A 57,671-nucleotide genomic window follows, 5' to 3' on the forward strand; every position below is an offset into this window, starting at 1 on the left:
TGCTTTTCAGGCTCCGGGCTATCGCCTCATCACCAAAATCTTCCGCCAGGAAAGCCTCCAGCTCATCAGCATTTTGCCATAAACTACCAAAATAATGGCGATAGGTCTCGCGCCCCAGACGCTGCAACAGGCTTAAATCGCCGAACACAGCTTCACGAATTTCCATGGTGACTCTCTCCTGTGAAATCACTCGTTACAGTATCCAGACGCTGCCTGTCGTCCAGCGACAGGGCATGACCGCCTGCTTAAGGCTTCCTTAAGTTCTTCTCTTTACACTCTATTTCGCCGCGAAACTATACCGTTATTCAATGAAGGGGGATATTCAGACGATGCCCCTTTACCTGCCGGGCGGCACAAATTAACGTATCTGAAATTTTCTCGTCCTGTCAGCAGGTTACTGAATTCTTTTGATGGCTATTTTGGCCTGTATACATGAGGGTAGTATTATGGAGCAATTGAATCATTTGGTTTTTCAATGGATTAACGCCACACCGGATTCCCCGAAGGCGCTCATTCAACTCGCCACTTTTCTGGCTAATGATCTGATTATGATTGTCCCTCTGCTGATTATCGGGCTGTGGCTGTGGGGCCGCCAGGAACGTATCGGTCAGCAACGCGAAATGATCAGCAAGACAGCGATTGCGCTTCTTTTTGCGATGACAACGGCTAAAACGTTTTCCATGTTGTTCCCCCATGCCCGTCCTTTTGTGGAAGGTTTTGGTTATAACTTCCTTCATCATTCACCAGACGATTCCTTTCCGAGTGATCACGGTACTGTCAGTTTCACCTTCGCGCTGGCCTTCCTGTTCTGGCACCGTGTCTGGTCAGGCGCGTTACTGATGGTGACCGCCTTGTCGATCGCCTGGTCACGTGTTTACCTTGGTGTGCACTGGCCGCTGGATATGCTGGGCGGGTTCCTGGTAGGGATGCTGGGTTGCCTGTTCGCGCAGCTGGTGTGGAACTTGTTCGGCGAACCGATTAATGCGCTGATGTGCAAGGTTTACCGTTTCGGTTTTGCTTTCCCGATTAAGAAAGGTTGGGTTCAGCACTGATCCCCTCCGCGTTCAAAGCAAAAAAAACGAGGCCATCTGAGCCTCGTTTTTTATGTCAGCAGATAATCATTTGCCGAAGATACTGCCCCACAATCCACTGATCTTCATCATCACAAAGTCCCAGAGTCGGCCAATAAAGCCGGTTTCTTTCACTTCCTGCAACGCCACCAGAGGACGTTGTTCGATGACCTTGCCGTCCAGACTGAAATCTACCGTGCCCACTACCTGATTTTTCGCCAGCGGCGCTTCAAGCTGCGGACTGGTCAGATTAAAGCTGGCTTTGAGATTCTTCAGCTGGCCTTTAGGCATAGTCAGCGAGGCATTTTCAGCCACGCCGAGTGGCACCATTTTCTCCTCACCAAACCAGACGCGCTGGCTGGTAAAGGCGTCACCGGCTTTAATCGGCGTGAGTGTTTCGTAGAAACGGAACCCCCAGGTCAGCAGGCTTTCGCTTTCGTTAAAACGGATCCGGTCACTTGGCGCCCCCATCACCACGGCGATTAAACGCATGCCGGTGGAATCGCTGGCTGAAGAAACCAGATTGTAACCCGCGCCCGATGTGTAGCCGGTTTTGATGCCATCAACGTTCAGGCTGGAACTCCACAACAGGCGGTTGCGGTTAATCTGCTTGATGTGATTGAAGGTGAATTCTTTTTCTTTGTGCAGGGCATATTCATCCGGCGTATCGCGGATCAGCGCCTGCGACAGCAGAGCCATGTCGGTGGCGGAAGTATATTGCCCGTCAGCATCCAGCCCGTGAACGGTTTTAAAATGAGTATTTTGCAGCTTCAGCTGTTCGGCATAGCGATTCATCAGGTTGACGAATGAATCCTGGCTGCCCGCCACAAAATCCGCCAGCGCAATACTGGCGTCGTTACCTGACTGGATCACGATACCTTTATTAAGCTCTGAAACCGGCACGCGGTCACCCGGTTTGAGGAACATCAGGGAGGAGCCACGCAGCACCGGATTGCCGGTTGCCCAGGCATCATTACCGACGGAAACCAGATCATCGGATTTGATTTTGCCGGATTTAATCGCCTGCCCGACCACATAGCTGACCATGATTTTGCTCAGGCTGGCCGGGTCAAGACGCGCATCGGGATTAGATTCCGTCAGGATCTTCCCGCTGTTGTAATCCATAAGCACCCAGGATTTCGCGTTAATCTGAGGGGCGACCGGGGCGTTATCCGCCTGAGCGGCAGGAAGCGCCAGCAGCAATACTCCACCGCCCAGCGCGTAAATGAAAGTCCGTTTGAATTGGGAAGAAATTGTCATAGGTATCAGCGCTTTTGTCCGGGTAATTGAAATTTATCTTATCTTTCAATCAGATTGTGCAACTCTGTCAGGTGTAAAACCTACTGCTTTCCGGGCCGGGAATAAACCTAAATAGTGTAAAGATCTTAAGAATAGTAGAATTTTCCGCTGCTTGCGCAACGCCGTCTGTCGATAAAAACAGCAGGCCGCACTTGACCATTCCATTCGGCTGGGGCAGTTTATCTGTTAATCACATATAAAATATCTATAACAATAAAGGGCTTATTCACCCCGATACGTTAATGCGGGTGAACGGACGCAGGGGCATCAATGACAGGTCTGTTGGTAAAAGCGCTGACTGGCGCACTGGTCGTGATTCTGATCGGCGTGTTGTCTAAAACCCGCAACTATTACATTGCCGGTCTGGTTCCGCTGTTCCCCACTTTTGCCCTGATTGCCCATTATATTGTCGGCACCGAACGCAGCATTGAAGCGCTGCGCACCACTATCATTTTCGGGCTGTGGGCAGTCATCCCTTACATGGTTTATCTGATTTCTCTGTATTTTTTCATCGGCTCGATGAAACTGCCCTACGCCCTGTTTGCTGCCGTGGTCTGCTGGTCACTGGCGGCATGGTTGCTGATAAGCCTGTGGACTCGCTTTCACGCATGATGAAGACCGCATGCTGATGACTACAGGCGGAAATCACGGATGAAATTCTCGTTTTCACGCGTCAGTTCATCGCGGATAAAATCGATGAACTGGCGCAGTGCCGCCGGGCGTCGTTTGCCAGCCGGCGACTGTAACTGTAACGTGCGCTGACTCAGTTGCTCAATGTTTACCGGTTTAACCCGCAGATTGTCGCGGCGTGCTTTGTACATAATGGAAAAATGGCTGCATGCCGCAATCGCCCCCGGCGTCTGCACCATAAAATCGTACAGTGTCGAAAAACGGTTACAGCTCACCGCAGGTTCAAGAAAAATACCGCTCATCCGGCAGGACAAATCAAACAACTGGCGGATGGTGCTGCCCTGCTCGTTCATCGCCAGCGGGTACGGGTGCAAATCCGTCAGTTGCACGTCTGATTCTGCCAGCGGATGATCCGGTCGCATTACCATGCGCACCGGCGCCGGGAAAGACGCCAGAATATCCACGCCGCGCTCCGCCGCCAGACTGAACTGCAATGCCAGTTCCACCTCGCCGTTGTGGATCATCTCAGACACTTCCACTGCCGTGCCGACGTTGAGATAAAACATCACGCCCGGATTGTTCAGCCGGAACTGTGAAAACAATTGCGGCAGCAAATCAAACGCCAGCCCGTCGGTGCAGGCCATACGGATCACCGTGCGGCGCACCGCGTTCAGCCCCTGAATTTCTGCGATGGCGTGTTCCATGTCCATCATGCTTTTGCGCACATGGTTTTCCAGAATTTGTCCGGCATCATTCAGCACCATGCCGCGGGCATGACGCTCAAACAGCGGCGCGCCGATACGTTCTTCCAGACGCTGGATCTGGCGACTGATGGCAGACACTGCCACAAATAGTTGCTTACTCGCCGCACTCAGCGAACCGGTGTTCGCCACCACCAGGAAATAGCGAATTTCCGTACTTTGCATGGCCGTATTGCCTCATAACTGTGCAAACCAGCATTACAATAAAAGCAACGCTAAGTTGCAATTATTATTATTGTGGCAACGCTTACGCAGCGCTTAGAGTGAAACTGCTAAAAAAACCAACAATAAATCCTCAAAACATTTAAAAGCAGGTTCCTCATGACAGCGGAAAATATCGTAGAACAGGCATTAGCCTGGTTCGATCAGGGTGAATACCAACGAACTCTGGCACGCAGGGTGGCGATCGCCACCGAAAGCCAGAGCAATCAGCGCGATGTCGAACTGGCGCGTTATCTTGATGAAGAGATCAAACCAGCACTTTCGGCGATGGGTTTCAGCCTGCTCAGCGTGGAAAATCCTCATGCCGCTAACCGTCCTTTCCTCATTGCCACGCGCATTGAAGACAGCGCATTGCCCACCGTGCTGAGCTATGGCCACGGTGACGTGGTGTTCGGTGACGATGAAAACTGGCGCAGTGATTTGTCTCCCTGGGTGCTGAAAGAAGAAGGCGACCGCTGGTACGGACGCGGCAGCGCCGACAACAAGGGCCAGCACAGCGTCAATATTGCGGCGCTGGAGCAAATCTTCAAAGCACGCGGGGGCCGTCTGGGCTTTAACTGCAAACTGCTGTTTGAGATGGGCGAGGAAATCAGTTCTCCGGGGCTGGCCGAACTGTGCCGCGATTACCGCGACCAGCTCAGCGCCGATATTTTCCTCGCCTCCGACGGCCCGCGCCTGAGCGCAGAACGCCCGACGCTGTTCCTTGGTTCACGCGGTGCAGTCAATTTCCGCCTGACGATTAACGCGCGCGACAACGCCTACCACTCCGGTAACTGGGGCGGTCTGCTGACCAATCCGGGCACCCAGCTTGCCAATGCGCTGGCCTGTCTGGTGGATCAGCACGGTCAGTTGCAGGTGGCGGCGCTGAAACCGCCTGCGGTCAGTGATGCGGTTCGTGAAATTCTCAGTGATATTGACGTCGGTGGCGGCGAAAGTGACCCGCAGATCGACCCGGACTGGGGCGAAGCCGGTCTGACGCCAGCCGAGCGTTTGTATGCCTGGAACACGCTGGAAGTGCTGTCATTCCTGACCGGGAACCCGCAGCGCCCGATGAATGCTATTCCCGGCAGTGCCACGGCGGTATGTCAGCTGCGTTTTGTGGTCGGCACTGACTGGCAGCATCTGGCAGAACATGTGCGTGACCATCTTGATGCGCAGGGTTTCCCGCAGGTAGAGGTGGAATTTATGCGCGGCTCACCGGCCACCCGTTTTGATCCGACCGACCCGCTGGTCGGCTGGGCGCTGGACATCATGCAGCAAGCCACCGGCAAAAAACCGGCGCTGTTACCGAACCTCGGCGGTTCACTGCCCAATGACGTCTTTGCCGATATTCTCGGCCTGCCGACGCTGTGGGTGCCGCATTCCTATCCGGCCTGCGGTCAGCATGGCGTCAACGAACATATGCTGATATCTGTCGCCCGCGAAGGGCTGGCGATCATGACCCGTCTGTTATGGGATCTCGGCGAGCGCGGTGCCACCCTGCTCACGCAACATGCCGCACACGCCGGAGGTGCCAAATGAGCCAGTTAACGGCGTCATCCCATACAACCGGCAACGCGACAGAAAAGCCAAGCCTGATGAAAACCCTCTTTGCGACCTGTATCGGTAACGCGCTGGAGTGGTTTGATATCGCGATTTACGGTTTTTTCGCCAGCTACATTGCCCACGCCTATTTCCCGACATCTGACCCGACCGTTTCCCTGTTACTGACGTTTGGCAGTTTCGGCGTCTCATTCCTGATCCGTCCGCTCGGCGCCATTGTGCTGGGGGCGTATGCGGACAAACACGGGCGCAAAGCCTCATTGCTGCTCTCCATCAGTCTGATGATGATCGGCGGCCTGATCATCGTGATCACGCCGTCCTACGGCACCATCGGCATGGCGGCTCCGCTGCTGATCCTCGCCGCACGCCTGATCCAGGGCTTTTCAGCTGGCGGTGAATTCGGCAGCTCGACGGCCTTTCTGGTGGAACACTTCCCGGAGCGCAAGGCGTTTATCGCCAGCTGGCAGTTCGCGACGCAGGGCGCAAGCACATTGCTGGCGTCGGCATTCGGTCTGGGATTATCGGCGGTACTGAGTGAAACACAACTGCAGGACTGGGGATGGCGTATTCCGTTTATTTTCGGGCTGCTGATTGGTCCTGTCGGTTTGTATATCCGCCGCCATATCAAAGAATCGGAAAGTTTCAGCAAGGCCGGGAAAACCGCCTCACCGCTGAAGGAAATCGTGCGGGCGCAAAAAGGCCTGTTCTTTACCGCGATTGGTCTGATGGTGGTGTCTACCGCCATCAACTATATGCTGAACTACGTGCCGACATATGCTACCAAAACACTGCATCTCCCTGCTTCGGCTGGGTTTAGTGCCACACTGGCAGCCGGAATTATCCTGACCGTAGTGACGCCGATCATGGGGCTGTGGGCAGAGAAAATTGGCCGCCTGCCGCTGATGTGGGGGTCACTGATCCTGCTGTTGCTGACGGTGTATCCGGCCTTCTGGCTGATGCTGCAACACACGTCGGCGATGTCGTTGCTGTTGCTGATCAGCTGGCTGGCCCTGCTGAAATCGGTGTATTTCTCCACCGTGCCGTCGATGATGGCGGACCTGTTCCCGATCACCACCCGCGCCAGCGGGATGGCGATCAGCTACAACGTCGCCGTTACCGTGTTTGGTGGCTTCGCGCCATTCATCTGTACCTTGCTGATTTCCGCCACCGGCAGCAGTCTGGCACCGGGCTACTACCTGATGATGGTCGGATTGCTCAGCGTCTGGGCACTGTTCAAGGCGCAACGAACGCAGCGCTGAGGTTCTCTCTGAGGCGGGCGATGGCAGCCCGCCTTTTTCAAGATTAATGCTTTGGTGCCACTTTCAGCAGTTTGCCGTCACTTTCATCCGTCAGCACATACACAAAGCCGTCAGCGCCCACCTGCACCTCGCGGATACGCTCGTTCCGTTCACTGAGCAGCCGTTCCTCATGAGTGACTTTTTCGCCGTCCAGTGTCAGGCGGATAAGCGATTTCCCCGCCAGCGCACCGACAAACAGCGAGTTTTTCCATTGCGGGAATTTTTGCGCGTTATAGAACGCCATGCCGCTCAGCGCGGGCGATACTTCCCAGTAATAAATCGGGTCTTCCGCGCCCGCTAACGTGGTGCCTTTGGCCTCGGGGATCGGCTGCCCGGAATAGTTAATCCCGAAGGTTGCCAGCGGCCAGCCGTAGTTTTTACCCGCTTTCGGCAGATTCACTTCATCGCCACCGCGCGGACCGTGTTCGGTTTCCCACAACGCGCCGCTCCATGGGTTGACTGCCACTCCCTGCGGATTACGGTTGCCATAGGTCCAGATTTCCGGTTTCGCACTTTTGTCATGAACAAACGGGTTATCCTGCGGCACGCCGCCTTCCGGCGTCAGACGTAAGATCTTCCCCTGCAACTGATTCAGGTGCTGTGCCCTGATGCGCTGGTTATTATCACCGGTTGTCAGGAATATATTTCCCTTGTCATCAAAGGTCATACGCCCGCCAAGATTAATGCCGCTCTGCAACGCCGGTTGCTGCACGAAAATAGCGTTAAAACCGGTCAGGGATTTATTGTCGGCAGACAATGTGCCATAGCCAAGCGCCGCGTGGGGTTCCCCTTTTCCCCCCGGCTGTGCAAACGTCAGATACACCCGGCGGTTAGTGGCAAAATCAGGCGATAAACGCACATCCCATAAACCCGCCTGCCCGGCGACCCACACCCGTGGCACCCCTTTCAGCGGTGCGGATAATCCGTTGTCCTGCGTCCACAACCGTAACTGCCCGCTGCGCTCGGTGATCAGCACGCCCTGATTGTCAGGCAGAAAAGCCAGTGACCACGGATGCGCCAGCCCTTTCGCCAGTTCGGTGACGTCGGTGGCGGCAGAAGGAGGCGACTCAGGGGCTTTCGGGGCGGCTGCGGTGACATGACCGGTAAACAATGCCAGCGCAAACACCGGCAACAGGGGGACGCGGAAAGGAAATGGCATAGGGCTTCTCCCGGAGGTGCATTGAGAAAAGAAGGATCACGGTGAAGTTAAAGTTTAGGCCATGCCCCTGATTTTGCTCGGCCCCTGCGCGTTCACTATAACTAACAGGAATAACAGCGCGGCGAAATATAATAACAACAAGCCATTCCCTCTTTCTTAACATACCGGTAAACTGCCCCGACAGAATAGACGTCTGGACAGACAGACTTCTGTACATCCTCAATCGGGTAAGGCGTATTGCTTCACCCGATTTACAAAAAACACCAGAAAAAACATCGCGTCCGACGGAGCAGTTTCATAATGAAAAAAATATCCGCCTCCCTGCTGGCTTTAAGCCTGTTCTCTGCCGCACCGGCATTCGCTGCCGGTGAAACGCCAGCGCCTGTTCCTGCGGCGATCGCCGGGCATAACGGCCCCGTACGCGTCGCGGTTATCCGTAATCTTGGCTCCGACGACAACACCACCCAGTTTCTGGCCGGTGCTATCAAACAAGGCCGCGCGCTTGGCTTTAAAGTGGATACCTTCCTGAGTAATGGCGATGACGCTAAGTTTCAGGATTTCGTCAATCAGGCCATCAGCCAGAAATACGACGGCATTATCCTGTCTCAGGGGCGCGGTCCGTATTCCGAAGCGCTGGTAAAACGCATCGCGGCAGCGGGTATTGCCGTTTCCGCATTTGATACTGAAGTGCCGGAAAATCTTCCGGGCGTGACCGTCACCCGTCAGGACGATGCCTCACTGGCGAAAGCCTCTGTCGGTCAGCTGGTGAAAGATTTCAACGGCAAAGCCAATATCGTCAAACTGTGGGTGGCCGGTTTTCCGCCAATGGAACGCCGCCAGAAAACCTACGAAGCGATCCTGAAAGAAAACCCGGGCATTCATCAGCTGGAATCTATCGGTGCCGTGTCGTCGGACGTGCAGGGCGATACGGCTAACAAAGTCGGTGCAATCCTGGCGAAATACCCGAAAGGTCAGATTGATGCCATCTGGGGCGCATGGGATGCGTTCAGTCAGGGCGCGTACAAGGCGCTGAAAGAAAATGGCCGTACCGAGATCAAACTCTACAGCATTGATGTGTCGAATCAGGATTTACAACTGATGCGCGAAAAAGGCAGCCCGTGGCAGATGACCGCTGCGGTGGACACCCAGCTGATTGGCGCGGTTAACCTGCGCATTGTGGCGCTTAAAATTGCCGGTGAGAAAACCCCTGCAACTTATGAATTCCCGGCGCAGACCATTGCGCAATCTCTGCTGCTCAGCCAGCCGGACGGCATCAACGTGACCGGTCTGAGCAAAATCATTCCTGGCTGGGGGAAATCTGAAGATTTCACTGCGCCGTGGTTTGCGACGCTGGAAGCCAAATACAAAAAATAAACACCTGAGCCTCCCGGAAACGGGAGGTTTTTTCAGCATTTTTAAGCGCAGCACCTTGTCTTCTCCGCTCAACTTCCCCCCGTTTGCCCCGTGCGATCACAGAAATAAAGAAACATAATTTCAGAAGTAAAAATCTCAATAGCCGCAGGCCCCGCCAGACGTTAAAAACGTATTCTCCCTTTTCATATGGACATTGAAGCAATGAGTACAGAAATCCTTTCGGTCAAGGAAAAGATTGGATACGGATTAGGCGACGCCGCCAGCCATATCATTTTCGATAACGTCATGCTCTACATGATGTTTTTCTATACCGATATTTTCGGCATTCCTGCGGGTTACGTCGGTACGATGTTCCTGCTGGCCCGCGCACTGGACGCGATTTCGGACCCCTGCATGGGATTACTGGCAGACCGTACCCGGACACGCTGGGGGAAATTCCGTCCTTATGTGCTGTTTGGCGCCATTCCTTTCGGCATCGTCTGCGTCTTCACTTACACCACGCCAGAGCTGAGCATGAGCGGCAAAATGATTTATGCCGCCATCACTTATACGCTGCTGACGCTGATGTACACCGTGGTTAACATTCCTTATTGCGCTCTCGGCGGCGTGATCACCTCGAACCCGACGCAACGTATTTCACTGCAATCCTACCGCTTCGTGCTGGCCACGGCGGGCGGCATGTTGAGTACCGTGCTGATGATGCCGCTGGTTAAACTGATCGGCGGAGAAAATCAGGCGCTCGGTTATCAGGGTGGGATTGCGGTGCTGGCGATTGTCGCCGCCGTGATGCTGGCGATTTGCTTTGCCACCACCAAAGAACGTATTGATCCGGGTAAACCGACCGGCACCATGCGTGAAGATTTACGTGATATCTGGCACAACGACCAGTGGCGTATTGTCGGCCTGCTGACCATCCTCAACATCATTGCGGTCGCGGTACGTGGCGGTGCCATGATGTATTACGTAACGTATATTCTCGGCAATCCGGTGCTGTTCGCCTGGTTCCTTGGCGTGTATTCCGTCGGCAACCTGTTAGGCAGTGCGCTGGCAAAACCGCTGACCGACTGGAAATGTAAGGTCAGCGTGTTCTGGTGGACTAACGCCATTCTGGCGGTGCTCAGCATCGGCATGTTCTTCCTGCCGGTGAACGGCAGTGTCCTGATGTTTATCTTCATCTTCGTTATCGGCGTCCTCCATCAACTCGTGACCCCAATTCAGTGGGTGATGATGTCCGACACCGTCGATTACGGTGAATGGAACGACGGCAAACGTCTGACAGGTATCAGTTTTGCAGGCACCCTGTTTGTTCTGAAACTGGGCCTGGCACTCGCGGGGGCCATGATCGGCTGGATGCTGGCCGGTGCCGGTTATCAGTCCGGTGCCGCTACCCAAAACAGCGCCACCATGACCAGCATTGTCGCGCTGTTCACCCTGGTTCCGGCGGTCTGCTACCTGCTGAGCGCCATCATCTGCAAACGTTATTACATTCTGCGCACCCCGCTGCTGCGCCGCATTCTTGACGAAGTCGCACAAGGCATCCGCCGCAATCAGCAAGAATTTATGAAATGAATCTGCTGTTGAAGAATTGAAACTGATTTAACTGAACATGCCCAAAATCATTCGTGCTGAATCAAGGCGGCAACTGAGTGAATCCCCGGGAGCATACATAAGTATGTGACCGGGGTTCGCGAAGGCAGCCAACGCAGAGTCAGTATGAAGGATGAAGGGCAAGAGGAGAAAAAATTAATGAAAATCAGTGACGGTAACTGGTTGATCCAGGAAGGATTGTCACTCACACACCCGCTTCAGGTGTTTGAAGTACAACGCTCAGGTAATGAGATGGTGATTTACGCTGCGCCGAAAGATGCGTCGGAACGCGCCAGTCAGCTCGATTCGCCGCTGTTTACACTGCGTTTTTTCTCGCCGCAGACCGGCGTAATTGGCGTGCGTATTACCCATTTTGATGGCGAAATAGATAAAGGCCCGCATTACCCGTTAATGCAAACCGATACGCCGGAACTGCGCTTTGAGGACAACGATGAATTCGCCGCATTGTACAGCGGTGATCTGAGTGTTCGCGTCACCAAAGGCAATAACTGGACGCTGGATTTTCTGCGCAATGGCCGCCGGATCACCGGCAGTGTCGCGAAATCTAACGGCTATGTTCAGGATGCGAAAACACAAAAAACCTACATGATGGAACGTCTGGATCTGGGCGTCGGCGAAACGGTTTACGGTCTGGGCGAGCGTTTCACCGCGCTGGTCAAAAACGGCCAGACCGTGGAGACATGGAACCGCGATGGCGGCACCAGCACCGAGCAGTCTTACAAAAACATTCCGTTCTACCTGACGAACCGCGGCTACGGCGTGCTGGTGAATCATCCGGAATGTGTGTCATTTGAAGTTGGCTCCGAGAAAGTCTCTAAAGTGCAGTTCAGCGTGGAAGGCGAATATCTCGAATATTTTGTAATCGATGGTCCGACGCCAAAAAAAGTACTCGACCGTTATACCCGTCTGACCGGCCGCCCTGCGCTGCCACCCGCCTGGTCATTTGGCCTGTGGCTGACCACCTCGTTTACCACCAACTATGATGAAGCGACGGTCAACAGCTTTATTGATGGCATGGCGGAACGTGAGCTGCCGTTGCATGTTTTCCATTTCGACTGCTTCTGGATGAAGGCTTTCCAGTGGTGTGATTTTGAATGGGATCCGCAAACCTTCCCTGATCCTCAAGGCATGTTGCAACGCCTGAAAGCGCGCGGCCTGAAAATCTGCGTGTGGATCAACCCGTACATCGGCCAGAAATCGCCGCTGTTCCGCGAAGGCAAAGAAAAAGGCTATCTGCTCAAACGCCCTGACGGTCATGTCTGGCAGTGGGATAAATGGCAGGCCGGCATGGGGATTGTCGACTTCACCAATCCGCAGGCCTGCGAATGGTATGCAGGGCACCTGAAACGTCTGGTGGATATGGGCGTGGATTGCTTCAAAACTGACTTCGGCGAACGCATTCCAACCGACGTTATCTGGCACGACGGCAGTGATCCGCAGAAAATGCACAACCATTACGCGTTTGTGTATAACAAACTGGTGTACGAAACCTTGCAGGATAAACTGGGCGCAGATGAAGCGGTGCTGTTCGCCCGCTCCGCCTCGGTGGGCGCGCAGCAATTCCCGGTTCACTGGGGGGGTGACTGCTACGCCACTTACGAATCCATGGCCGAAAGCCTGCGCGGCGGATTATCCATTGGCTTGTCCGGTTTTGGTTTCTGGAGCCACGACATCGGCGGATTCGAAAATACCGCACCGGCGCATATCTACAAACGCTGGTGCGCATTCGGCCTGCTCTCAAGCCACAGCCGTCTGCATGGCAGCAAATCCTATCGTGTGCCGTGGGTGTATGACGATGAAGCCTGCGATGTGGTACGTCAGTTCACGCAGCTTAAATGCCGCCTGATGCCGTATCTCTATCCGGCTTCTGCACAGGCCGCCAGCCACGGAACGCCGGTGATGCGCGCCATGATGCTGGAGTTTCCTGACGATCCGGCATGCGATTATCTCGATCGCCAGTATATGCTTGGCGACGATTTGCTGGTGGCGCCGGTCTTCAGCGAAGAAGGCGACGTCGATTTCTATCTGCCACAAGGTCGCTGGACGCATCTTCTCAGTAACGATGTGGCCGAAGGTTCACGCTGGCATCGTCAGCAACATGGCTTCGACAGCCTGCCGCTGTATGTCCGTCCGAACACCTTGCTGGCGCTGGGCAGCAATAATCAGAAGCCGGATTACGATTACAGCCAGCAGCCTGAATTCCATCTGTTCGAACTGGAAGACGGCGCGGTGGCAGAAAGTGTGATTACTGATCTGAGCGGGAAGATTGTATTCACCCTGAAAGCCCAACGGCGGGATGGAGTAATTACAGTAACCCAGGAAGGCCAGGCATCAGGCTGGACACTTTGCCTGCGTAATCAGAAATCGGTCAGGGAAGTGAGCGGTGCTGCGCAGAAAGAAGGGGCGCTGGGGATATTGCTGACCCCGGCTGCCGGTGCAGGTCCGGTGGTGATAACACTGTAATTTACTCTCTGGTATCAATGTATTCATGCCCCGTTCGTCACTGAACGGGGCATTTTTTTATGCGGCTTTCAGACATCCTGATAAACACTTTCGCCATGAATGCTGCGATATTCTTTAGGCGTCATTTCATAGCCTTTTTTGAATACCGAATAGAAATATTGCAGCGACGGATAGCCGCACATCTGTGAGATTTCATTGATGGAAATCGAAGTGGCGGCCAGCAGGTTACGGGCGCGGTCAAGTTTTTCTTCGTGGATCACGCCATGAATCGTCTGTCCGGTTTCATCCTTAAAACGCTTTTCGAGATTAGAACGCGACATGCCGATGGCATCGAGAACTTGTTCAACCTTAATACCTTTGCAGGCATGGTAACGGATGTAATGCATCGCCTGAATGACGGCCGGATCACGCAGTGATCGGAAATCCGTTGAGCGGCGTTCTACCACTTTCACCGGTGGTACCAGAATGCGCTGTAACGGCAAATCGCGCTGATCCAGTAACTGATGCAGAAGCTTCGCGGCGCGATAGCCCATCTGACGCGTGCCCTGTACCACGGATGATAAGGCGACACGCGACAGGTAGCGCGTCAGTTCCTCATTATCGATACCAATGACGCTGAGTTTTTCTGGCACAGGAATATTCAGATGTTCACACACCTGTAACAAATGGCGCGCGCGGGCGTCAGTGACCGCAATAATGCCGGTTTGCTGCGGCAGTGTCTGGATCCAGTCCGCCAGCCGGTTCTGGGCGTGCTGCCAGTTTTCCGGTGCTGTTTCCATGCCCTGATAGACCACGCCCTGATACTGCTCGGCAGACACCAGTTTCCTGAATGCATGCTCGCGTTCCTGTGCCCAGCGTTTTCCGCCCGCGTCGGGCAAACCGTAAAACGCAAAACGGTTAATCCCTTTCTCTTTCAGGTGCATAAAGGCCGCTTCAACCAGTGCGTAGTTGTCGGTAGCGATATAATGTACTGGCGGATAATCCTCTTCCTGATGATAAGACCCGCCCACCCCGACAATGGGTACATTGAGGCCTTCGAGCAACGTTTCAATTTCACGGTCATCAAAATCGGCGATCACGCCATCACCCAGCCAGTCTTTAATGTTGTCTATGCGACAGCGGAAATCCTCCTCAATGAAAATATCCCAGTCGCTTTGTGAGGCCTGAAGGTATTCACCCACACCTTCGACAACCTGACGGTCATAGACTTTGTTGGCGTTAAATAACAACGTGATCCGATAACGTTTTTCAAACATGCCTGTCTCTCACCGGTTTTCTAATAGACTAAAGCCTCATTCATTTGTACTCATGAATGAGGCTGATTGGGTTGGTCAATAGCACAACGCCATGGCTTACGTAGATTTGGCTTAGTGAATTTGTGAGGTTGCTCAGACTTTCCTAAGTGACCACCCGTAATCACTGCCATCTCTGCTGACTTTATGCACGTCGTTTGGTCGCCGAATCCATCCAGACCGCCAGCAGTAAAATCGCGCCTTTCACGATGTACTGCCAGAACGTCGGCACATCCAGCATGCTCATGCCATTATCCAGCGAGGCCATAATGAACGCGCCCATCACCGCACCGGCCACGCTACCGACACCGCCTGCCAGACTCGTTCCGCCAATAACACAGGCGGCAATGGCGTCCAGTTCTGCGATATTCCCCGCCGAAGGCGAACCTGCCCCCAACCGCGAACTGAGGATCAAACCGGCAATCGCTACCATCAGACCGTTTATTGCAAACACCGCCAGTTTGCTGCGCTCGACGTTAACGCCGGATAATCGTGCCGCTTCAATGTTGCCACCAATCGCATAAATACGGCGGCCAAATGCGGTGCGGGAGGCCATAAACATCCCGCCCAACATCAGCGCCACCAGAATCAACACCGGCGTTGGCACGCCGCGATAATCATTGAGCAGGTAAATAGCGCCCAGTGCGATAATCGCAGTGAGTGCCTGGCGGGTCACATCACTTTTTGCCGCAGTCAGCGGCAAACCCAGCGCCGCCCGCTGTTTGCGTCTGCGCCACTGCCAGCCAATAAACAGGGCCAGCGCAATGGCACCTATACCAAAACCGAAAGAATCCGGCAGATAACTCTGACCAATTAACGACATTGCCGGTGTCGTCGGCGACACCGTAGTGCCGCTGGTGATACCAATCAGAATACCGCGAAACGCCAGCATCCCGGCCAGGGTCACGATAAACGACGGTACCTTGCGATACGCCACCCACCAGCCATTCCACGCGCCCAGCAACAATCCGAGCGCCAGCGTAACCACAATGGTGAGGGGTAAAGGCCAGCCGAGCCAGACGTCGAATATCGCCGCCGCACCACCCAGTAATCCCATCATGGAGCCGACGGACAAGTCGATTTCTGCCGAGATAATCACGAATACCATGCCAACAGCCAGAATGCCGGTGATAGCGGTCTGACGCAGCAGGTTAGACACGTTGCGCGCACTGATATACGCGCCATCTGTGGTGAGACTGAAAAAGACGATGATCACCGCAATCGCCGCCAGCATGACGAAGACCTGCAAGTTGATATTCTTCAGCTTGTGCATGGAAAACAGGGCATCAGCTTCGCTATTGCTGGCAGACGCGGGTGTCGTCCCTGGTTGGGAAAATTTAGACATAAGCTTCACTCCTCAATGCGGCTTCCATGACCTGTTCCTGACTTAAATTGTTATTATCCAGACAGGCTTTGACCTGCCCGAGATGCATGACTACCACGCGGTCACTCAGCCCCAGCACTTCGGGTAACTCTGACGAAATCACAATAATCGCCATCCCCTGCGCCGCAAGCTGGCCGATCAGTTTGTAGATTTCATGTTTTGCCCCGACGTCGATCCCGCGAGTCGGTTCATCAAGAATGAGGATTTTGGGTTTTAGCAGCAGGCACCTCGCCAGAATGGCTTTTTGCTGATTGCCACCGCTAAGCCGCCCGATCGCCAGTTCCGGCGACGAGGTTTTAATTTTGAGTTGCTTCACCGATTCGCTGATAGTGTGCTGTTCTTCGGCTTCGCGCAGAACACCGCCAGCGCTGAACTGACTTAACGCCGCCAGTGTGATATTGCTGCCTACCGCCATAACCGGCACGATGCCGTCACGCTTACGGTCTTCAGGCACCATCGCCAGTCCGCGGCGCATTGCATCGCGGCAATCGGTGATCTGCACTTTCTCGCCTTGCAGCCAGATATCGCCAGACCAGCGTCCGGGATAAACACCGAATAAACACTCCATCATCTCAGTCCTTCCGGCCCCAACCAGCCCGGCAACACCCAGCACTTCGCCCTGCCGCAGGTCAAAACCGGCGTTATCCACCCGTTTGATATGGCGGTTCACCGGATGCCAGGCGTTAAGATTTTCTACCCGCAAAATCTGCTCACCGATCTGCCGTTCACGCGGTGGAAAGAGTTCCGTCAGTTCGCGCCCCACCATCATGGCGATAATATCTTTCTCCGACGTTCCGGCGGCATTGCAGGTGGCAATATGTCGGCCATCGCGGATAACACACAGTTTGTCAGATATCGCTTTGACTTCATTGAGTTTGTGGGAAATATAAATGCAGGCGATATCGTGATGGCGCAGGTCTCGAATGATATCGAGCAAAATCGCGGTTTCACTTTCGGTCAATGACGCCGTCGGTTCGTCCAGCACCAGCAACCGGACCTGCTTGTTCAGCGCTTTGGCAATTTCAACCAGTTGCCGCTGCCCCAGCCCCAGTTCCCCGACCAGCGTATGCGGATCAATATTGAGTTTTACCTGGGCCAGCATGCGCTGACAGCGCAGATACATTTTGTCGGTATCGAGCATGCCGTAGCTGCCCCACTCATTTCCCAGAAACATGTTTTCCAGCACGCTGAGTTGTTTTACCAGCGCCAGTTCCTGATGAATAATGGCAATACCCTTTTGTTCAGTATCCCGGATACCTTTTGCAATAAGACGTTCCCCTGAAAAATAAATTTCCCCTTCAAACGTACCGTCCGGATAAATACCGCACAGCACTTTCATTAAGGTGGATTTCCCCGATCCGTTCTCACCACACAGCGACAACACCTCTCCGGCAGATAATGTCAGGCTGATATTATCCACCGCTTTAACTGCGCCGAATTTCTTGGTGATATTGCGCATATCCAGCAAAGGTAATTTTTCATATTGTTCTGGCATTTACACCTCCAGCAGAAACAACACCTCGACAGGAAGTGTTGTTTCTACAGAAAATATTGAAAAATTAAAGGTCTGATTTTTTATGGAACCCGTCAGCCACCACGGTGCTTTCGATATTATTTTTATCCACCGGGATCGGGGTTAATAAATAAGAAGGCACTTCTTTTTTACCGTTATTTAATGTGGCATTGGATTTTGGCGTTTCTCCTTTACCTAACTGCACGGCAATTTCTGCTGCGTCATTGGCCAGTTTGGTAATCGGCTTATAGACGGTCATCGTTTGAGTACCGGCTTCGATACGTTTAATCGCAGCAAGATCGGCATCCTGCCCGGAAATGGCTACTTTTCCTGCCAGCCCTTGCGCTGACAGCGCCTGCACTGCACCACCGGCCGTCGCATCGTTAGACGCCACCACCGCATCAATTTTATTGTTGTTAGCCGTCAGGGCATTTTCCATAATTTTCAGGGCGTTTTCAGGTAACCAGCCGTCAGCCCACTGATCGCCCACGACTTTAATCTTGCCGTCTTTGATGAGCGGGTTCAGCACTTTCATTTGTCCCGCGCGGAACAGCTTGGCGTTGTTATCCACCGGTGAGCCGCCCATCAGGAAATAATTCCCCTGCGGTACGCGCTCAACCAGGCTTTGCGCCTGCAATTCGCCGACCTTTTCATTGTCAAAAGAGATATAAAAATCAATGTCCGCATTGTTAATCATGCGGTCATAAGCCAGCACCTTGATGCCTTCCTGCTTTGCCTCGGCAATCACGTTACTGAGCACTTCACCGTTATAGGGGATGATGACCAGCACATCGACGCCGCGATTGATCATATTCTCAATCTGCGCCATTTGTGTTTCTTCATTGCCGTTGGCGGATTGCACAAAAACATCCGCCCCCAGCGTTTTGGCTTTAGCCACAAAAATATCACGGTCTTTTTGCCAGCGTTCTAAACGTAAGTCATCAATAGCCATACCAATTTTTATTTCTTTCGCTAACCCTGACTGGCTAAAAAGCACTAATGCGGCACAGGCAGAAAGAATTACTTTATTCATTTTCATCATGTCAGACCTTTTATAAGAATAAGTAGAGGCAGATACAGAGAAGTGCGTACAGCAATGACACAAGGATTGTTGTCGCTGGGTAATTAATCGGCAATTGCAGATTTTAATCACTGCGTTACGATTTTTTGTTTATTTTAGGAATTATGATGGGGATCATGGTTTGATTGTAATACGCACAAGCCTGATACTTTTATTATCGGGATATCGTGGAGAATGGATAAAAACAGCAAGAAAAAACGTTATTTATGCGATCTGCCGCACACTTAATAATTCTATTAAATTGAGTGTGAAATAACGTAATTGTGAGATGTCACGTCAACTCCGAAGATAGAGCCTCAGCCTCCCAGTCCCGCTGGGCCCGTTTTCAAGGAGTTTTCAATGCACGCATATTTCGACAAGCTCGACGCAGTTCGCTACGAAGGTGCTAACAGCACTAACCCGCTGGCATTCCGTCATTACAACCCTGAAGAAGTGATCCTCGGCAAAACGATGGCTGAGCATCTGCGTTTCGCGGCTTGTTACTGGCACACCTTCTGCTGGAATGGTAATGACATGTTCGGTGTGGGCGCGTTTGACCGTCCGTGGCAACAACCCGGCGACGCGCTGGCGCTGGCCAAAAGTAAAGCGGATGTCGCTTTCGAATTCTTCCAGAAACTGAATGTGCCTTATTATTGCTTCCATGATGTGGATGTCTCGCCGGAAGGCGCATCGCTGAAAGAATATGTGAACAATTTTGCCGTCATGACTGACGTGCTGGCACAAAAACAGGAAGACAGCGGCGTAAAATTGTTGTGGGGTACAGCTAACTGCTTTACCAATCCACGTTACGGCGCAGGTGCGGCGACCAATCCTAATCCAGAAATTTATACCTGGGCCGCAACACAGGTTGTGCATGCCATGAATGCCACCAAACAGCTGGGCGGCGAAAACTACGTGCTGTGGGGTGGCCGTGAAGGCTACGAAACCCTGCTCAATACTGACCTTCGTCAGGAACGCGAACAATTGGGTCGCTTCATGCAAATGGTCGTTGAGCACAAACATAAAATCGGTTTCCAGGGCACCCTGCTGATCGAACCCAAACCGCAGGAACCGACCAAACATCAGTACGATTATGATGTCGCTTCCGTCTATGGCTTCCTGAAACAGTTTGGTCTGGAAAAAGAGATCAAAGTGAATATTGAGGCCAATCACGCCACCCTGGCCGGTCACTCATTCCACCATGAAATTGCTAACGCAATTGCTCTCGGTATCTTCGGCTCTGTGGATGCCAACCGTGGCGACCCGCAATGTGGCTGGGATACCGATCAGTTCCCGAACAGTGTGGAAGAAAATGCGCTGGTGATGTATGAAATCATCAAAGCGGGCGGGTTCACCACCGGCGGCCTGAATTTTGACTCTAAAGTGCGCCGTCAGAGCACCGACAAATACGATCTGTTCTACGGTCATATCGGCGGAATGGACACCATGGCGCTGGCGCTGAAAGTGGCAGCCCGTATGATTGAAAGCCGTGAGCTGGATAAACACGTTGCTCAACGTTATGCAGGCTGGAATACCGAGCTGGGTCAGCAAATCCTGCAAGGTAAAATGTCGCTGGAATCCCTGAGCAACTATGCGCAACAAAATGCGCTGGCGCCTCAGCACCAGAGCGGCCAGCAGGAGCGTCTGGAGAATCTGGTTAACCGTTATCTGTTTGGTTAATTGGCTAAAATAAGCTGACGCCCTGCCCGCTGTGTGCGGAGTTGCAGGGCGTTGAACGTTACAGATTCGGGTTAACGGATAAGGGAAAACTATGTATCTCGGAATAGATCTTGGCACCTCTGGCGTCAAAGCCATTTTGCTCAGCGAAGACGGTCGGGTGGTCGCCAGCCACAGTGAGGCGTTAACCCTTTCCCGCCCGCATCCGTTATGGTCTGAGCAAAATCCTGCCGACTGGTGGGATGCGACGGACCGCGCGGTATCCGTACTGGCACAACAACACTCTCTGCAGGACGTCAAAGCCATCGGCCTGACCGGTCAGATGCACGGTGCGACGGTGCTGGATGCACAACAGGAGGTGTTACGTCCGGCCATTTTATGGAATGACGGACGCAGCTTTAGCCAGTGTCAGCAACTGGAAGCGGAAGTCCCCGCCTCCCGCCAGATCACTGGCAACCTGATGATGCCCGGTTTTACTGCGCCAAAATTGCTGTGGTTACGTGAAAACGAGCCGGACCTGTTTGCCAAAATCGACAAGGTCCTGCTGCCTAAAGATTATCTTCGCTGGCTGATGACCGGCGTTTTTGCCAGCGATATGTCTGATGCCGCTGGCACGATGTGGCTGGATGTCGCTAAGCGCGACTGGAATGACGAATTACTCACTGCCACCGGCCTGACCCGCGACCAGATGCCTGCGCTTTTCGAAGGCAATCAGATGACCGGGTATCTGCTGCCTGAACTCGCCTCTAGCTGGAATATGGATCCCGTGCCCGTGGTTGCCGGTGGCGGTGATAATGCTGCAGGTGCCGTTGGTGTCGGATTATACAAAACCGGACAAGCGATGCTTTCCCTCGGCACATCCGGGGTATATTTCGCCGTCAGCGATGGTTTCCTGAGTAATCCGCAGCAGGCGGTACACAGCTTCTGCCATGCCCTGCCGGACACCTGGCATCTGATGTCCGTTATGCTCAGCGCCGCCTCCTGTCTGGACTGGGCCGCAAAACTCACCGGCTCCGCCTCCGTTGGCGAGCTGATCAATCTGGCTGAAAAGGCCCCGGTCGCAGATTCACCGGTATGGTTTCTGCCGTATCTCTCCGGCGAACGCACCCCGCATAATAATCCGAATGCCAAAGGTGTCTTGTTCGGTCTGACCCATCAGCATGGTCCTGCGGATATTGCCCGTGCCGTACTCGAAGGGGTTGGTTTCGCACTGGCGGATGGCATGGATGTGCTGCATGCCACGGGTTTAAAACCTCATAGCATCACCCTGATCGGCGGCGGTGCCCGCAGCCCTTACTGGCGTCAGATGCTGGCAGATATCAGCGGCAAAACTCTGGAATACCGCACCGGCGGCGACGTCGGCCCCGCCCTGGGCGCTGCGCGTTTAGCGCAAATTGCCATGAATCCGGGTCAGCCGCTGGAGCAGTTCCTGCCGGAACTGGCACTTGAGCAAGTGCATCAGCCCGATGCGGATAAGCACACTGCGTATGCGGAGCGGCGCAAAGTGTTCAGGGAGTTATATGTGAGACTTGAGGGATTGATGTAATTGGCCATTACGGGGCAGATTTAATCAACATTAGATCGAGATATTTTCGGTTTCTCAAGTACAGCGGTCACCTGACGCACAGTGCCGAAACCGACCAGAGGGGAAAAGCTTTTCCCCTCTGCACTCCCCACGCTTTTTCAAACACGTGATCCGCGCGCTGGCTATCTTTCAGATACCGCAGTGACAGGCTGGAAATCTTGCCGCGTTGCGGTGCCCTCTCTCGGTCCTGGAGCCTCTGGTCTCCAGGCCGCTCCGTTCAGCAAGATTTCTGAATCGCCCGCATGATCTTAAAGTCAAAACCAATCCGCTTTTCATATCAAAATCAAGTAGAAGCCTGAGGCCGGTTCCAAAATACCGCCGGAGGGAGAGGTGGAAAACCGCGTGTCTTTTTACGCGGGTTGTAACCCGAACGAAGGGAACCGCGCAGCGGCGGGGTTTTGCGGCTATCACTGCGGCTGATGAAACATAGTCAGCGAGCGAAGCGCGCAGTGAAAGAGCCCGGGGGGTCTTGGGGGACGGCGGCGATAAGCCGTCCCCCAAGTCGGTGTGGGCCGACGCCCACGGTTTTGAAGTTGCAGTTAGAAATTACAGGTCAAGGGTAAATCCCCTTGAAAGTTGTCTTCTTCCTCGGCTCCGACATAATCCCCTCCAGCGCTTCAACGCATTGAAGGTAATGCGGTGTTTTTTTGTGCGCCAGCACAGCATCGTTATCCTGATAGGCTTCGTAGATAAAGAATCGCGTCGGTACCGCCTCGTCCTGCAGCACATCAAACCTGAGATTTCCCGGTTCCTTCACCGCGCCCAAATGGTTAGCGTGAAATACCGCCAGGAACTCATCCACCTTTTCCGGCTGAACATTAATTTCGACCAGTGTCACTTCCATGATTCACCCCTTTTCACTCAGGAACAGTTCATAAGCATGCGCCACGCTGGCATTTTCATGCACCACCGCTTTCACCGCTTTCAGCATCGCCACCGGCGATTCTGACTGGAAGATGTTGCGGCCCATGTCCACACCGGATGCACCCTGATCGATAGCTTTGAAACACATTTCCAGCGCCTCGCGTTCCGGCAATTTTTTACCCCCTGCAATCACGATTGGCACCGGACAGCCCGCCGCTACGCGCTCAAAACCTTCATCGACGTAATAGGTTTTGATAATGTTCGCACCCATTTCAGCGGCGATGCGGGTTGCCAGCGAGAAGTAACGCTGGTCGCGCGCCATATCTTTGCCGACGCCGGTCACCGCCATGGTCGGCATGCCGTAACGCATCCCCTGATCGACCAGCTGAATAATGTTTTTAATCGACTGGTGCTCATATTCGCTGCCGATATACACCTGCGCCGCCATTGCGGCGACGTTCAGGCGCAGCGCATCTTCTATCGCCACCGCCACCGTTTCATTTGAGAGTTCAGTCAGAATGGAGTTCCCGCCCGAAGCCCGCATCACGACGGGTTTATTCACCGCCGCAGGGACCACGCTGCGCAGCACGCCACGGGTACACATCAGCACGTCGGTATGCGCAAACAAAGGCGCGATATTGATGTCGATGCGTTCAAGGCCGGTCGTCGGCCCCTGAAAATAGCCGTGGTCAAACGCCAGCATGACCGTCCGGCCAGATTGTGGATTGAAAATCCGCGCCAGCCGCGACTGCATTCCCCAGTCAAGCTGACCGCTGCCTTTAAGGAAGAACGCGTGATTATCCTGCGGCGTGCCAATGCCGAAATTTTTGCCGTCTCTGATGTCGTCCAGATCTGCCATTTTCTTTTCTCCTTAATCGTCAGAAGTCATATTTGCCAATATTGTCTTTGGTAAAGACCACACGTTCCGGCAGTAAAACGATACCGTTACCTTTGGCCTCATACTGGTAGCCCTGCACGCTGTTCGGCACCACTTCCACCGTCCCGACGTCCGGCACATCCAGTTTGTCGCCCACGTTAAGCTCGCCTTTTTTCAGTAACTGATCCGCGACGTAAACCGAAATTTTGCCCTGACTGACCACATCCCACAGGCCGAACTGTTTCACCGTGCCGCGTTCTACATACGGACGCATGACGTTTGGCGTACTAAAACCGACAATGGTCACATTGGTGCGTTTGAGATTTTCCGCCGCCTGCGCGGCTGCCGGTAATGCGTTGGCATCAGGCGCAATAATCGCATCCAGATCACCATAGGATTTCAGGATCCCTTCGGCGGTTTGCAGTGATTTGGTGGCGTCGTTATAGCCGTATTGCGTGGTGACGATTTCCCAGCCCGGATGCTCTTTGGCGATTTTGGCTTTCGCCTCTTTCACCCACTGGTTCTGATCGGTCACCGTCGGGCTGGAATAGAAGAACGCCACTTTGGCTTTTTCTTTCGTCACCTGACTGGAGGTCATGTCCACCAGCATCGAGCCAAGCTGTTGCGGGGTGCCCTGATTGATGTAAATCGAGCGGCATTCCGGTTTGGTGTCGGAATCCCAGGTCAGCACTTTCACGCCGCGTTGCATGGCACGTTTAAGCGCCGGACACAGGCCGTCGGGTGATACCGCTGCCACCACAATCGCGTTATATCCCTGATTGACGAAGTTATTGATCATCTGTACCTGACCGGATACGCTCGGTTCCGTTGGTCCGTCATACGTCACGTCCGCGCCCAGCGCTTTACCGGCCGCCGTTGCGCCATTGCCGCCACTGGTGAAATAACCGACACCCACCAGTTTTGGGATAAACGCGATGCGTTCAGCCGCCTGCGCACTCAGGCAGGCGAGGCTCACGGCACTGGCAATTAATAAGGTTTTCATCGTTTTGGTTTTCATCATTTACCCCGGCTTATTGTGAAGACGTCAAGGAAGAAGAAGACGCAGACCCGCGCTGGCGATAACGCTGGAAAACACTGCGGATAAGGCCACGGTTGAGGCTGGCGGAACGGCCGATGACCACCAGAATCAGCAATGCACCCGAAAGCGCACTGGAGACCTGGCTGGATACGCCGACCATCTGCAAACCCTGCTGGAGATACCCGATCAGCAGCGTCGCCAGCGCCGTGCCGAGAATGGAACCTGACCCGCCGTAGATATTGGCGCCGCCAAGCACCACCGCAGTGATGGCTGGCATCAGCAGTGCGTTACCCAGATCAGAACGCGCGGAGCCAAAATAGGAGGTCATCAGAATCGCGGCCACCGCCGAGGCCAGCCCGGTCATGCCATATAACGCATATACCGTACGGCTGACCGGCAGTGCGCCGTAACGCGCCACGCGGGCATTCTGCCCAATAAGAAACACGTTGCGCCCGGTGCGACTGCGATGCATCAGCAGCCAGAAAAACAGGGTGGCGGCGAGGAAAATCAGCAGCGGCACCGGCAGCCCCAACACCACCAGATTGGCGAAACTGGTGAAGGCATCCGGGAAATTCCCGATCCCCTCAAAACCGGTGGCACCCGCCAGCCCGGAAAGCAGCAAGGCGCTGCCGCCGAACAGATAAAGTGTGCCGAGCGTGATAACCAGCGGATTGACGCCGGTATACAGGATCAGTGCCGCATTGAGTAAACCGCAGGCAGCGCCAAGCGCCAGGGTGATGGTGATCGCCAGCGCCAGCGGCACACCCGCCTGACACAATACGCCGAGCGCGATGGCGCACAGACCGATGGTTGAACCGAACGAGATGTCTATGCCGCCACTGACAATCACTAATGTCAGGGGCAACGCCACAATTCCGATGGTAATAAAATCACTGGTGCTGAACAGCAGCGTACCGGCATCCAGCATGCGCGGATTGGCGACACCGAACAGTAAAATTTCGACGATCAGCAGCCCCAGCAGCGCCGCTTCCCAGCCATATTGTTGCAGTTTGTTCATTACACCACCCCGCTCTTTTTGCCCGTGCTTAACCGCCGTGAGAGATTTTTCTGCGGCTGAGATTTACGTTCAGAAGGTTTCTTTTGCAGCGGCAGACTGGCGGAAAGAAAACGGGCATATTTCTGGCGGCGCAGGTTTTTCTGCAAGGCCTGGCGCAATCTGCCGTCGAACACCAGTACCGCCAGCAAAACTAACCCGGCGATAAAATCGTTCCACCAGGCCGGAAAGCGTAACAGCACCAGCACGCTGTCGATCTGGGTCAGGAAATATGCACCAAGCACCGCGCCAAGAATGGAGCCGGTACCGCCAAGCAGACTGATGCCCCCCAGCACACAGGCGGCGATGGCTTTCATCTCCAGCCCGCTGCCGGTCTGGTTGGGCACGAAACCAATTTGAGACGCGAAAACAATGCCCGCAATAGCGGCCATTACGCCGTTAATGCCAAACGCCAGAATGCGTACACGGTTGACGGCCACGCCGAGTTGCCGCGCCCCCTGTAAGTTGTCGCCGACAGCGTAGAAGCTGCGGCCAAACGCCGTGCGACCCAGCATCCAGAACATCACAGCCAGCAACACAATCACCAGCCAGCCGAGCGAAGACACGCTGAGGAAAACCGGCTCAGACAAAGATTTCAGCCCGGCCGGTAAGCCTTCAATCCATTTACCGCCGGTCATCAGCAGCATCAGGCCGCGGTATAAACCCAGCGTACCGAGCGTGGCGACGATCGCCGGAATGCGCAGCCAGGCGACCAGCACACCGTTAAACAGCCCGGCCAGTAAACCCGTGCCGAGCGTCAGCAGACAGGCCAGCGGCAGGTTCATACCGCCGTTGAGCAAAACCCCCAGCGTCACAGCGCACAGGCCGGTAACGGAACCGACCGACACGTCGATGTTGCGGGTCAGCATCACCACGGTGGCCCCCATCGCCAGCAGCATCAGGATCTGCGCACTGCCGAAAATCATGCTCAGCGTCTGGAAACTGAATGACTGGCTGTCCATCGCGCCGAGCAGCGCAAACAGCGCAATGATCGCCATCAGCGCGGTGAGTTCACGGTTGTTTTGTATCAGCTTCAGCATGAGGTTCCTCCGGTGGCAGGCGTTTGGGCATGATTACCAAACGCGATATGCATAATGTTGCTGACGTTGATGTCGCTGCCCTGCAACTCGCCGCTCATTTCCCCCTGATGCATGACGAATACCCGGTCAGCCAGCCCTTCGATTTCATCCAGATCAGACGAAATCAGGATCACCGCCACGTTCTGTTGCACCACGTTGCGCAGCAGTTGATAAATGTCGGCACGTGCTGACACATCCACGCCGCGCGTCGGTTCATCGACAATCAGCACCGCAGGCTGTGCTTCCAGACATTTGGCGATCAGCAGCTTTTGCTGGTTTCCGCCGGAAAGCGTGCGGGCGGTTTGTGCGCCGTCGCGATATTTAATGCCCAGCGCACGGTGATAACGTTCCAGCACGGCGGCTTCGCGTTTGATGTTCAGCCACCAGCTTTGACGGTTAAAGGTTAGCGAAGTGGTGTTCCAGCTCAGTGGCGCATCGAGATAGAGGCCGGACGCCTGCCGGTCTTCCGGCAGATACACCAGCCCCTTTTTCAGCCGCTGTAAGGTGGTCAGTCCGGTGATGTCTTGCTGCATCAGAAGAACCTGACCGCTTTGAGCATCGCGCAGGCCATACAGGGTTTCCGCCAGTTCGGTTCGCCCTGCCCCCACGACACCCGCCAGCCCGACGATTTCCCCGGCGCGGGCGCTGAATGAAATATTGATGAAGCCTTCACCGGTCAGGTTTTGCACCTGCAGGACCGGCTCGCTGCCTGCGCTGTTGCGGCGCGTGCCGGGGAGATCCAGCCACAGTTTTTGTTCTGCGGGCAGCGCGGTGTCCTGAGTCTGCGGCGTGATGGCGCGGATCAGCGCATCGTTATCCAGTCCGGCAAGTGTGCCGCTCAGGGCGATTTTGCCGTCGCGCATCACGCTGACCCGGTCAGCAACGGCACGTATTTCCGGCAATTTGTGCGAGATAAACACCACGCCGACGCCCTGTCCGGTGAGATGGCGCACCTGGGTAAATAAGCGGGCAGATTCCGCCGGAGTCAGCGAGGCGGTCGGTTCATCGAGGATCAGCAGCCGGGCATCACGCATCAGCCCGCGCAGGATTTCCACCAGTTGCTGATCGGCCACTTCCAGGGTGCCGGCCAGCGCGCCGAGCGGTAAATTGCAGCCCAGTTCCGTCAGCGTCTGCTGCAATTTTTTTTCACTTGCCTGATGTGCAGGCAGGCGGAACAGAATGTTTTCACGCACGGTCAGGCTGGGGAACAGCATCGGTTCCTGCGGCACCAGATAGATCCCCGCCTGATGCGCTTTCGCCGGTGACAGCGCCAGCAAAGGCTCGCCGCCGAGCAGCAGCGTGCCGCGATCGGCTATTTCGACACCGGCAATGATTTTCATCAGCGTCGATTTACCGGCACCGTTGCCGCCAAGCAAGGCGTGCACTTCGCCGCGTTGCAGGCTGAAATCGATATCTTTCAGCACCGCCACACCGGAAAAGCTTTTACTGACGCCGCTGACCTGCAACAACAGGTCGTGCTTCGGGAGGTCTGCTGCTGACTGTTCGCTGAACTGCATGTGCTGGCCCCTGACTGAATACATTTACTGAACAAATGTATTTATTATTTAACATTGTTCATAAAACTAGTCCGAGGTGACGGGGAAAACTTTTGCACTGATCACAGTTTGTTCAACTCATATACTCTGCGTTATGATTCAGGCGGTAATCATTTGAATTTTGCAAAACACATCACAGTTAACAACATTTTGTTAACGAACAATTGATCTACATTTTGATAAGTGTTCACTATGAATGACAAGACAACGCTTTCCGATTTGACTAACCATCCGGAATTCAGCATGGGTGAAGAGGAACTGCTGGCACGCACCGCGTGGTTCTATTACCACGACGGCCTGACCCAGAATGAGATTGGTGAACGGCTTGGGCTGACGCGGCTTAAAGTGTCGCGCCTGCTGGAAAAAGGCCGGCAGTCCGGGGTGATCCGCGTACAAATCAACTCGCGTTTTGAGGGCTGTTTGTCGCTGGAAAACACCCTGCTTGAACGTTTTGGTTTGCAGCAGATCCGCGTATTGCCACAGCTTGCTGATGGCTCGCTGAGCGCCCGGCTGGGTGTCGGTGCCGCGCATATGCTGATGACATTACTCAAACCGGAGCAACTGCTGGCGGTGGGGTTTGGCGAAACGGCAATGAGTACGCTGCAACATCTCAGCGGATTCATTTCGTCGCAGCAAATCCGCATGGTCACGCTTTCCGGCGGTGTCGGGCCGTATATGACCGGCATCGGACAGCTTGACGCCGCATGCGGGGTGAGCATTATTCCGGCTCCGCTGCGCGCATCATCAGCCAGCGTGGCGGCCATTTTCCGTCAGGAACGTAATGTACACGATGTCATGCTGGCCGCCTGCGCAGCCGATATCGCAGTCGTCGGCATTGGCTCGCTGAACCAGAAACAGGACGCGACCATTTTGCGGTCCGGTTATATCAGCGAAGGTGAGCAGCTGCTGTTTGGCCGCAAAGGTGCGGTCGGCGACATTCTCGGTTTCTTTATGCAGCGCAACGGCGAGCTGGCAGAAAATATGGCAATCCATGATGAGCTGATTGCCGTCGCGCCGGACGAACTGGCCAGCATTCCGACCGTGTTAGGCGTCGCAGGTGGCATCGAGAAAGCCGAAGCCATCGTCGCGGCGCTGAAAGGCAAACGAATTAACGCACTGGTAACTGAAGAGAGCACAGCAAGAGCCATGCTGGCGCTGCTCGACTGACCCGCAGGGAGTGAGGGGCGTGGCGGTCAGGTAAACGGTGCCCGATAAACTGGCACGAGAGAACATCGCGATGACCTCTACCCTGAACTCTGAGCACGAACGTAGTTATCTGATGGCGCTGGATGCCGGAACCGGCAGTATCCGGGCGGTGATTTTCAATCCCGAAGGTGAGCAGATAGCCGCCGGGCAGGCGGAATGGATCCATCTGGCGGTGCCGGATGTCCCCGGTTCGATGGAGTTTGATCTGCACAAAAACTGGCAACTGGCGTGTCAGTGCATCCGTCAGGCGCTGCAGGAAGCGCACCTCCCCGCTTCCGCGATCCGTGCCGTGGCGGCCTGCTCCATGCGCGAAGGCATCGTGCTGTACGATAAATCCGGCGCGCCCATCTGGGCCTGCGCCAACGTCGATGCCCGCGCCAGCCGTGAAGTGAGCGAATTAAAAGAAATCCACGATTTCGAATTTGAACGCGAAGTCTATGAATGTTCCGGCCAGACGCTGGCACTCAGCGCTATGCCGCGTCTGCTGTGGCTGGCCCATCATCGCCCGGACATTTACCGTCAGGCCGCCACCATCACCATGATCAGCGACTGGCTGGCGTATATGCTCAGCGGCGAACTGGCAGTGGATCCTTCCAACGCCGGCACCACCGGCATGCTGGATTTAGCCACCCGCAACTGGCGGCCTGAGCTGCTGGATATGGCCGGTCTGCGCGCCGATATGCTTTCACCGGTGGCGGAAACCGGCACCCGGCTGGGTTATGTCACCGACAGCGCCGCGAACGCCTGCGGGCTGAAAGCCGGTACGCCGGTCGGCATGGGTGGCGGCGATGCCCAGCTCGGCACGCTGGGTCTCGGGCTGGTGCATCCTGGCCAGACCGCCGTCCTTGGCGGCACATTCTGGCAGCAAATTGTCAACCTGCCCGAAGCGGTCACCGACCCCGAAATGAATATCCGCGTCAATCCGCACGTCATTCCCGGCATGGCACAGGCCGAATCCATCAGTTTCTTCACCGGCCTGACCATGCGCTGGTTCCGCGACGCATTCTGTACCGAAGAGAAAACCATGGCGCACCGTCTTGGCGTAGACGCTTACAGCTTGCTGGAAGACATGGCCGCCCGCGTGCCTGTCGGCGCCTGGGGCGTCACGCCAGTGTTCTCGGATGCGATGCATTTCAAGAACTGGTATCACGCCGCGCCGTCATTCATCAATCTGTCGATCGATCCGGAAAAGTGCAACAAACCGGTGCTGTTCCGCGCGTTAGAAGAAAATGCCGCCATCGTCTCGGCGTGTAACCTGGATATGATCGCCCGATTTTCCGGTGTACGCGCCCGATCGCTGGTGTTTTCCGGCGGCGGTTCCAAAGGAAAATTATGGTGTCAGATTTTGAGTGATGTCACCGGTGTCCCGGTTAAGGTGCCGGTGGTCAAAGAAGCCACCGCGCTGGGTTGTGCGATTGCTGCCGGCGTTGCGGCGGGGGTGTATTCGTCCCTCGCCGAAACCGGCGAATCACTGGTGCGCTGGGAGCGCGAATATCAGCCTGATGTGGCGAATCATGCAAAATATCTGGTACAGAAAGCCAACTGGCAGGAAGTGTATGCGGACCAACTCGGGCTGGTGGACAGGCAGCTGACCACATCGATGTGGAAAGCGCCAGGGTTATAGGCTTTTAGAAAACCTGAAATTTTATTCACTGACAATGGGGGAAATTTCGGTTTGTTCTGGCCTAATAATCGGTGACACCGACTTAAGAGGATATAATCCGGTGCCTGAAGCGGCAGAATACGGGGAGCATATGCAGACAATGAGGGTAGATGTTAGCAGAAAGCTGATACTGAAAGGAGAGGAATATCACGTTGCGAAGGCATTTATCAAAAAACGGCTGGAGATAGAAGAAAAGGCAGTTGATGGGATTTACAGCGTGTGGTGGTATAAAACGAAAATCGGCGTAATCGACCTCAAAGCGAAGTCGATTAAGGTGGGTAAACACGCTAAAAAGAGTTCACTATGTTCCCGAACATGTGTTCACCATGTCCCCGGTCTAAACACCTCCCCTTCGCAGGGGAGGCAGCAGGACTCAGCTCAGGATATTATCTAACCGATCGTCATCAATCCCATCCGGTTCCAGATGTGCCGTCACATCCGCTGATTTAAACAGTTTGCTTACCGCCATTTCAGCGGCATCACCAATATCATGTCCGACATCAACCGTCAGGCTGCCATCCACCTCGACGTGGAACTCGACAAATACGCGGTCGCCGCCGTTGCGGGTGCGGATGTCATGCACACCGCGCACCCCTTCAACACTTAATACCGCCGCTTTTACACGCTTACGATCGTCAGCGCTCAGTTCCCTGTCCAGCAACTGGGTTAAGGCATCGGCCGCCATGCCACGCGCGTTCCAGAGCATATAGAAGGAAATCAACAGCGCGCCGATGGAGTCGGAGCGTGTCCAGCCGAAGTAACGTTCGAAAATCAGCGCCAGCAGTACGGCAATATTCACCGCGACGTCAGTGATGTAATGCGCACGGTCAGCCGCAATGGCGGTCGAACCGGTGCGTTTCACCACATAGGTTTGCATCAGCACCAGGCCGGTGGCGGCCAGAGAACTGCCGATGATCACCCAGATACCCAGGCCGAGTTGCGCCAGAGGTTCCGGGTTAATGATGCGGCCGACAGATTCACCGCCAAGCACCAGCCCCGCCCCGCCCAGTAACAGCGCCTGCACAAAGGCCGCTACGGCTTCGGCTTTACCGTGCCCGTAACGGTGGCCTTTGTCTGCCGGACGCCCGGCATAACGCACACCGATCAGCGTCACCATCGAGGCCAGCACATCGACCAGACCGTCGGCTGCGGAAGTCAGCAACGCAATCGAGCCGGTGGCGGCCCACGCCCAGACTTTGACGCAAACCAGGATCAGCGCCACACACAGTGACACCAGCGAGGCAATACGTGTCAGCCCTTTATAAGAAGGTGCGGGACGGGTCATGGTTTGCCCCACAGGAGCGGTTGTTGTCGGGAATGTTTCACGCGAATTTCCTGAAGCAGAGAATCAACTTTATTTGAAAAATACAAATACCAGCCCAGCATTATAACCCATTTCCCACTTTTAAGACGTTCCCTATGGTTTGGATCTTTGTGCCTTCCCTAAGGTTAATTGACATGGATTTACTTGCATTTACATCAATACGTTCTAGCTTAAAACAAGATTTCTTTGTTCCGGCACGTGGCGGCCGATAATCAGAAGAACACTATTCAGAAGAGCACTATGACAAACGATAACAAAACCCAGTCCTCCGCGTCCGGCGACGCAAATACTGAACTCGATTCCAGCCAGGTAAAAACAGGAGAAGGTCACGCACAGGATCCTAAAGACCAGAAAAAGACCGATAACGGCAATCAGGATAACGATGAAAAGCGTAAAGGCCCCGGCAAGAAACCGCTGATCATTCTCGGGATTGTCGTGGTCGTCATGGTGGTCGTGGCGCTGGTCTGGTGGCTGATGACCAAAGATCAGGTCAGCACCGATGACGCCTTTACCGAAGGCGATGCTGTCACCATCGCCCCGAAAATTGCCGGTTATGTCACTCATCTCGCGGTGAAAGATAACCAGTTCGTCAGGAAAGGCGATTTGCTGGTGGAAATCGATCCGCGTGACGCCACCGCGCAACGCGATCAGGCACAGGCGCAACTCGGTCTGGCCGTCGCGCAGTTACATCAGGCGCAGGCACAGTATGATCTGGCGAAAGTGCAATATCCGGCACAGCTTGCTCAGGCGAAAGCCCAGCAGACGCGTGCGGAAGCCAATTTACTGAATGCCACCGCCGATTTCCGCCGTCAGCGCGGCGTCGATCCACGCGCGACTACGCAACAAAATATTGATACGTCCAACGCGCAGGTACGTTCTGCGGCGGCTGATCTGGAAAATGCCAAAGCGCAGGTGCAGGTTGCCGCACAGGTGCAGCTGAATATCCGTCAGGCGGAAACCAATGTCGAAGCCCGTCAGCAACAGGTTGAACAGGCAAAAGCTCAGCTGGAAACGGCGACGCTGAATCTGTCGTATGCGCAGGTGCGCGCACCGTTCGACGGTTACGTCACCAAGCGTAATGTGCAGCTCGGCACGCTGGTTCAGGCCGGTACCTCGCTGTTCTCGGTGGTCTCGAAAGATATCTGGATCGCCGCGAACTACAAAGAATCGCAACTCGAACGCATGCGTCCGGGCAACAAGGTGGAAATCACCGTCGATGCCTTCCCGGACATCAAACTTCACGGCCACGTCGACAGTATCCAGCAAGGCTCCGGCTCACGCTTCTCGGCTTTCCCGGCCGAAAACGCCACCGGTAATTACGTGAAAATCGTTCAGCGCGTGCCGGTGAAAATCGTCATCGACAGCGGGCTGGATGAAAATCACCACCTGCCGCTGGGTCTGTCTGTTGAACCGACGGTGACCGTCGAATGAATGAAGATCGCAGCTACTGGAAACCCAAGGCCAATCCGTGGGCAGTTGCCGCCGTCGTAACCATTGCGGTGTTCATGGAAATCCTGGACACCACCATCGTTAACGTGGCGCTGCCGCACGTCGCCGGTTCGCTGTCTTCCAGTTATGACGAATCCACCTGGGTGCTGACCTCCTATCTGGTGGCGAACGGTATCGTGCTGCCGATTTCAGCGTTTCTCAGCCGCGTGATGGGCCGCAAAACCTACTTCCTGATCTGTATCGGCATGTTTACCGTCTGCTCCTTCCTGTGTGGGGTCGCCACTGAACTGTGGCAGATGATCTTATTCCGCATCCTGCAGGGCTTTTTCGGTGGCGGTTTGCAACCGATCCAGCAATCGGTATTGCTGGATTATTTTAAACCGGAAGACCGTGGCAAGGCGTTTGGCCTTTCCTCAATTGCCATTATCGTCGCGCCGGTCGTCGGCCCGACGCTTGGCGGTTACATCACCGATAACTTCAGCTGGCGCTGGGTATTCCTGATTAACATTCCGGTCGGGATCATCGCCTTGCTGGCGATTTATCAGTTGCTGGAAGACCCGCCGTGGGAGCGTAAAGCCACGGGTAAACTCAGCATTGATTACATCGGTATCGGGCTGATTGCGCTGGGGCTGGGTTGCTTACAGGTGATGATGGACCGTGGCGAGGATGACGACTGGTTCCAGTCCGGCTTTATTGTCACCTTTGCCGTACTGGCGGTCACCGGGATTGTCGGCGCGGTTTACTGGCTGCTTTACGCCAAAAAGCCGGTGGTGGATCTGCGGTGTCTGAAGGATAAAAACTTTGCGGTCGCCGGTTTGCTGATGGCCGGTATGGCGATGATTCTGTACGGCAGTTCAGTGGTTATTCCGCAACTGGCGCAGCAGCAACTGGGTTACACCGCCACACTCTCGGGGCTGGTGATGTCGCCGGGTGCGGTGCTGATCGTGCTGTCGATCCCGCTGGTACTGAAGCTGATGCCCGTGGTGCAGACGCGTTACATCATTGCCTTTGGTTTCTTCCTGCTGGCGGCCTCATTTATCTATTCGGCGACGCTGACCCCTGATGTGGATTTTGAAACGCTGGTGCTGTATCGCAGTGCGCAGTCGATAGGGCTCGGTTTTCTGTTTGTGCCACTGACCACCATCGCGTTCATTACGATCCCGCAAAAGATGAATGCTGACGCTGCCGCGCTGTTTACCATGTTCCGTAACGTCGCAGGCTCGATCGGTATTTCGCTGGCGACAGCCGGTGTCACCGAGCGCACGCAGGCACACAGCGCACATATGTCGCACAACATGTCGCCGCTCAATGAACAGTTTAATCAGGCGGTGAGCAAAAGCGCTGAGGCGATCCGGGATTTTGCCCACGTCGTCGGCGACCCGATGCAACTGGCGACCGTGCGGCTGTATCAGGAAATGATTTCGCAATCGCGCATCCTGGCCTACATCGACGTATTCGGTTATTGCGCCATCGTCGCCGTTATTTTGATCCCATTTTGTTTCCTGCTTTCGCCGGTTAAGAGCGAAGGCAATGCCGGAGCCCATTAAGTTGAACAAGAAAAGCTCTACTCTGAGAAATCAGCCATCAGTGATGCCGTCCTGCTCCTCCCCCTGCGAAGGGGAAGGCCGGGTGGGGGTTTTATATACAGGCACCCGATTCCTGACACTCTCGACATTAACGCTGGTATTAGCCGCGTGCTCCGTTGGCCCGGACTACCAGAAACCCAACCCGGTGACGCCGACGGCGTATAACGATATGACGCAGCCGAAAGACAAAGACGGCGCATCTATTGCCCTGCCTTCGGAACCGAACCCGTTATGGTGGAAAGCGTTTAACGACCCGCAGCTCGACAGTCTGATCACCCGGGCGATTGCCGGTAATATCTCCCTGCAACAGGCGGTACTGCGTATTGCCGGTGCCCGCGAACAGGTGAAACAGGCAGAAGGCGCCTGGCTGCCGTCGGTTCAGGGCAGCGCGAAAATGACACGCCAGCAGCTCGGACTGAAAGGCATTCTCGAATCCAGCGGCGCATCGCAGCAGCTTGACGATCTCGGGCCGCAAGCTTCCGGTGCTATCGGCGCGGCCACGCGACCGGTGAATTTGTATCAGGGCAATTTCGATGCCAGCTGGGAGCTGGATTTGTTCGGTGGTACGCGACGTCAGGTCGAAGCCGCCAATGCCCAGACGCAGTCGTCTGTTGAGCAACGCAACGATGCATTAGTGTCGCTGGAAGCCGAAGTTGCCCGCGCTTATCTGCAACTGCGTGGCGCACAAAGCGTGACGGCAGCAATCGAAACGCAAATCGACGTGGCGCAGCAAACCTTAGATCTGACGCAAAACCGTCAGCAAAACGGGTTGTCACCGCAGCTTGATGTCGAAAATGCCCGCGCACAGTTAGGTTCCCTGCGCGCCCAGTTGCCGCAATATCAGGCGCAGGAACGTCAGGCGATGAACGGGCTGGCAGTATTGCTCGGCCAGACACCTGGCTCGCTCGATGCTGAACTTTCCGCACCGAAACCGCTGCCTGCCCTGCCTGCGGCGGTGCCGGTCGGTGTGCCTTCACAGCTGGCGCGTCGTCGTCCGGATGTGCGCAAAGCCGAGGCTGATCTTCACGCGGCAACCGCGAATATTGGTGTCTCCGTCGCGCAGATGTTCCCGAGTATTTCGCTCACCGGCCAGTTCGGTATGCGTAATACCGACACCCGTTATCTCGACAACTGGAGCAGCCATTTCTACTCATTTGGCCCGCAGATTTCCCTGCCGATTTTCCAGGGCGGACGTCTGGTCTCCAGCGTGCATCTCTCCCGCGCACAACAGGCTAACGCCGCCCTGAATTACCGCCAGACCGTGCTGACCGCACTTCAGGATGTTGATAACGCACTGGTCAGTTACCGTACGGATCAGGATCAGGTCAACGGGCTGGAGCAGACCACGGAGGCGCTACAGACTGCATTTGATCTCGCGAGCGACAGCTACCGTCAGGGGCTTTCTACCTTTATCAACGTGCTTGATGCCCAGCGCCAGCTTGCACAGGCGCATCAGCAATCCGCCGAGGCGAAAGTGAAAACCAGTACCGATCTGGTCTCGCTGTATAAAGCGTTAGGCGGCGGCTGGGAGCCATACCAGAACGTAGAATTACCGACTTACACCGTGTTTGGCCCGGCGGCGACCCCGGATGTGAAAGTACCCACCACATCCGGCGTGACACCGTAACTATCTTTACGCCAACCGGCTTTTGCTCCAACCCGTTAATGCGAAGAGATAAAATCAGAAGGCGTGACCGGGGCAGGCAATGAAAAATTCTGCCTCATGCGCGCCACTTCATTCAGCGGCGTCAGCCCGAATAAACGTTTAAATTCGCGGCTGAACTGCGACACACTTTCATAGCCCACCTGCGCACTGGCCGCCGAGGCGGTCAGATTATTACGTAACATCAGTAACCTGGCCTGATGCAAACGGGTGGACTTGAGATACTGTATCGGCGACGTATCCGTGACGGTTTTAAAGTGACTGTGAAATGTCGGCAGGCTCATTCCCGCCTCTTTTGCCAGCGCAGCCACATCAAGATGCGAGTGGTATTCCGCGTGCAGTTTTCGCAGGGCTTTTACCACTTTGCCAAATTGCCCCTGCATGGTCAGTGCGCTGCGCAGCGTACCGCCCTGAGCACCGGTCAGCACGCGGTAATACAGCTCACGCATCATCGCCCTGCCCAGAACTTCTGCATCCAGCGGAGATGCCATCACCTGCAAAAATCGCAACACCGACGCCCGCATCGCGTCATCCATCAGGCTCGACACCATACTTTTCGGCGCGTCCACCTGCGGCGGGTTATAAGCATCCAGTTGCAACAGCAGTTCTGCTGCCAGACTGAAATCCAGCCGCATATAAATCGCCAGCATCGGTTCGCTGACGCTGGCGTCGGTTTCCATGGTAAAAGGCACCGGTACCGACACTGTCAGATAATGCTGCGCGTCATACAAATAGACATCATTGCCCAGATATCCGCGTTTTCTGCCCTGCACCACAATCACAATTCCCGGCTCATACAAAACCGGCGTCCGCAAAAGCGGTCGGTTGGAGCGTAGAAATCGCACATCAGCCAGCGCCGTGAGGTTGTAACCTTCATGGGGGGTAAGCTGGTCCAAAAGCGCGATCATTTGTTCAGTCACTGTCAAAGCCGGAAACGTCATATCAACCTGAAAATAGGCAGCGGAAAATGAATTCAGTGTCGCACTGCATACCCGCGGCGTCCAGACACCTCAGAGGAACAGGCAAACATCAGAGAGGAACGGGGCTACGGTTCCAGGGCGGTACGCCCTATTCTGCAAGTCCGCTTTTTACCGAGGAGTTTGTATGAGTCCGTCTAAATTAATATTCATCACCGGCGTCAGCAGCGGGTTTGGCCGGGCGCTGGCAGAAGAAGCGTTGCAGGCCGGGCACCGTGTGGCCGGCACATTGCGTAATGCGCAAGCCTGTGCGGAATTTGATGCACTGGCCCCCGGCCGCAGTGTTGGCCGCGTGCTGGATGTCACTGATTTCGGGGCTATCGCCCCGCTGGTGGCCGCCGTGGAACAGGAAATCGGCGCCGTTGACGTGCTGGTCAACAATGCCGGTTACGGTCATGAAGGCATTATGGAAGAATCGCCGTTAAGCGAGGCGCTGCATCAGTTTGACGTCAATGTTTTTGGCGCGGTGGCGGTCATCAAAGCCTTCCTGCCCTATTTTCGTCAGCGCCGCAGTGGACATATTCTTAACATCACGTCGATGGGCGGCTTTATCACCCTGCCCGGCATCAGCTATTACTGCGGCAGTAAATTCGCCTTGCAGGGAATTTCTGAAACGCTGACTCAGGAACTCAAGCCGTTCAATATTGCCGTCACGGCCATTCAGCCCGGATCTTTCCGTACCGACTGGGCAGGACGTTCGATGGTGCGCTCGCCGCGCACCATCAGTGATTACGACGCCAGTTTCAACCCTGTGCGGGAAACGCGTGAAAAGCGCAGCGGGCATCAGCCGGGTGACCCGCAAAAAGCGGCGCAGGCGATTTTGCAACTGCTCGATGCCCCTGAACCCCCTGCCTCATTGTTACTCGGCAGTGACGCGGTTAAATTCGTCCGGGAAAAGCTGCATCAAATGAACGCCGATATAGATGCGTGGGAAGATGTCAGCCGTTCCACCGACGGCTGAAGCCGTTTTTTTCTGAAACACTCTTTTAAGATCTCCGGTCAGCGCTTTTCCATCAGACTGCGCTATTCTGTTCAGACACTGAAATCATCCTGCCTGCGGGCAGGATTTTCGTCTGAATAACAATCGGGTAAAACAATGAACTCCATTTCCAACGAAGATAAAAAACCCAGCTGTGATTCAGTGATCAACAGCGTGGCCTACCGCGACGGTAAGCGATTGCAGGACGTGACGGTCGAAGACATCAGCGAAGTGCTGAAAGAACCCGATACCTTTGTCTGGCTGGGATTATGGCAGCCGGAAGATGCCTACATGCGCAGCATTCAGGAAGAATTTGGCCTGCATGATCTGGCGATCGAAGATGCGCTGACGGCACACCAGCGGCCTAAGATCGAGCAGTACGGCGAATCGCTGTTTATCGTTACGCACACTGCGCAGAAAGTGAATGAGACCATTGAGTACGGTGAAACTCACCTGTTTCTGGGTAAAAACTTTTTGATCACCGTGCGTCATGGTGCGTCATCCAGTTACAAAGAGATCCGTAAACACGCCGAAGAACGCCCGGAAATGATGAGTAAAGGGCCGGGTTATGCGCTGTATTGCGTGCTCGACTCCATCGTTGATCACTACCTGGAAATTCTGCACCAGTACACCGAAGACTTTGATGCCATCGAAAAAATGATGTTCCGGAACACCTTTAATCAACAGGCGGTGCAGCAGGTGTATAGCCTGCGGCGCGATCTGCTGTCACTGCGCAACGCCGCCGTGCCAATGGAAGATATCTGTAATCAGCTCAGCCATCATTATGAAGAACTGATGCCCAAAAGCCTGCGCGCCTATATCCGCGACGTACAGGACCACGCCAATCAGGTGATCCGCACCACTGACGATGTGCGCGAAATGCTGTCGAACGCCATGCATGTGAATCTGGCGCTGGTGTCGGTGCATCAGAACGAAGTGGTACAGCGGCTGGCGGGCTGGGGTGCGATCCTGGCGATCCCGACGGTGATTTTCAGCCTGTACGGCATGAACTTCAAAAACATGCCGGAGCTGGATGACTGGTGGGGATATCCGCTGACGCTGGGCGTCACTGTCGCCGGTTGTGTATGGTTATACTGGAAACTTAAAAAATCCGGCTGGCTGTGAGTTAATTATTACCTGAAGCCACCCGTTAATTAACATGCGAATAACAGAACCCGCTGTTATTCGCCTTCTTTAATTATCCTGACAATTTTAATCCTGACTTATTCTGTTTGCCCTTTCCTCTTTGCCTTATTTCCTTATATACTCAGTCGCATCTTCCTTACGGAAATAATATTCATTATGTCAGTCCGTTTCGCGATTTCACAGTTTATGCATTCGCTGCGCTTGCCCGGCAAGCGGGTCAGTGTGTTGCTGTTCGCGTTATGCTGGCTGATTCTGAATGCCCAGCTGGCACTTGCCAGCCATCAGTGTGATATGCGCCCGCCGGTGGGAAGCACCGCCATGGCGCACAATATCACCATGCAAATACCTGATTCTGCAGAACATATGCAGAGTCAGTCGGTATTGTGTGAGAAGCACTGCGCCCCTGAAAGAACCCCGTCTGACAGTGGCCAGGTGCCACTGGTCGCACTGCCGGTCCTTCCGGCATTAGCCATGATCACCGTCGATGCCAGCACAGCGGTCACTACCGCAGACTGGATTGCGCCACCGGTCACATCGCCCCCCGCCGAAGTTCAGTTCTGCAGATACAGAGAATAGCGCCTGCTGTCCTGAGTGTTTTCCGCACTCAATATTAAATGAAATTGTTTTGCCAGATTAATGGCCAGTTTTTATCTAATGACAGTATTGGAGTATTTCCCATGCGTGCAATTTTAAATGTATTTACCGCAAGTCTTTTCTTTATTTCAGCTTATTCTTTTGCCGATGCTATGCCGGTGAATACGGATCATGAACATATGACGATGCAGCAGAATGTGCCGCCATACGAATCCGAAGGCGTGATCACGCAATGGCAATCTGACCGTGTCGGGATTTCCCATCACGCCATTGCGGCGCTGAAATGGCCGGCCATGACCATGAATTTCCGTCTGCCGCCGGAGATCGCCGCCAACTCCCTGCCCGCCGGTACACCGGTCGCCTTTAGCTTTGTCAAAACTGAGTCTGCTTATCAGTTGCAGACACTGACGCCGCTGAAACGCTGACCGGGAGATTCACCATGTTGACTTTACCGCGTCACCGCCGGGTGACGTGGCAATGGCTGCTGGCTTTTGTCCCGGTCAGCACTTTTGCCACACCCGTTACCCTGCCGCAGGCACTGGTCGCTGCGCAGGATTATTCCGCCGAGCTTTCTGCCAGCCGTCACCAGATCAATGCGCTGGATAACCGTGCTGATTCAGCCATGCAACTGCCGGATCCGAAGCTGAAGTTCGGTATTGAAAACCTGCCGGTCAGCGGCGGCAACGCCGGGCGGTTTACCCGCGAAGGGATGACAATGCAACGTATCGGCATCATGCAGGATTATATCAGCAGCGATAAGCGCCAGCGCAAAGCCGACACGCTGCGTGCAGAATCCCGGGAGGTGGCGGCTACCCGCCAGAGTATCCGGGCACGTTTACAGCGCGATGCGGCGCTGGCCTGGATGGAGCTGGCCATCGGCGGGCAAACCGTTTCACAATTACAAACACTGGTGGACGAAAGTCAGCGCCAGATTGGTGTTCAGCGGGGAGGCGTCAGCAGCGGCAGTTCGCTGCCTGCCTCGGTGCTCGACGCCCGCCTGACGCTCATCAGCATGCAGGACAAGCTGACCGAAGCCGGACGCGACGTTCAACTGGCGCGCACCCGCTTAAGCCAGCTGACCGGCATCGATCAGCCTGAAATTAACGGCGCTATTCCGTCTTTCAGCGACCTTCCGCCACAGGCGTTACAGGCCACAAGTGTCGGACAACATCCTGAAATTATTCAGGCACAGCGTGAAGCCGAGGTAGCGCAGGCGAAATCTTCGCAATCGGCCATTGCGGCGCTGCCGGATGTCGGCGTGGAAGTCTATTACGCTCATCGCGCCGACAGTTATGAAGATCTGGCGGGTGTGATGTTTACCGTCGATCTGCCGCTGTTTACCGCCTCGCGTCAGGATAAAGATCATGCTGCCGATCAGTCGATGGCAATGGAAAGCAATGACCGGCTGGCGCAACTGATGCGCGACCATCAGGCGCAGCTGAACAGTTTGCTGGCGCAATATCAGGCCGCCACCACATTGTGGCAGCGGCAAAAAAACGACGTAATTCCCCTGCAGCAGCAACGTATCCGCGTAATCCAGGCGCAATATCGCGCCGGGAAAAGCAGTCTGAATGACGTTCTCGACGCCCGCCGTAACCTGATCGACAGCCAGATTGCCGAACGCAATGCCGGGCTGGAAGTGGCCCGCTATTGGGTCGCCCTGCGTTATCTGGCCCCCCAGGAGATTCATTAATGACTTGCGCTAAAACTTACAGCCTGCTGGCCGTCGCCATTGTGGCTGCCCTCGCCACCGGTTACGTCGCCGGCCGCCACAGCCATTGGGCGCAAACGCAGGCTTCTGCCGCGCCCGCCGAACGCAAAGTGCTTTACTGGTATGACCCGATGACGCCCGGTCAGCGTTTCGATAAACCGGGCAAGTCGCCCTTTATGGATATGGACCTGATGCCACGTTACGCCGATGAAGTGGCAGATGACGGCGGTGTGACGGTGAGTGCCCGCCAGCAGCAAAATCTCGGTATGCGCAGTGAAAAGGTACAGCGACGGATGATTTCCGCACCGCTCAATGTTTACGGCACGGTCAGTGCCGATGAACGCAGCCTGCGTACCGTCGCCGCCCGTGCGAACGGTTTAGTCGAGAAACTTTACGTCGCCGCCAGCCAGCAGCCGGTGAAAAAAGGCCAGAAACTGGCCACGCTGTGGATCCCCGACTGGACAGCCGCGCAGCAGGAATATCTGGCCGTGCGTCAGCTTGGCGACCGTAGCCTGACCGCCGCCGCCCGTCAGCGACTGGCCTTGCAGTTTATGCCGGAAGACATTCTGCGCCGCGTCGATAAAACCGGCCAGCCGCAAACCCGTATCGACGTACTGGCACCGCAGGATGGTTACATCAGCCAGCTTGCCGTGCGTCAAGGTGCGCAGGTCAGCGCCACGCAGCCGATGTTCGAGCTGACCAGTCTGAAGCAGGTATGGATTGTAATGGATTATCCGCCATCCGCCGCCAGCCAGATCCAGATCGGCAATAAAGTCAGCGCCAGCGCTGACAGTCAGCCGGGCGACGTATTTCACGGCACGGTCAGCGAATTATTGCCGGATGTCGATGCCGTCAGCCGTACGCTGAAAGCCCGCGTGGTGATTGATAATCCGCAGGAGAAACTGCGCCCCGGCATGTACCTGAATTTGTCGCCGGATGTCAGCACGCAGACAGCGGTTCTGGCTGTTCCGCAGGAAGCGCTGATCCAGACCGGCAGCCGCAATACCGTGCTGCTCGACGATGGCAACGGGCATTTCTCCCCGCAGGCGGTCACCACCGGCGCGACGCGCGATGGCTGGACACAGGTGCTTTCCGGCCTCGAAGAAGGTCAGGCCGTGGTGACATCCGGACAGTTCCTGATCGACTCCGAAGCCAGCCTGCGCAGTGCGCTGCCTGCCGCCACCCCGACGCCAGAGACGCATCAGCACGGAGGTGATTTATGATTACCGCCGTGATCCGCTGGTCGCTGAAGAACCGGCTGCTGGTGTTACTCGCCGCGCTGATGATGGCGGGCTGGGGCATCTGGTCATTGCAGAAAGCCCCGCTCGACGCCCTGCCGGATCTCTCCGATGTACAGGTGATTGTGCGCGTGAGTTATCCGGGTAAGGCACCGCAAATCATCGAAGATCAGGTGACCTATCCGCTGACCACGACCCTGCTGTCGGTGCCCGGCGCGAAAACCGTGCGCGGCTTTTCGATGTTCGGTGATGCTTACGTTTACGTGCTGTTCGATGACGGCACTGATCCTTACTGGGCACGTTCCCGTGTGCTGGAATACCTGAGTCAGGTGCAATCTTCTCTGCCCGCCGGAGCCAAAGCCTCGCTGGGGCCAGATGCCACCGGCGTCGGCTGGATTTATGAATATGCGCTGATCGACAAAACCGGCAAACACAGCCTCGAACAACTTCGCGCTTTGCAGGACTGGACGCTGCGCTACGACCTGAAAACGGTGCCGGATGTCTCTGAGGTCGCCAGCATCGGCGGCATGGTGCGCCAGTATCAGGTGGTGGCCGATCCACAGCGGATGCGCGCCCGCGGCGTAACGCACCAGCAACTGGTGACCGCGCTGCAAAATGCCAATCAGGAAAGCAGCGGCTCGCTGCTGGAAATGGGCGAAGCCGAATACATGGTGCGCACCTCCGGCTATCTGAAAAGTCTGGAGGATTTTAACCATGTGGTGGTGACGGTTAACAGCGGCATCCCGGTACTGCTGGCGGATGTCGCCAACGTGCGCACCGGCCCGGAGCTGCGGCGCGGTGTGGCGGAACTTAACGGTGAAGGCGAAGTGGCAGGCGGCGTGATTGTGATGCGCTCGGGCAAAAACGCGCTGGAAACCCTGAAAGCGGTGAAAGAGCGGCTACATGCCCTCGCCCGCACGCTGCCTGCGGGGGTGGAAATTATACCGGTGTATGACCGCCAGCCACTGATCGAAAACGCCATCGAAACGCTATCCCATAAATTGCTGGAAGAGTTCGCGGTGGTGGCGGTGGTCTGTGCGTTGTTTCTGTTCCATTTCCGCTCGGCGCTGGTGGCGATCATCACCCTGCCGCTCGGTATTCTCGGCGCGTTTATCGTCATGCATTATCAGGGCGTCAGCGCCAATATCATGTCGCTCGGCGGTATCGCGATTGCTATCGGGGCGATGGTGGATGCGGCGATTGTGATGATCGAGAATATGCATAAGGTGCTTGAACAATGGCGGCACGATCATCCTGGCCAGCAGCCAACATCAGCGGATTACTGGAAAGTGTCTGAGCGCGCCGCCACGGAAGTCGGTCCGGCACTGTTTTGCAGTTTGCTGATCATCACCCTGTCGTTTATTCCGGTGTTTTCGCTGGAGGCGCAGGAGGGCCGGATGTTCTCCCCGCTGGCATTTACCAAAACGTATGCGATGGCGGTGTCTGCCGGGCTCGGCATCACGCTGGTGCCGGTGCTGATGGGCTATTTTATTCGTGGCAAAATTCCTGATGAAAACGCCAGCCCGCTCAACCGCTGGCTGATCGCCGCGTATCAGCCGGTACTTTCTGCCGTGCTGAAACGCCCGAAAATCACGCTGTTATGCAGCGGCGTGTTCCTGCTGGTGTCTCTGTATCCGCTGGCAAAACTGGGCAGTGAATTTATGCCGCCGCTCGATGAAGGCGACCTGCTGTATATGCCGTCGACGCTGCCGGGGATTTCAGCCCGCGAAGCGGCGCGGTTGTTGCAGCAGACGGATCGGTTAATCAAAACCGTGCCGGAGGTCGCCAGTGTATTTGGCAAAGCCGGACGGGCAGACAGCGCCACCGACCCGGCACCGCTGACGATGATTGAAACCACCATCCGTTTTAAACCCCGCGATCAGTGGCGGCCGGGTATGACGACGGACAAACTGGTGACGGAACTCGACAATGCGGTGAAATTACCGGGCATCGCCAACGTCTGGGTGCCGCCTATCCGCAACCGTCTCGACATGCTGGCCACCGGCATCAAAAGCCCGGTGGGCATTAAGGTGAACGGTAATAATATTGCGCAAATCGAGCAGATCGCTCAGCAGATCGAGCATATCGTGAAACAGGTGCCGGGCGTGACCTCGGCGCTGGCCGAAAGGCTGGAAGGCGGCCGCTATGTCGATATTGATATCAACCGGCGCGAAGCTGCACGTTACGGTGTCACGGTTGCCGAGTTACAGTCTCTGGTTTCGACGCTGGTCGGCGGGGAAAATATCGGTGAAACGCGGGAAGGCCGCGAGCGTTATCCGATCAACCTGCGCTATCCGCGAGAACTGCGTGACAACGTGCAGGCGCTGCGGGATTTACCGGTGCTGACCGCCTCCGGTGCACAGGTGCCGCTGTCGGCGCTGGCATCCGTCAACGTCACCGACGGCCCGCCGATGCTGAAAAGTGAGAACGCCCGTCTTTCGGACTGGATTTATGTGGATTTACGCGGACGCGATTTGAAATCTGCCGTCGAAGACATGCAGCGGGCTGTGAACCGGCAGGTAAAATTGCCGGCAGGCGTGACGGTGAGCTGGTCGGGGCAATTCGAGTATCTCGAACGCGCCACAGCCAAACTGAAAATCGTGCTGCCGGTGACACTTCTGATCATCTTCGTTCTGTTATACGTCACGTTTAGCAGCGTGCGCGACGCCCTGCTGATCATGGCGACGCTGCCGTTTGCCCTGACCGGCGGCGTCTGGCTGTTGTACCTGCTCAGCTTCAATCTGTCGGTCGCCGCCGCCGTCGGGTTTATCGCCCTGGCCGGTGTCGCCGCCGAATTCGGGGTGATTATGGTGCTGTATCTGAATCAGGCGGTGCAACGCCAGCAAAAAACCGGCGGGGAGATGAGTGAGGCACAACTGTGCGACGCCATTCACCACGGCGCGGTGTTGCGCGTCCGGCCAAAAGCCATGACTGTTGCCACGATCATGGCGGGTTTACTGCCAATTATGTGGGGCGGCGGAACCGGTTCAGAAGTGATGCAGCGCATCGCCGCGCCGATGATCGGCGGCATGGTGAGTGCCCCGCTGCTGTCGATGCTGGTGATCCCGGCGGTGTATTTGCTGATACATCGGAGGCGGGGAAACAAATAGGGGTTAAGGCAAAGCAGAATGTGGGTCGTGTTGCTTTGCTCCTCCCCCTGCGATGAACTGAACCCCTAAACTTGGACACCAGGTTAGTGCAGGGGGAACATTTGAGTCCGGTAATCTGCTGGACTCATTCCACCCAACTTCATCTTTATTCTATCGTGGTTATAGTAAGCGACATACGCTTCTATCGACTCAGCCAGTTTTTCCCTGCTCTCGAACTTATAACCGTGGAACATCTCCGTCTTCAACACCGCAAAAAAGCTTTCCATTGCGGCATTGTCATAGCAATTGCCTTTTCGCGACATGCTCTGTCTTATCCCTGCCTCTTTGAGCCTTTTTTGCCACGAAGGCATCCTATATTGCCAGCCCTGATCGCTATGTAGAATGGCTTTTTTTCTGACGTAACCTGATGTAAGTAAATCATTTAGCATCTTTTCAGTCAGCTCGAAAGTCGGCCGCGTACCTATACTCATCGCGATGATTTCTGCATTGTATAAATCCATGACCGGCGATAAATACAGTTTATCCCCGCCCACATTGAACTCGGTAACATCCGTCACCAGCTTTACCCCCGGTCCGGAGGCGTTAAATTTCCGTCTCAGCAGATTGGGCGCTGGCGCCATCCCGATATCGTCCTTATAACTCCGGTATTTTTTAGGCCGCACCCGCGCCTGTACATCCATTTCCCGCATCAGGCGGAACACCTTTTTATGATTGACCCGCACGCCCTGATTGCGCAGTTCTAACGTGACGCGGCGATAGCCATAGCACCGCTTGTGGCGGACGGCCAGTTGCCCGATGGCGTCACATAACGTCACGTCATCCCCGGCTTGCTCCCGCGATTGCCACCAGTACCAGGTGCTTCGTGGCAACCTCGCAGATTTCAACAGATCCTGGAGACGGTGTTCTCCGATTAATGCCCTGATGGCGTGGATTTTTTCTTCCGTTCTGTTTTTGACTTCATCAGGGCGTCGAGCTTTTCGTTGTAAGCGCGTTCAGCACGCAGATAGCGCACCTCTTCCAGAAGCTCGGCAGGCGTCATGTCTTCAGGCTTTATCTCAGGTTTTTGCGTTTTCTGCGCCATGTTATTCCTCTCTTTCAGAGCTGGAAAAGCTGAGTTTTTAGCAGCCAGGATCCAGCGTTTGATTGTCTGATAATCAGCAATATTAAATCGGGCGGCGGCAGAACGCATAGAAAGATGTTCGCGAAGAGTCACATCCACGACATGAGCACGAAACTGTTCGGAATAGATGCGAGTCGCCTTACGAAAAGCCTGCTCACCGTGAAATTGATAGGCGGCAGTCCATGCACGAAGTGAGGATGCCGGAACCTGATATTTGCGGGCGGTAATTTTGAAGCCATCATGGCCGTCAAGATAGTGCCTGACGGCTATCATTTTGATTTGAAAATCGTACTTCATACTAAACTCCGAATGAGGATTAAAACGTCCAACATTCGGGGTTCAGTTCAGCGAAGGGGGAGGACGGGAGGGGGTTTTAAGGGCTGACACCGGGTCAAAGCATACTTCAACCTATTGATTTTACTTTAATACCCCACCCCAACCCTCCCCTTCGCAGGGGAGGGAGCCGACCAGATGATTCTTTGGATTTTACTCTTCTGCCGGAACGATCCGATCATTCGTTTTCTCAAGGATCATCGTCTGCGTCTGACTCAGACTGATCTCCGCAGCCCGCAGCATTTTCAGGATTTCGTACAGCAAATCACTGCGCGTGCCGCTGACCATACGCGGGCTGTTCACAAAGCCTGTCACGCTCAGCACAATGCCGGTCGGGCCCAGTTCCTTGAAGCTGACCGAGGCCGGTGGATTTTCCAGAATGGATTCATGCAGGTTGTACGCTTCCAGCAGCAGCGTGCGGACCTGTTCCGGGTCGATATCCAGCGGGAATGTCAGCGTGATCGTCGCCACGCCCTGCGCATTACCCATGGTGGCATTACGCACGTTTTGCGAAATAAGCTGCGAGTTCGGCACAATTACCGTGGATTTATCGCTCAGCTGAATTTCAGTTGCGCGCACATTGATACGACGGATATCCCCTTCCACGCCGCTGATGCTGATCAAATCCCCCACTTTCACCGGACGTTCAGTCAGCAGGATCAGGCCGGAGATAAAGTTCTTCACAATCTCCTGTAAACCAAAACCGATACCGACCGACAAGGCACTGACGATCCACGCCAGTTTATTCCATTCGATGCCCAGCGATGACAACGTCAGCAGAATAATCAGCACGTAGCCGACGTTAGTGAACAGCGTCACCAGCGAGGCGCGCATACCGCGATCCATCATGGTTTTTGGCAGAAAATCGTTATCCAGCCAGCGGCGTGCCGAACGCAAAATATACCAGCCGACCACCAGACACAGCACCGCGTTAACCGCATGCGCCGGAATGATGTTCATGCTTTCGAGACCTTTCCCGCCCCAGATATCGACGATTTTTGCCAGCAGTTCCAGCGGCGTTGTCGTGCCGAAAGTCCCGTTAAGCAGCGCAACGGCGGCCATCAGCAGCAGCGCGGTTTTACCGATTGCCGAGAATAACGTGGCAGCCAGCGACAGGTGACGGTCATTAACGCTCAGCGTACTTTTGAGGATTTTGCCGCTGTGTGTGGTCGGCGCAAACACGCTTTCACACAGGTCAACGACAAAGTGAATAAGCAGATACAGGCTACTGACCACCAGCCCGATCCACAGCAGTTCAAAGGTCACAAAACGCGCCAGCGGAATATAACCAATCAGCAGCGCCATCAGAATGACAAACGCCGTCAGGCTTATCACCAGATGGATAAGCCCGGCCAGCGTGGAACGTGCTTCGGTCTGTTCGCCTTCTGCCTTCATCTTGCGACGCATGCGGTTGATACGCACCGGCGCGATCAGGCAGTTGAGCGCCACAAGCAACGCCGCCAGTCCGTTGCCAAATAACGTTGCCGCGACGCTGGCACCGACCAGGTTATTCAGCTGTTCGATGATACCAAACAGGAAAATAAAGCCGGCCAGCAGAACCGGGAATGATGCCAGTGTTTTTGCCAGCGGATCGGCAATGCCCGGCAGACGCCATGACGGATGGTTATTGGAAAGTAATGCAATCCCCAGACCGGCGATCACGGCGGAGAAATAGGTCAGTTCCACCAGTTGCCCGGCAAATTCCGTCACCCACGGCGAGGTATCTGGCAGACGGGTGAAAATATACCCGAGCAACTGAACGCTGATGCCAAGCGTCAGGGTGGTGCTCAGCGTCGTGAAACAGGCCAGAAAACTGCGACGGAAACGCCCCTGCGGCAACCAGCGCGGCAGGATCCAGTTCATCGGTCTGTCCAGCACGCGGCGACCGGCCAGGCCAATTGCCAGCGCCAGTAACAGGTAAATTGCGGTGCCGATGCGCCAGTCATCGCTCCAGGCCTGCATCCAGGCATCTTTAACCTGCGATCCGAAATCATCAAACCGCGCCGCATCATCATCGTTTGGCGTAATAAGCGGTGCCCAGAAATTCCCCCCGAGAATGCTGCCGGTATTGAGCGCAATCTGGGTTTTCAGTGCATCACGACGTAATCCGGCGATTTGCGAAGACAGGTTCTGTGCGCCAAGGGAGATAGCTTTGGTCTGCTCAAGTTGTGTGGTCAGCAGCGTTTTGCTGTTATTGAGCTTATTACGCTGGCTGATCACCTGCGGCGTTTCAGTGATTGTGCCCGCTGCGGGCGCCGGACCCAGCACGTCGAGCTGCGCCTGCACCTGCGCCAGATCCGGCGTCAGTGCGGCAGTCAGCTTGTCGGCATCTTCAGCCAGTTTTTGCGCGGCATCCGTCAGGCCGGTAAATTTCTTGTCGGTTTTCGCCGAAGAGACCTGCTGTTTCAACTGGTCCAGACGCTTTTGTAATGCTGGCAACGCGGTTGTGGCGTTCACTTTAACCGGTTGTTCTGCCGTGGCGGGCTGGCCTGTACTTTCGTCGGCCTGGCTCAGCACCGGCGTTATCAGCAGACATGACAACAATGCCAGCAGCAACGGCACTCTTAACATTTTTTGCATAGAAGGAAGATTCCGGGAGTTCGGGAAATTATTGTTTGAAAAATCCGGCTAAGGATACGCTTTCTCAGGCCAAAAAGGAGTAGGGATTTTCTGCATGTCAGGCTGCGGGGAATCATTCCCGGCAGCCTGAAGGACGACGGGTTATTTTTGACCGAGCATCTGGCGAAGTATCGCCGCAGACTCCGCAGGCTGGAGCGCCAGAATGCCGGAGTACAGGCTGATGGAGATTTCACACACTTTTTCGCGATCGACATCCGGTTTGGTCAGGTCATTAAACATCTGCAACTGTTCGCCGTACATACTGGCCAGCGCCTGACGCACCGGCGTCATCATCTGCACCACTTTCTCCCCGCTCACAGGGGCAGGCATAACCGTTTGGCTGCCGCCGGTCGCCAGCAGTAAATCATTCATGGTGTCGAGATCTTTGCGGAACAGTTCCGGCGGCAGTACCTGTGCGGTATTCACGCCGCCGCTGACCTGCGGATAAAGAAATTTGAAGCAACTGCCGTCTTTGCGTGCCTGCAACGTCTGCATCTCTTCCAGATTCACCTGCATTGCCTGATTCACATTGGCGTCCGGCGCATGGCTGATACGTTGCGAGAGCAAAACTGACACCATCGGTTTGACAGTATCAATGGCTTCCTGCTGCGATTTACCCTCTTTCTTCATATTCAGGATATTGCTGCGGATCTGCGCATACAGCGCCGGTTCCTGCATTCTGATGGTGTTGTACAGCGGCAATTCGGCCAGCGCCTGATCGATTTTTTGCTCTTCGCTGTTACCGGCCAGACGTGGTTTGATGACGCCACCCCACAGCAGGTTGCCGCCGATGATCAGCACCAGAAATAATATCACCGCAGGTACCCGGCCAATTTTGCCTTTTTTGTGTAATGCCCCGATCAGCGAGCCCATGACCGCACCGCTGATGCCCCACACCATCACTTCATTCCAGTTCATTTTCCATTGCCTTCCGTAAACAATTTAGTGACTTCCAATCTGTGCGACCGCATCGCGGCTGGCGTCAATACGCGCCTGCCCGTGCAGTTCGTGTAATTTGCCCTGTCGCATTTCCAGCAGACGATCGGCGTGTTCAAAATAGTGATCATCATGACTGATTGCCAGCACGGTTTTACCCATATCACGCAATTGTGGCAACAGCTCGCGATAGAAAGTACGGCGGAATTGCGGATCCTGATCGGCGGCCCATTCGTCGAGCAGCAGGAAATCTCGCCCTTCGGCTGCCGCCAGCAACAACGCCACCCGCTTACGCTGTCCGGCGGACAGTTGCAGGTTAGTCACCTCGTTACCGCTGAACTGGAGTTTTTCTTTCATTTTCAGGCGCTGCAGCCAGTCTTCTACCAGCAGCGGATCTGGCATCTCGCCTTGCGGGCCAATCAGCTGACCGAACAGATGGAAATCGGTGAACACCGCCGAGAAAATCTGCCGGTATTGTTCGGCATTTTCAGCCGTGACCGGCACGCCGTCGAGCAGGATCTGTCCGGAGCGCGGCTGATACAGCCCCGTCAGCAGCATCGCCATCGTCGATTTACCGCTGCCATTGCCGCCGATCAGAAACACCAGTTCGCCGCGGGTCAGTGTCAGATTCAGCGGGCCGACGCCAAAACCGCCGCCCTCTTCTTTGCCTGCGTAACGGAACGTCAGATCACGCAGCTCAAGGGTTTGCCATTTTTTGCTGGCAATGGCAGGCGTAAAGGCTGCGTCATATTCCGCCAGTTTCAGCGCTTTCAGTTTGCCGAAAGCGACCTGTGCGCTGAGCAGCGTCGGCAGCGCACCGACCGCCTGTAACATCGGTGTACGCAGAAACAGCAGCGTCAGGGAATAGGTGGCGGCAACGTCGGTATTCGACCAGCCGAGCGTATTCGCCATGAAGAACACCAGACCAATCGCGCCCAGCATCATGATATTCGACCAGTTCACGGCGCTCAGGTGGAAAGTATCAGCGCGGATAATGTGGTGACGATATTCTTCGGCATCCTTACGGTACACATCATCAAACAAATGACGCGCGCGCTCGCGGTTGAGCGCCAGTTCCTTGCGCCCTTCAATCACTTTCTGATAATCGCTTTGCAGCTTGTCTTCCGCCTCGCGCACTTTCGCCAGATGGCGGTAAACGTGCGATACCAGTTTGAAACCGCCGAAAATGGTGATCAGCAGCCAGATGACCGTCACCAGCAGCATTTCCGGCGACAACCACGCCAGATATCCGGCGCAGCCAAGGGTCAGAATAATCCCCTGCACCAGTTCCGGCAGGCGCACAAACGCCAGTGTGATATTACGGATGTCGCTGCCCAGGCTGGCGAGCAGTTGCGCACTACCGATTTGCTCGATACGTTCAATATCGGTATCCAGAATACGTTTGATGAACTGGCCGCGCAGGCGGTAAATGAAGTGGTGCCCCAGCACGGTCAGGGCAAGCTGAGAGCCTAATGTCACGGCCATCAGCAAGAGTAACAACCCGAGAAATTCCGGAAGAACGATTAAGGAGGCCTGCGTGGTTTCAATCAGTTTCACATTGATAAACGCGATCAGCCCGATGCCCAGAACGGCGCTGAGCAGGCTCAGCGCCATAACCCCTAAAAACGGCCAGCGATATTGCTTAAAGACAACACGTAACAACTCCATGAATTTTTCTCATTCTGAATGCAGGAAAATGATGCTGCACGCAGTTTAATGACACGCATTGTCATATCAAGAACAATTCTCATTTTACCCGCGTATCCGGGCGGATCACCATGCGCTCGAACTTGCCAGCGACCACCAGATACCCAAACATGCCAAGCAAACCGTGCGCGCCGACAAACCACAGCGCGAGGTTAAAGGAGCCGGTTGCCGCCACGATATAACCGATCACCACAGGCGTAATAATCCCGGCGACGTTACCCAGGCAGTTAAACACCCCGCCGCTCAGGCCGATCATTTTCTCCGGTGCAGTATCTGACATCACGGCCCAGCCAATGGCCGATAAGCCTTTGCCGAAGAATGCCAGCGTCATCAGCGCAATCACCGCCGCATCGGTTGAGACAAAATTCGCCATCGCCAGCATCGCCGCGAAGAACATGCCGAGCACAAATGGCGTTTTACGCGCCTTCGACGGACTGACGCCGCGGCGGATCATGTAATCAGACATCACGCCACCGAGCACACCGCCGGTAAAACCGCAGATGGCCGGTAACGCCACCACCCATCCGGCTTCCATGACCGTCATCCCCCGCCCTTTGATCAGGTAAATCGGGAACCAGGTCATAAAGAAGTAGCTCATCGAGGTAATGCAGTACTGGCCGATATAAATGCCCCACAACGTGCGGCTCTGGAACAGTTGCATCACTTCGCGCAGGGTAAATTTCTGGCGTGATGCGCGGCGGTTCAGCTCCAGATCGACCAGCGCACCGTTGGCGCGAATGTGCTCGAGTTCGGCAGGTTTAATGTGCGGGCTGCTGTGTGGCTCTTTATAGAAAGCAAACCACAGGATCCCGGCAATCAGCCCGACGCCGCCCATCCACAGGAAAACATGTTCCCAGCCGAGCGCGTGAGTAAGCCACGCCATGATCGGCGTAAACACACCAATCGCCATGTATTGCGCCGAGTTAAACAGTGAGGTCGCCGTGCCGCGTTCGTTGGTCGGGAACCAGCAGGCGACGATGCGCGCATTGGCGGGAAACGCCGGAGACTCCACCAGCCCGAGCATAAAGCGCAGGAAAAACAGCATGATTGCCGCCGAAATACCGCTGACACCAAACCATCCGACGGTGCCCTGTAGCATGGTGAAAACTGACCACAGCACCAGACTGCACCCGTAAACCCGCCGCGCGCCGAATTTATCCAGCAGCCAGCCGCCGGGAATTTGTCCGATCATATACGCCCAGGCAAACGCCGAAAACACCATGCCCAGCATCACCGGATCCAGATTCAGCACCCGTGAGACTTCAGTTCCGGCAATCGACAGCGTGGCGCGGTCGGCGTAGTTAATTACCGTGATGGCAAAAATCATCCCGAGAACCACGTAACGGAAATGACCCGGTTTTGCCGCTTCAGCCGCTGACTCACGGATGACCGGCTTTGCGTTATCTGACACATCTGTAGGGGACGTCATGTTTTCTCTCCAGACTTATGATTGCATTCCCTGCTTTTTGTGACCGGATGCACAGTTTTTGGCGTTTCGGTCACGCCATTTAGATCTAAAAAATCCAAATTAATTAACAGAGTAGAAACATTTGACGATACGGTCTAAGTTAAAAAGACAATGGAACAAGTCAAAAATTGAATGATTGAATTAAACCAGTTGCGCTGTTTTGTGGCGGTCGCGGAGGAATTACATTTCGGCCGGGCGGCAAAAAGATTGTTCATGACGCAGCCGCCGCTGAGCCGTCAGATCCAGTTGCTTGAGCATGCGCTGGGCGCGCGTTTGCTCGAACGGACCAACCGGCACGTCAGTCTGACGGCCTCCGGCAAGACATTTTTGCGCGATGCAAAACTGATCCTCGAATTTACCGGCCAGGCGCAGGAGACAGTAAAACGGGTTGAGAAAGGCGAAATTGGCCGGCTGATGTTGGGGTTCACGGCGGTCAGCGGCTACTGGCAAATTCCGCAGATTATTGCGCTGGCGGCGCAGGAATTACCGGAAATCACGCTGGTAATGAAGGAAATGGTGTCGTCGGCACAGCTTCAGGCACTGGCGGCGCGCACACTGGATATCGGTTTTGTGCGCCAGCCAGTCGCGTTATTTCCGCTGGCCTATCACTGCGTGCTGCGTGAGCCTTTGTGCGTTGCGCTGCCTGCGTCATCCGCGCTGACTGCCAGACCGCGCATCCGTCTGCGCGACTTTGCCGGACAGCCTTTCATCATGTATTCCGCCAGCGAAGGCAAATATTTTTACGACTGTATCGCCGGGCTGTTTGCCCAGGCCAGCATCGTGCCGCATTACGTACAGCATTGCAGCCAGACTCACACCATTCTCGGACTGGTGCGCGCCGGTGTCGGGCTGGCGATTGTGCCGGAAAGCGCCCGCCAGCTGGGCTTTCCCGACGTTGAATTCCGCCCGCTCAGCCACCCCGACGCCGTTGCTGAAATCCATATGGCGTGGCGTCAGGACGGAGAAACCCCCGCGATGGCGGCGTTCCGGCAACTGGTTATCACGCACTGCACCGCGAGTGGCGCAATCACAAGAAAAAAGCTGACAGCCCGCCGCCCCCTTCCTAAACTGAGGTAATGGATAAAGAACAAGAACTTCGCCGAAGTAAACGTAACGCGCTGGGGTTGCTGCTGGTTGCCGCCGCCCTGTTTGTCATCACCCTTTTCCTGCCGCCCAACTTCTGGGTGTCCGGGCTGAAAGCCATTTCCGAGGCCGCGATGGTCGGGGCAATGGCTGACTGGTTTGCCGTCGTGGCACTGTTTCGCCGCGTGCCGGTGCCGTTTGTCGCCTCGCATACGGCGATCATCCCTAAAAACAAAGACAAAATTGCCGATAACCTGGCGGTGTTCGTGCAGGAGAAATTCCTCGCGCCCGCCACGCTTATCACACTGATCCGCCAGCATGACCCGGCGCGGATGCTGACAGACTGGCTGAATGCGCCCGACAACGCGCAGCGGTTTGCGAAATATGCCGTGAAGATGATCCGCGGATTTCTCGATGTCACGGACGATCAGCGAATCGCGCAGCTTATCCGCCGCGCGCTGTACCGCGTGATCGACAAAATTGACCTGTCAGCGTCGGTTGCCACCTTGCTGGAAAGCCTGACCAAAAACGGCCGCCATCAGGAACTGCTGGATCAGGCGATGGATCAGCTGGAAATTCTGCTGGCTAAAGACAGCACGCGGCAGTTTATCTCCGCGCAGATTGTCGGCTGGATGAAACGTGAACATCCGCTGACCGCCAAATTGCTGCCCACCGGCTGGCTGGGGCGCAACGGCGCGGATATGGTGTCCAATGCGGTAAATTCCGTGCTCGATGATATGGGCAACGACAAAACTCATGCCTTCCGCAAAGGCTTTGATCAGTCCGTTCAGCGCTTTATCTGGAAGTTGCAAAATGACCCGGCGACCGCGCAGAAAGCGGAAGAGATCAAGCAATATCTGAAAGATGACGAGAAGCTGAATACGTATGTTTTGCAACTGTGGAGTGACATGCGCAACTGGCTGAAAGAAGATTTAGAAAGCGAGGATTCACGGGTATTCGCCAAAGTCACCGAATCCGGACAATGGCTGGGTAATGCACTGGCGCAGGACGAAAAGCTGCGCCTCTCGCTGAATCAGCAGATGGAAAGTATTGCAGAGAAAGTCGCGCCGGAGTTCGCGCAATTCCTGACACGCCATATCAGCGACACAGTGAAAGGCTGGGACGCGCGCGATATGTCGCGGCAAATAGAACTGAATATCGGTAAGGATTTGCAGTTTATCCGCATCAACGGCACGCTGGTCGGCGCCTTTATCGGGCTGATGCTGTATCTGCTGTCGCAACTGCCGGTGGCGATCCCGTGGCTGATGGCACGGATTTAACACCCGCAAAACTACCTTAGCGTTAGCCCCCTTCCGGCCTCCCCTTCGCAGGGGAGGCACCCGCCAGCAATTA

Annotated in this window: 47 protein-coding genes (2 of these 47 only partly in view); 24 read left to right on the plus strand and 23 right to left on the minus strand. The window is 55.2% G+C overall.

Annotated features, from left to right (window positions below; translation table 11 throughout):
- On the minus strand, positions 1 to 166 hold the 5' end (the start) of the coding sequence (locus tag RAHAQ2_RS12480) for a GNAT family N-acetyltransferase (protein ID WP_015697580.1). 350 nt of this gene lie to the left of the window's left edge; only the first 166 of its 516 coding nucleotides appear in the window; its start codon is at positions 164 to 166; its stop codon lies beyond the left edge, outside the window.
- A gap of 280 nt (positions 167 to 446) precedes the next feature.
- Here RAHAQ2_RS12480 and ybjG point away from each other — a divergent pair, with 280 nt between their 5' ends.
- Complete coding sequence (gene ybjG / locus RAHAQ2_RS12485) at positions 447 to 1,052, plus strand: undecaprenyl-diphosphate phosphatase (RefSeq protein WP_015697581.1); 606 nt, start codon at positions 447 to 449, stop codon at positions 1,050 to 1,052.
- Positions 1,053 to 1,118: 66 nt separating this feature from the next.
- Here the strand turns inward: ybjG and RAHAQ2_RS12490 are convergent, their stop codons facing one another.
- On the minus strand, positions 1,119 to 2,330 hold the full coding sequence (locus RAHAQ2_RS12490) for a serine hydrolase (RefSeq protein ID WP_015697582.1): 1,212 nt from the start codon (positions 2,328 to 2,330) through the stop codon (positions 1,119 to 1,121).
- 309 nt (positions 2,331 to 2,639) lie between these two features.
- On the opposite strand from RAHAQ2_RS12490, the gene RAHAQ2_RS12495 reads away from it, so the two are divergent.
- The gene (locus tag RAHAQ2_RS12495; RefSeq protein ID WP_015697583.1) at positions 2,640 to 2,981 is read left to right on the plus strand and encodes a GlpM family protein; all 342 of its coding nucleotides are present in this window, start codon (positions 2,640 to 2,642) and stop codon (positions 2,979 to 2,981) included.
- Between the two features lie 20 nt (positions 2,982 to 3,001).
- On the opposite strand, the gene RAHAQ2_RS12500 is transcribed toward RAHAQ2_RS12495, so the two are convergent.
- Positions 3,002 to 3,925 (minus strand): LysR family transcriptional regulator, encoded by a 924-nt coding sequence (locus RAHAQ2_RS12500; RefSeq protein ID WP_015697584.1) that lies wholly within the window; start codon positions 3,923 to 3,925, stop codon positions 3,002 to 3,004.
- A gap of 156 nt (positions 3,926 to 4,081) precedes the next feature.
- On the opposite strand from RAHAQ2_RS12500, the gene RAHAQ2_RS12505 reads away from it, so the two are divergent.
- Positions 4,082 to 5,503, plus strand: a complete 1,422-nt coding sequence (locus RAHAQ2_RS12505) for a M20 family metallopeptidase (RefSeq protein WP_015697585.1) — start codon at positions 4,082 to 4,084, stop codon at positions 5,501 to 5,503.
- Positions 5,500 to 6,783, plus strand: a complete 1,284-nt coding sequence (locus RAHAQ2_RS12510) for an MFS transporter (protein WP_015697586.1) — start codon at positions 5,500 to 5,502, stop codon at positions 6,781 to 6,783. Before RAHAQ2_RS12505 ends, RAHAQ2_RS12510 begins: the two co-directional genes overlap by 4 nt.
- A 43-nt stretch (positions 6,784 to 6,826) precedes the next feature.
- Here the strand turns inward: RAHAQ2_RS12510 and RAHAQ2_RS12515 are convergent, their stop codons facing one another.
- Positions 6,827 to 7,981 (minus strand): PQQ-dependent sugar dehydrogenase, encoded by a 1,155-nt coding sequence (locus RAHAQ2_RS12515; RefSeq protein ID WP_015697587.1) that lies wholly within the window; start codon positions 7,979 to 7,981, stop codon positions 6,827 to 6,829.
- Positions 7,982 to 8,281: 300 nt separating this feature from the next.
- On the opposite strand from RAHAQ2_RS12515, the gene RAHAQ2_RS12520 reads away from it, so the two are divergent.
- From RAHAQ2_RS12520 to yicI, 3 genes are all read left to right on the plus strand, one after another.
- Positions 8,282 to 9,355, plus strand: coding sequence for a sugar ABC transporter substrate-binding protein (locus RAHAQ2_RS12520; protein WP_015697588.1), 1,074 nt, complete (start codon positions 8,282 to 8,284; stop codon positions 9,353 to 9,355).
- Between the two features lie 201 nt (positions 9,356 to 9,556).
- Positions 9,557 to 10,924, plus strand: coding sequence for a glycoside-pentoside-hexuronide family transporter (locus tag RAHAQ2_RS12525; protein WP_015697589.1), 1,368 nt, complete (start codon positions 9,557 to 9,559; stop codon positions 10,922 to 10,924).
- A gap of 177 nt (positions 10,925 to 11,101) precedes the next feature.
- A complete protein-coding gene (gene yicI, locus RAHAQ2_RS12530) occupies positions 11,102 to 13,426 on the plus strand; it encodes an alpha-xylosidase (protein ID WP_015697590.1) in 2,325 nt (774 codons plus the stop codon).
- A 68-nt stretch (positions 13,427 to 13,494) separates the two neighbouring features.
- Here the strand turns inward: yicI and xylR are convergent, their stop codons facing one another.
- The 4 genes from xylR to xylF form a co-directional block, all read right to left on the minus strand.
- A complete protein-coding gene (xylR, locus tag RAHAQ2_RS12535) occupies positions 13,495 to 14,682 on the minus strand; it encodes a D-xylose utilization transcriptional activator XylR (RefSeq protein ID WP_015697591.1) in 1,188 nt (395 codons plus the stop codon).
- Positions 14,683 to 14,863: 181 nt separating this feature from the next.
- A complete protein-coding gene (xylH, locus tag RAHAQ2_RS12540; protein WP_086935299.1) occupies positions 14,864 to 15,991 on the minus strand; it encodes a xylose ABC transporter permease XylH in 1,128 nt (375 codons plus the stop codon).
- A gap of 64 nt (positions 15,992 to 16,055) precedes the next feature.
- Positions 16,056 to 17,597 (minus strand): xylose ABC transporter ATP-binding protein, encoded by a 1,542-nt coding sequence (locus RAHAQ2_RS12545; RefSeq protein WP_015697593.1) that lies wholly within the window; start codon positions 17,595 to 17,597, stop codon positions 16,056 to 16,058.
- Between the two features lie 64 nt (positions 17,598 to 17,661).
- Positions 17,662 to 18,654 (minus strand): D-xylose ABC transporter substrate-binding protein, encoded by a 993-nt coding sequence (gene xylF, locus RAHAQ2_RS12550; protein ID WP_015697594.1) that lies wholly within the window; start codon positions 18,652 to 18,654, stop codon positions 17,662 to 17,664.
- Between the two features lie 381 nt (positions 18,655 to 19,035).
- Between xylF and xylA the strand changes: the two genes are divergently transcribed.
- Positions 19,036 to 20,355, plus strand: a complete 1,320-nt coding sequence (gene xylA / locus RAHAQ2_RS12555; RefSeq protein ID WP_015697595.1) for a xylose isomerase — start codon at positions 19,036 to 19,038, stop codon at positions 20,353 to 20,355.
- A 91-nt stretch (positions 20,356 to 20,446) separates the two neighbouring features.
- Positions 20,447 to 21,898 carry a xylulokinase gene (gene xylB, locus RAHAQ2_RS12560; RefSeq protein WP_015697596.1) on the plus strand — a complete coding sequence of 484 codons (1,452 nt, stop codon included), beginning with the start codon at positions 20,447 to 20,449 and terminating at the stop codon, positions 21,896 to 21,898.
- 592 nt (positions 21,899 to 22,490) lie between these two features.
- Here xylB and lsrG read toward each other — a convergent pair.
- From lsrG to lsrA, 6 genes are read right to left on the minus strand one after another with little or no spacing between them, the layout of a single operon-like run.
- Positions 22,491 to 22,781, minus strand: a complete 291-nt coding sequence (gene lsrG / locus RAHAQ2_RS12565; protein WP_015697597.1) for a (4S)-4-hydroxy-5-phosphonooxypentane-2,3-dione isomerase — start codon at positions 22,779 to 22,781, stop codon at positions 22,491 to 22,493.
- Positions 22,782 to 22,784: 3 nt separating this feature from the next.
- Positions 22,785 to 23,660 carry a 3-hydroxy-5-phosphonooxypentane-2,4-dione thiolase gene (gene lsrF / locus RAHAQ2_RS12570; protein ID WP_015697598.1) on the minus strand — a complete coding sequence of 292 codons (876 nt, stop codon included), beginning with the start codon at positions 23,658 to 23,660 and terminating at the stop codon, positions 22,785 to 22,787.
- Between the two features lie 19 nt (positions 23,661 to 23,679).
- On the minus strand, positions 23,680 to 24,696 hold the full coding sequence (gene lsrB, locus RAHAQ2_RS12575) for an autoinducer 2 ABC transporter substrate-binding protein LsrB (RefSeq protein ID WP_015697599.1): 1,017 nt from the start codon (positions 24,694 to 24,696) through the stop codon (positions 23,680 to 23,682).
- Between the two features lie 13 nt (positions 24,697 to 24,709).
- Positions 24,710 to 25,735, minus strand: coding sequence for an autoinducer 2 ABC transporter permease LsrD (gene lsrD, locus RAHAQ2_RS12580; RefSeq protein ID WP_015697600.1), 1,026 nt, complete (start codon positions 25,733 to 25,735; stop codon positions 24,710 to 24,712).
- Positions 25,735 to 26,811 (minus strand): autoinducer 2 ABC transporter permease LsrC, encoded by a 1,077-nt coding sequence (gene lsrC / locus RAHAQ2_RS12585; RefSeq protein WP_015697601.1) that lies wholly within the window; start codon positions 26,809 to 26,811, stop codon positions 25,735 to 25,737. Before lsrC ends, lsrD begins: the two co-directional genes overlap by 1 nt.
- Complete coding sequence (gene lsrA, locus RAHAQ2_RS12590; protein WP_015697602.1) at positions 26,805 to 28,367, minus strand: autoinducer 2 ABC transporter ATP-binding protein LsrA; 1,563 nt, start codon at positions 28,365 to 28,367, stop codon at positions 26,805 to 26,807. The genes lsrC and lsrA overlap by 7 nt, the downstream gene beginning before the upstream one ends.
- A gap of 231 nt (positions 28,368 to 28,598) precedes the next feature.
- On the opposite strand from lsrA, the gene lsrR reads away from it, so the two are divergent.
- The 3 genes from lsrR to RAHAQ2_RS12605 all read left to right on the plus strand — a co-directional run bounded on the left by lsrR (position 28,599) and on the right by RAHAQ2_RS12605 (position 31,669).
- On the plus strand, positions 28,599 to 29,573 hold the full coding sequence (gene lsrR / locus RAHAQ2_RS12595) for a transcriptional regulator LsrR (RefSeq protein WP_015697603.1): 975 nt from the start codon (positions 28,599 to 28,601) through the stop codon (positions 29,571 to 29,573).
- A gap of 70 nt (positions 29,574 to 29,643) precedes the next feature.
- Positions 29,644 to 31,236, plus strand: coding sequence for an autoinducer-2 kinase (gene lsrK / locus RAHAQ2_RS12600; RefSeq protein WP_015697604.1), 1,593 nt, complete (start codon positions 29,644 to 29,646; stop codon positions 31,234 to 31,236).
- A 100-nt stretch (positions 31,237 to 31,336) separates the two neighbouring features.
- On the plus strand, positions 31,337 to 31,669 hold the full coding sequence (locus RAHAQ2_RS12605; RefSeq protein WP_015697605.1) for a hypothetical protein: 333 nt from the start codon (positions 31,337 to 31,339) through the stop codon (positions 31,667 to 31,669).
- Here RAHAQ2_RS12605 and RAHAQ2_RS12610 read toward each other — a convergent pair.
- Complete coding sequence (locus tag RAHAQ2_RS12610; protein ID WP_015697606.1) at positions 31,649 to 32,560, minus strand: cation diffusion facilitator family transporter; 912 nt, start codon at positions 32,558 to 32,560, stop codon at positions 31,649 to 31,651. The genes RAHAQ2_RS12605 and RAHAQ2_RS12610 overlap by 21 nt on opposite strands.
- A 279-nt stretch (positions 32,561 to 32,839) precedes the next feature.
- On the opposite strand from RAHAQ2_RS12610, the gene RAHAQ2_RS12615 reads away from it, so the two are divergent.
- From RAHAQ2_RS12615 to RAHAQ2_RS12625, 3 genes are read left to right on the plus strand one after another with little or no spacing between them, the layout of a single operon-like run.
- Entirely contained in the window at positions 32,840 to 34,030 is a 1,191-nt protein-coding gene (locus RAHAQ2_RS12615; RefSeq protein ID WP_015697607.1) for an HlyD family secretion protein, read from the plus strand.
- Positions 34,027 to 35,595 (plus strand): DHA2 family efflux MFS transporter permease subunit, encoded by a 1,569-nt coding sequence (locus tag RAHAQ2_RS12620; protein WP_015697608.1) that lies wholly within the window; start codon positions 34,027 to 34,029, stop codon positions 35,593 to 35,595. The genes RAHAQ2_RS12615 and RAHAQ2_RS12620 overlap by 4 nt, the downstream gene beginning before the upstream one ends.
- Entirely contained in the window at positions 35,579 to 37,261 is a 1,683-nt protein-coding gene (locus tag RAHAQ2_RS12625) for an efflux transporter outer membrane subunit (RefSeq protein WP_015697609.1), read from the plus strand. Before RAHAQ2_RS12620 ends, RAHAQ2_RS12625 begins: the two co-directional genes overlap by 17 nt.
- A 35-nt stretch (positions 37,262 to 37,296) precedes the next feature.
- On the opposite strand, the gene RAHAQ2_RS12630 is transcribed toward RAHAQ2_RS12625, so the two are convergent.
- The gene (locus RAHAQ2_RS12630) at positions 37,297 to 38,238 is read right to left on the minus strand and encodes an AraC family transcriptional regulator (RefSeq protein WP_015697610.1); all 942 of its coding nucleotides are present in this window, start codon (positions 38,236 to 38,238) and stop codon (positions 37,297 to 37,299) included.
- Between the two features lie 163 nt (positions 38,239 to 38,401).
- On the opposite strand from RAHAQ2_RS12630, the gene RAHAQ2_RS12635 reads away from it, so the two are divergent.
- The 7 genes from RAHAQ2_RS12635 (at position 38,402) to RAHAQ2_RS12665 (ending at position 47,052) form a co-directional block, all read left to right on the plus strand.
- Entirely contained in the window at positions 38,402 to 39,235 is an 834-nt protein-coding gene (locus RAHAQ2_RS12635) for an oxidoreductase (RefSeq protein WP_015697611.1), read from the plus strand.
- A gap of 135 nt (positions 39,236 to 39,370) precedes the next feature.
- Entirely contained in the window at positions 39,371 to 40,378 is a 1,008-nt protein-coding gene (gene corA, locus RAHAQ2_RS12640; RefSeq protein ID WP_015697612.1) for a magnesium/cobalt transporter CorA, read from the plus strand.
- A gap of 177 nt (positions 40,379 to 40,555) precedes the next feature.
- Positions 40,556 to 40,975, plus strand: coding sequence for a hypothetical protein (locus RAHAQ2_RS12645; protein WP_015697613.1), 420 nt, complete (start codon positions 40,556 to 40,558; stop codon positions 40,973 to 40,975).
- 101 nt (positions 40,976 to 41,076) lie between these two features.
- Positions 41,077 to 41,418: a copper-binding protein gene (locus RAHAQ2_RS12650; protein ID WP_015697614.1), complete on the plus strand. Its 342-nt coding sequence runs from the start codon at positions 41,077 to 41,079 to the stop codon at positions 41,416 to 41,418.
- A 14-nt stretch (positions 41,419 to 41,432) separates the two neighbouring features.
- Positions 41,433 to 42,686 carry a TolC family protein gene (locus tag RAHAQ2_RS12655; protein WP_015697615.1) on the plus strand — a complete coding sequence of 418 codons (1,254 nt, stop codon included), beginning with the start codon at positions 41,433 to 41,435 and terminating at the stop codon, positions 42,684 to 42,686.
- Positions 42,686 to 43,927 carry an efflux RND transporter periplasmic adaptor subunit gene (locus tag RAHAQ2_RS12660; RefSeq protein WP_015697616.1) on the plus strand — a complete coding sequence of 414 codons (1,242 nt, stop codon included), beginning with the start codon at positions 42,686 to 42,688 and terminating at the stop codon, positions 43,925 to 43,927. The genes RAHAQ2_RS12655 and RAHAQ2_RS12660 overlap by 1 nt, the downstream gene beginning before the upstream one ends.
- The gene (locus tag RAHAQ2_RS12665; protein WP_015697617.1) at positions 43,924 to 47,052 is read left to right on the plus strand and encodes an efflux RND transporter permease subunit; all 3,129 of its coding nucleotides are present in this window, start codon (positions 43,924 to 43,926) and stop codon (positions 47,050 to 47,052) included. The genes RAHAQ2_RS12660 and RAHAQ2_RS12665 overlap by 4 nt, the downstream gene beginning before the upstream one ends.
- 83 nt (positions 47,053 to 47,135) lie before the next feature.
- On the opposite strand, the gene RAHAQ2_RS12670 is transcribed toward RAHAQ2_RS12665, so the two are convergent.
- The 6 genes from RAHAQ2_RS12670 to RAHAQ2_RS12695 all read right to left on the minus strand — a co-directional run bounded on the left by RAHAQ2_RS12670 (position 47,136) and on the right by RAHAQ2_RS12695 (position 55,196).
- Complete coding sequence (locus RAHAQ2_RS12670; RefSeq protein WP_148267115.1) at positions 47,136 to 47,984, minus strand: IS3 family transposase; 849 nt, start codon at positions 47,982 to 47,984, stop codon at positions 47,136 to 47,138.
- The gene (locus tag RAHAQ2_RS12675) at positions 47,963 to 48,469 is read right to left on the minus strand and encodes a transposase (protein ID WP_014333478.1); all 507 of its coding nucleotides are present in this window, start codon (positions 48,467 to 48,469) and stop codon (positions 47,963 to 47,965) included. The genes RAHAQ2_RS12670 and RAHAQ2_RS12675 overlap by 22 nt, the downstream gene beginning before the upstream one ends.
- Positions 48,470 to 48,658: 189 nt before the next feature.
- Positions 48,659 to 51,085 (minus strand): DUF3772 domain-containing protein, encoded by a 2,427-nt coding sequence (locus RAHAQ2_RS12680; protein WP_015697618.1) that lies wholly within the window; start codon positions 51,083 to 51,085, stop codon positions 48,659 to 48,661.
- Between the two features lie 141 nt (positions 51,086 to 51,226).
- Positions 51,227 to 52,042, minus strand: a complete 816-nt coding sequence (locus RAHAQ2_RS12685) for a hypothetical protein (RefSeq protein ID WP_015697619.1) — start codon at positions 52,040 to 52,042, stop codon at positions 51,227 to 51,229.
- A 24-nt stretch (positions 52,043 to 52,066) separates the two neighbouring features.
- Positions 52,067 to 53,728, minus strand: a complete 1,662-nt coding sequence (locus RAHAQ2_RS12690) for a multidrug ABC transporter permease/ATP-binding protein (RefSeq protein ID WP_015697620.1) — start codon at positions 53,726 to 53,728, stop codon at positions 52,067 to 52,069.
- A 79-nt stretch (positions 53,729 to 53,807) separates the two neighbouring features.
- Positions 53,808 to 55,196 (minus strand): MFS transporter, encoded by a 1,389-nt coding sequence (locus tag RAHAQ2_RS12695; protein WP_015697621.1) that lies wholly within the window; start codon positions 55,194 to 55,196, stop codon positions 53,808 to 53,810.
- A 171-nt stretch (positions 55,197 to 55,367) separates the two neighbouring features.
- On the opposite strand from RAHAQ2_RS12695, the gene RAHAQ2_RS12700 reads away from it, so the two are divergent.
- The gene (locus tag RAHAQ2_RS12700) at positions 55,368 to 56,312 is read left to right on the plus strand and encodes a LysR substrate-binding domain-containing protein (RefSeq protein ID WP_015697622.1); all 945 of its coding nucleotides are present in this window, start codon (positions 55,368 to 55,370) and stop codon (positions 56,310 to 56,312) included.
- Positions 56,312 to 57,598: a DUF445 domain-containing protein gene (locus RAHAQ2_RS12705; RefSeq protein ID WP_015697623.1), complete on the plus strand. Its 1,287-nt coding sequence runs from the start codon at positions 56,312 to 56,314 to the stop codon at positions 57,596 to 57,598. The genes RAHAQ2_RS12700 and RAHAQ2_RS12705 overlap by 1 nt, the downstream gene beginning before the upstream one ends.
- Before the next feature lie 70 nt (positions 57,599 to 57,668).
- Here the strand turns inward: RAHAQ2_RS12705 and RAHAQ2_RS12710 are convergent, their stop codons facing one another.
- Positions 57,669 to 57,671 carry the end of a glycerol dehydrogenase gene (locus RAHAQ2_RS12710; RefSeq protein WP_015697624.1) on the minus strand. It continues 1,095 nt past the right edge of the window, so only the last 3 of its 1,098 coding nucleotides appear in the window; its start codon lies off the right edge, out of view; the stop codon is at positions 57,669 to 57,671.

The sequence above is a fragment of the Rahnella aquatilis CIP 78.65 = ATCC 33071 genome, from assembly GCF_000241955.1.
Classification (GTDB): Bacteria; Pseudomonadota; Gammaproteobacteria; order Enterobacterales; family Enterobacteriaceae; genus Rahnella; species Rahnella aquatilis.

What these genes read in the sequence shown, in the direction of transcription:
- ybjG (WP_015697581.1), top strand. Translation starts at nt 447, where the DNA reads ATGGAGCAATTGAATCATTTGGTTTTTCAATGGATTAACGCCACACCG.
- RAHAQ2_RS12490 (WP_015697582.1), bottom strand. Translation starts at nt 2,330, where the DNA reads ATGACAATTTCTTCCCAATTCAAACGGACTTTCATTTACGCGCTGGGC.
- RAHAQ2_RS12495 (WP_015697583.1), top strand. Translation starts at nt 2,640, where the DNA reads ATGACAGGTCTGTTGGTAAAAGCGCTGACTGGCGCACTGGTCGTGATT.
- RAHAQ2_RS12500 (WP_015697584.1), bottom strand. Translation starts at nt 3,925, where the DNA reads ATGCAAAGTACGGAAATTCGCTATTTCCTGGTGGTGGCGAACACCGGT.
- RAHAQ2_RS12505 (WP_015697585.1), top strand. Translation starts at nt 4,082, where the DNA reads ATGACAGCGGAAAATATCGTAGAACAGGCATTAGCCTGGTTCGATCAG.
- RAHAQ2_RS12510 (WP_015697586.1), top strand. Translation starts at nt 5,500, where the DNA reads ATGAGCCAGTTAACGGCGTCATCCCATACAACCGGCAACGCGACAGAA.
- RAHAQ2_RS12515 (WP_015697587.1), bottom strand. Translation starts at nt 7,981, where the DNA reads ATGCCATTTCCTTTCCGCGTCCCCCTGTTGCCGGTGTTTGCGCTGGCA.
- RAHAQ2_RS12520 (WP_015697588.1), top strand. Translation starts at nt 8,282, where the DNA reads ATGAAAAAAATATCCGCCTCCCTGCTGGCTTTAAGCCTGTTCTCTGCC.
- RAHAQ2_RS12525 (WP_015697589.1), top strand. Translation starts at nt 9,557, where the DNA reads ATGAGTACAGAAATCCTTTCGGTCAAGGAAAAGATTGGATACGGATTA.
- yicI (WP_015697590.1), top strand. Translation starts at nt 11,102, where the DNA reads ATGAAAATCAGTGACGGTAACTGGTTGATCCAGGAAGGATTGTCACTC.
- xylR (WP_015697591.1), bottom strand. Translation starts at nt 14,682, where the DNA reads ATGTTTGAAAAACGTTATCGGATCACGTTGTTATTTAACGCCAACAAA.
- xylH (WP_086935299.1), bottom strand. Translation starts at nt 15,991, where the DNA reads ATGCACAAGCTGAAGAATATCAACTTGCAGGTCTTCGTCATGCTGGCG.
- RAHAQ2_RS12545 (WP_015697593.1), bottom strand. Translation starts at nt 17,597, where the DNA reads ATGCCAGAACAATATGAAAAATTACCTTTGCTGGATATGCGCAATATC.
- xylF (WP_015697594.1), bottom strand. Translation starts at nt 18,654, where the DNA reads ATGAAAATGAATAAAGTAATTCTTTCTGCCTGTGCCGCATTAGTGCTT.
- xylA (WP_015697595.1), top strand. Translation starts at nt 19,036, where the DNA reads ATGCACGCATATTTCGACAAGCTCGACGCAGTTCGCTACGAAGGTGCT.
- xylB (WP_015697596.1), top strand. Translation starts at nt 20,447, where the DNA reads ATGTATCTCGGAATAGATCTTGGCACCTCTGGCGTCAAAGCCATTTTG.
- lsrG (WP_015697597.1), bottom strand. Translation starts at nt 22,781, where the DNA reads ATGGAAGTGACACTGGTCGAAATTAATGTTCAGCCGGAAAAGGTGGAT.
- lsrF (WP_015697598.1), bottom strand. Translation starts at nt 23,660, where the DNA reads ATGGCAGATCTGGACGACATCAGAGACGGCAAAAATTTCGGCATTGGC.
- lsrB (WP_015697599.1), bottom strand. Translation starts at nt 24,696, where the DNA reads ATGAAAACCAAAACGATGAAAACCTTATTAATTGCCAGTGCCGTGAGC.
- lsrD (WP_015697600.1), bottom strand. Translation starts at nt 25,735, where the DNA reads ATGAACAAACTGCAACAATATGGCTGGGAAGCGGCGCTGCTGGGGCTG.
- lsrC (WP_015697601.1), bottom strand. Translation starts at nt 26,811, where the DNA reads ATGCTGAAGCTGATACAAAACAACCGTGAACTCACCGCGCTGATGGCG.
- lsrA (WP_015697602.1), bottom strand. Translation starts at nt 28,367, where the DNA reads ATGCAGTTCAGCGAACAGTCAGCAGCAGACCTCCCGAAGCACGACCTG.
- lsrR (WP_015697603.1), top strand. Translation starts at nt 28,599, where the DNA reads ATGAATGACAAGACAACGCTTTCCGATTTGACTAACCATCCGGAATTC.
- lsrK (WP_015697604.1), top strand. Translation starts at nt 29,644, where the DNA reads ATGACCTCTACCCTGAACTCTGAGCACGAACGTAGTTATCTGATGGCG.
- RAHAQ2_RS12610 (WP_015697606.1), bottom strand. Translation starts at nt 32,560, where the DNA reads ATGACCCGTCCCGCACCTTCTTATAAAGGGCTGACACGTATTGCCTCG.
- RAHAQ2_RS12615 (WP_015697607.1), top strand. Translation starts at nt 32,840, where the DNA reads ATGACAAACGATAACAAAACCCAGTCCTCCGCGTCCGGCGACGCAAAT.
- RAHAQ2_RS12620 (WP_015697608.1), top strand. Translation starts at nt 34,027, where the DNA reads ATGAATGAAGATCGCAGCTACTGGAAACCCAAGGCCAATCCGTGGGCA.
- RAHAQ2_RS12625 (WP_015697609.1), top strand. Translation starts at nt 35,579, where the DNA reads ATGCCGGAGCCCATTAAGTTGAACAAGAAAAGCTCTACTCTGAGAAAT.
- RAHAQ2_RS12630 (WP_015697610.1), bottom strand. Translation starts at nt 38,238, where the DNA reads ATGACGTTTCCGGCTTTGACAGTGACTGAACAAATGATCGCGCTTTTG.
- RAHAQ2_RS12635 (WP_015697611.1), top strand. Translation starts at nt 38,402, where the DNA reads ATGAGTCCGTCTAAATTAATATTCATCACCGGCGTCAGCAGCGGGTTT.
- corA (WP_015697612.1), top strand. Translation starts at nt 39,371, where the DNA reads ATGAACTCCATTTCCAACGAAGATAAAAAACCCAGCTGTGATTCAGTG.
- RAHAQ2_RS12645 (WP_015697613.1), top strand. Translation starts at nt 40,556, where the DNA reads ATGTCAGTCCGTTTCGCGATTTCACAGTTTATGCATTCGCTGCGCTTG.
- RAHAQ2_RS12650 (WP_015697614.1), top strand. Translation starts at nt 41,077, where the DNA reads ATGCGTGCAATTTTAAATGTATTTACCGCAAGTCTTTTCTTTATTTCA.
- RAHAQ2_RS12655 (WP_015697615.1), top strand. Translation starts at nt 41,433, where the DNA reads ATGTTGACTTTACCGCGTCACCGCCGGGTGACGTGGCAATGGCTGCTG.
- RAHAQ2_RS12660 (WP_015697616.1), top strand. Translation starts at nt 42,686, where the DNA reads ATGACTTGCGCTAAAACTTACAGCCTGCTGGCCGTCGCCATTGTGGCT.
- RAHAQ2_RS12665 (WP_015697617.1), top strand. Translation starts at nt 43,924, where the DNA reads ATGATTACCGCCGTGATCCGCTGGTCGCTGAAGAACCGGCTGCTGGTG.
- RAHAQ2_RS12675 (WP_014333478.1), bottom strand. Translation starts at nt 48,469, where the DNA reads ATGAAGTACGATTTTCAAATCAAAATGATAGCCGTCAGGCACTATCTT.
- RAHAQ2_RS12680 (WP_015697618.1), bottom strand. Translation starts at nt 51,085, where the DNA reads ATGCAAAAAATGTTAAGAGTGCCGTTGCTGCTGGCATTGTTGTCATGT.
- RAHAQ2_RS12685 (WP_015697619.1), bottom strand. Translation starts at nt 52,042, where the DNA reads ATGAACTGGAATGAAGTGATGGTGTGGGGCATCAGCGGTGCGGTCATG.
- RAHAQ2_RS12690 (WP_015697620.1), bottom strand. Translation starts at nt 53,728, where the DNA reads ATGGAGTTGTTACGTGTTGTCTTTAAGCAATATCGCTGGCCGTTTTTA.
- RAHAQ2_RS12695 (WP_015697621.1), bottom strand. Translation starts at nt 55,196, where the DNA reads ATGACGTCCCCTACAGATGTGTCAGATAACGCAAAGCCGGTCATCCGT.
- RAHAQ2_RS12700 (WP_015697622.1), top strand. Translation starts at nt 55,368, where the DNA reads ATGATTGAATTAAACCAGTTGCGCTGTTTTGTGGCGGTCGCGGAGGAA.
- RAHAQ2_RS12705 (WP_015697623.1), top strand. Translation starts at nt 56,312, where the DNA reads ATGGATAAAGAACAAGAACTTCGCCGAAGTAAACGTAACGCGCTGGGG.